Raw genomic sequence first — 57,671 nt, 5'->3', positions numbered from 1 at the left:
CAGATTATCATTTCCTGCGGTTACTTTGACGCAGTCCGCCGCACAAACCATAGAAGCAATCGGGTTAGCAAATACAGCAGCTTCAGGGTTTAGGATCAGCGTAAGAAGATCACTTTCCCACATAGGATCAACTTCACTGATATATGTTAGGCTGGCATCAACATAAGGTTCGGCAGTGCATTCCCCAATGATGAGTAACTTAAGCATGGTCATAATCGGGAATTCCCAAAGATGCACATCATAGAAGCCTGCTTCGTTGGCTGTCATTGGCTGATTAGTATTGTTTTTGCCAAGGTCAAACTGAGACTTTTGCAACATGGTTCCTTCAAGAAATGGGCTACACCAAGGGGCCTTAACGACTTCGACAATTTTGACAGGCTGGAAAAAGCTCAGCTGCCAGCCCACTTCAGGTACACCATTCTGGTCAGTACACGTACAGACAGGGCGAGATGGAGCGGCCCCTTCCGGAGCCGCGCCAATGCCCATGATCCTCATCGGGAAAATACAGCTCCAGCAGATATTTTTAATGAGTCCCTTCCATACTCCGGCGCTCTGACACATTGCACCATTTGCGACGCCGTTATCAGCGGCCATTGTCATTGCAGGCAATGAGAAAAGCAACATCAGGGTCATTAGCGTTTCTAAAAGTAACTTTTTAAACTTTTCCACTTAGCGACTCACTTATTGTTAATAGCTGAATAACCATCCGAAAGCACTGTAGTTACTTTATTAAAAGCATCACGCACTTCGGTTGGATAATTTAACGTCAGCCAGGTTGCAAATAGTGCGCCCATAATGAATCCCGCTTTCATTCTTATTTCTCCTGTGCTGATGCAGGCGTACCAGTCCCTTTTATTTCCGCTTCACTAAACTGCACCACACGGAATTTATCGTGATCAACGCTGATTACGACGGGGGTTGCCTTAACATGAAAACGCCTAATTATTTGTTCGTTAACCTTAAAAACTTTCCCATTGAATTTTTCACGAAGATCGTTCAGGTCATCCCACCCGTTAGTGATGTCAATTCGGGTGAACATAGGCAGTACTTTCCCGGAACCGAGAACTGATTTGTATTTTTTCTCAGCCCATTCAACTTGCTCGGGCCTCATCGGATCAAAAATCAACATGGTAAGATTTTGCGGGAACCGAGTGAGAGGGTTAATCATTTCACCGGCATATGCCAACGTCCTGCCTTGTCTGTCTTTCACATCTTGTGTAACCCGGATTGTTGGGTCGATAAGCCATTCTTTATACTCATATGCTGGAGGCAGATTAATCATCCATTGATTTTTCCAAGTGTCGCCCAGAGCGCGTTTCTTAGCGCTTTCCCAGTCGTATTTCTCTCCCCTCTCCTCAAGCTCTTTGATAATGCTTTTTTCTTCTACCAAATATGTTGTGCCTGCAACTGGGAAAATATCCCGATTCGGGTAGCTTTTCATCTCACGTTCGAAGTAGTCCACATTGAAGGTACCAGCGATTCGGGCAAACCGGTTTTCCGTTCTCGAAATCATCGTCGGGACTTGAGTTACCTGATATTGCGAAAAACTCTCTGGGTCGAGGGTAATTAAGGGTTCATTTTTAAGTTTGGCTTTGACAATGTACTGCTTTATTGCTGCCTGCGTCTCTACGAGCGTGGTGGTACCCTTTTTAAGCCCGTTGAGAACCACACGAGCATTGTGCTCTGATGCGGTACGAAGAACATCGGTGAACACGTAATCCGGCATACTGAAAGAGGCGAATATAGTCAGACCGATGCCTGTAGAGAGCTCCTTGCTCCTATTGTCGTCCATTTTTCTTTCCCAGCCGGATGCAGTAATTCCGTAGCTACCGAACATTTTTTCAATGTTTGTTGCCTGGGAACGCATAACCTTCGCCTTGCTCTCTACTGTCTGTTCTGCCAGCTCATTTGCTTTTGCATCAACTTGAATTTCGTCTCGCCGGCGGCTTATTTCCTCTACGATCTGCCCCATCTGCTGTGACTCATGTATTAACCGAGTCTGGTCTATGACTGCCTGAACGCTGTCAACATGCATACCCGGAACATAGCCACTGTTCACCTTGTTATCTAAGACACCACTAGTTTTAAGTTTCTCAGCCTGCTGAATGTACTTGTTGATGTTGGGAGCGGGTACATTACCGGGGAGCGTTGATTCTGGATTATTGTTAGCAAAAGAGACATCACCATCCAACGCCTTAGCTTGCCTTGCAATAATCTCAGCATCATGCTGATATTGCTGGACGGAAGGAGCCGATATTGCATTGGAACAAATTGCAGAAAATGTCAAAAGCAACAATGACGTTGAATTAATTTTAGTAGAGCGCATATGTTTTCCCGATAACTGTATCGATTCTTACAGGCCCCCAAAAACGGGAATCCCATGAATGGTCTGTTTGCCCGACAAGAAAAACCTTACCTTCAGGAATGGTTAGTTCTTTTTCGATAGTGGATCGGCTTATTTTGTACTTGCTGGATATCCTTTGGGCATTGACCTTAAAAAATTTATCCCCGTTATAAACACCGTCCATGGTGACCTTTATTTTTTCACCACCGATACCAGCTACAATTTTGATAACTTTCTCCCCTTCATTGATAAACCTAACGGTCTTGGGCATGTTAAAAGCAATCATTTCTCCCGTATGAAAGCTTTTGTCTTTATGATCAATCATGTACATATCAACCGGGAGGCAACCGTAAAGCAGTCCATAACCAAAGGTAAAACGAGAAAAAAACATGAAAAGGACGATTACCACGAGAAGAAGATTGGCTGGAACATACCAGTCCAAAGCCAGAAACCCTCGCGTCTCAGGAATAATTATTTTCAGCATTTTCATAATCTTTTAGCCAATTATTGGATTGCCTAAGAGCAGGCTTTTATTGAACAGTTGTGACGTCGCTTAGCCATTTCACCGTATATGGGTTTATCCTTTACTGTCCCAATTATCCAACGTTCAAAGCCTATTTCAGGTCCATTTAGAGATGTATTTTCAAGACATTGCAGGCTGGTTTTGGGATGGGAAATAATGACCAATCGAACTGAGGTAATTGTTAAAGTAACTTTGTAAGTCGGTTCTAGCTGCGAAACGGCATTAATGCCAGATTGGTGATGACATGGTCGGTTCGCTAAACAAGGAAAATTATTTTATCCGTGGGGGCGATTGAAATAATCCCTCGCACTAAAGTTACTTTTTTAAAGGGGTATACGGCGCATTACAAGGCGACTAGGGCGGAGAGGGTAAAATATAAAACGAAAAAACCCGGCCACACAGCCGGGTTTTTATTTATTGTGCTTTAGTTTGCAACTGTAGGCGGCGCCATTTGGCTATCATTAGGATCATAGACCGTCACGGTTTGCGTATCAGAATCGTTACTGTCATCATAAGCAATCACTTTTACGACCTGTTTACCCTTATTGAGGTTCTTCGACAGTGTTGCTGAATTGCCGAATACATTTCTCTGCTCGTCGTTAATGTACCATTCATATTTGCGCATTTTACCATCGGAATCCGTACATTTATTAGTAAAATTCCAGCTCAGATTGGTTTCCGTATAATCTAATATGCACTTGGGAGGAGCATTTTTGACTACGTCAAAATCAACGTTCGCAGTGCCGCGCTGACCAAACTTACTTACCACCTCAATAACCAGCTGGTATTTGCCTTCTGCCAAACCAGGTAAGAATTGAGCCCAGTAATTTCTACCTCCATCAATTGCTTGTCCGTTCAGCTTGTACGTCACCGTATCGACCACATCAGCTGAGTGAGACAATTTGATATTTGAGCGTAAAGTTACGTCAAGTGGGGCTCGCATATACTTGTTAGAGAACTTAGGCGTCATTTCTACCTTCATCGGTGTTTGATCATCCACGATAAATGTATTTTCAAGACGACTTTCGTTGCCACGATTATCTTTAAAGACAACAAATAAAGTATATTTTCCTGAGTTCAATATGGAGAATTCCTTCTTATCGCCGTCATCTTTAATGAGCTTCAGTTCCTCTTTGTTGTAAATCCATTCACGGGTATACGTCACTCCCGGGTATTCATCATCAACTCCCGACAGTGAAACAGTCAGGGTTGACGGGGCCATTGCATAACGAAGACGCGTGTTCATTTTCACCTCTGGGAATTTGTATACCCAAGATTTAACAGATACACGTCTTGTCGAAATGGTTTTTTCTTTATGTTTTGTCAGCCAAGCACTGTACTCAAACGCGGCGTAACCCTGCTTGTCGAGCATATCTTCAGTCAATGTTAGATTCAGCGCCGACCCTTTGATGATCTGGCCGTCTGGCGTTTTCCACTCTTCACTAACTTCTTCATTATCATCAACCTTTTCGTTCGGGTTGATATAGGAGCCCGTCAGGTTTACCTGCTGCCCCACTTCAACCATCGAACTACCCGTTGCCTTAACTGACAGACGTTTTGGTTTAGTTATAGTGACTCTTGCAGAGGTTTCCTTCCAAGCTTGTTCACCGGTCAATCCATCAGAATCCGAATAGCGCATTCGGGCATAGATGTACTGGGGCAGTTCATCCGATGCAGTGATGTTGTACGATGTGCTGCCTTCGGACCAGTTTTCCTTATCCTCAGACCAGACCACTTCTGCCGTCCCTTCAGGCACGGGCTCGCCGTTATCCATCAGTTGTACCGGAATATCATTGCCTTCCAGTGTCGGTACAACCTTAATTGATACTTTGGGCTCCTTGTATGTGACCACTGTCAAGACATCGGTCAACGATTCAAGGTTGGTAAACTTATTCTTCATTTTTGCACGGTACAGCCATTTTCCAACCGTAGTCTTCTTGATGGTTACACTGCGCCTTCCATCCATCTCGGTCAGCTTAGTCCAAGTGGTACCGTTGTTTTCGGACGTTTGCCACTCCGTTGGGGATAAGGCATCAGCATCAACTGTTGACTTAGTTTTAAATGAAACCACTGTACTTAGCGGGATTCTTCCTATGATTTGACCCTTGGAGAGACCGCCTTCCAGCTCTTTGCCGTTGTAAACGCGAATACTGACAGCACTACTTTCACGTTTCATTACGAAGTCTTCAAATGGTGAGCGAACCTGAGCCACGGCTATCAGACGATGATTACCAAGGTCCAGTCCTTTAATATCAATTTTGGTAGCTACAATACCCTCGTCATTTACAGGCAATGGCTTAGTCAGGGCGGTACGCTCATACGTCGTCTTGTAACGGCCTGTCTCATGATCTATCGCGTAGATGCTCTTTTGTGCATATACCGTGACATCCCACTCACCCATATCGGAACGAACGAACTTGGTACAGCGACAGTCATTCTTATAGCGGCCAATATTGATCGTCAGCGGTAGCTTAAGTCCGGTGGCGGTTTTCTTATCATCAACTTTAAGATATGTCATGATGTTAAAGTCCGGAACGGTATAGACATTCAGTATGTCTTGGGTATGAAGCGCCGGGTCTTTTGCATAGGCAACATCAATATCCATAACATTCTTGGTCCACAACGAAGATGGACCAAATTTCAGACGCTGGACAAAACTTGTCGCATCAATACTTGATGATCTATTTTTGTACGCTGTTTTTACCGGTTCCTCACCGTTTTGTTTGGTCGTTATGTTAATGTCTGACGGAACAACCTTCGCAACGATACGAGCAGCTTCCCCCCCAGATGTGTACACGAGCGCCGTATTAGGATTAATGCCTGCAATAGTCTTACTCTTTTTGTATGTAATAACCGGGTCATATGGGAGTTCTGCATTCAGCTTGAAACGGTTACGCACCGCCACAGCCCTGGAACCTCTGGCATTCGTCATATAAACGTAGTAATCCAGAAGGTTTTCACCGGTTACATTGAAGAATCCACTCAAGCCAGGGGTACGCCCTTTAAAGTAAAACTCAAGTCCATCTGGGACATTGTTCCACTGTGGGTAACAAGCAATGATATTTGGGTTATTACCCACCCATTTCAGATATTCATCAGCATTTTCCTTGGTTGTAAACAAAGTGCAGTTTGTCCCAGAGGTCTGAGACATCAAATCCGTGTATTGGCGAACTCGTGAATACAATTTTGTTCCCTTTTCCAGATTCTTAAGGGTAAAGCCCATGGGCATATATTCAAAGGTAGTTTCCAGAGTTGTTTGTTTACCGTAAATATTTTCTGCTACCAGAGTCAGTTGATGATCTACATTAAGTGCGAGGTCGTCACCGGCAGGCAGGTAATAAATCCCTTTATGGCTGGTCGGCATTAATTTCACAACTTTGTTGTCAATCGTTGCAGACTTGATATCCGCAATACCTTCTTGCCCCTGGAACGCCGCTACGATGACCTCATTCAGAAAATAAACAGGAGCTCGCTTGCCCAATCCCTGCCCATCTTTAATAACAAGAAGAGACGGTGAGTCACTGAGCATAAGCTTGGAATTAGTCTCATCATAAACAGACTTGTTTGCGCTTTTGTTTTCAACCGCAAAGCTTGCGCTGTAAGATCCACTAATCAGATCCTGGACATCGAATATATAAAGATATTCATCCCTCACCAACTGCGGACCGGTTACGGGCAGCAAAGTACGTTTGGTCGGCGTCGTCCACGTCTGATTAAAATCAAGAACGGTACCATCATCAAGAGTGACTTTTGTTACTGGTTTGAAAACACCATCAGGGATTAGTGTTAGTGTCATAGAGGTTGGGAGCCACCATTCCCCTGTTGTGCCCTGTTGGGGAACCTTGACAGCAACAGCAACAGTTTTCGGCCCAGTGTAAATGCTCTGACCACCAACATCGATGGTTCTGGCATCATCAGTGAAATTCCATAATGTATGGTCAACAACCGGGGGGCGGTAATCCCAACGCAAAGTAAGATTATGCGTCTCCGGTGGAACGAAATAGTTATTTTTTGAATTGACTGTAACAGTAATGTTCCGTGAACCCTGCAATTCATCAGAGTCACTCACCCGTACACTTCCGACCGTTATCGTGCAGTTATCCCCACCAACCGGGACCTCACATGATGAACCATTACCAACTGAAATATACTGAATGAAATCACGTGGTTGAATCTGTACAGTGATGTTTCTGAGGGCTTCATCTTTAATGTATGAGTCGACGATAAATCCTTCAAGAACCTGCCCGTTGATTGAAGATTTCATACCTGTAATTACCGGTTTAACAGGCGCAACCGTAGAGACAGTATATTCAGAGCGTATAATCTCGACTTTCTGTCGTTCACGCCCTGAATAATAGGAAACCAAGTACGGCAGTTTCATTTCGCCGACCTGGTTGGGGATACCTGATAGTATGAAACCGTTAGCAGTCATGCCGTATGCGTTAGGCAACCACTCAAAAAAACAGACTAGGTTATCGAGTGTAGATGTGGCGCGATTATCCACTGTGACGTTACAAGCCGTTCCGTCCCCTGAAGCAGTTATGGTGGTTGAGTTCACGTAAGCAACGAGATCACCTGAATCTTTAGCAAAATTTATTTTGGGTAACTCAGCTTCGAGCTTACCTGAAATCATGATTGCTTCAGCATGCAGGTTCTTGGGCGGTGCAAATAGCGAAAACAACAGAGCAAGGCTTACTCCGGATTTTCTCATGACAGTTTCCTGTAGTATTCAGTACTGAATTTCTACAGTTACTTTAAACGACAAAGATCAATCACTGACGACGTATAGAGGTACAAAAAAACACGACACCCAAGCTAACTTTTGTGCCGTGGTGATCTTTATAATTGTGTGCCTCGTCGTTTGGATTCAGCAAGCCGACGTGTTGTAATAATTGATTCTGAAGATACCTAGGGTATCTTCAAGGTTAGGACCCCCAACAAGAATGTACCGACCCTTACACTATCTATCTCATTGACGGGTAATCGGTACTGAAACTGCTGGAAGGTTGCCCCAGTTTCAGTCGGAACAATACCCGTTGTCATAAGGAGTCCATCACTTGCAGAGTGCCATTTGTAGCCTTTTTTACCGTCCGTTCCATCGCACAACCAGACACGAACACCTTAATTTTGTGCCTTAGCAGGGAACTGAAGCTGTGATGTCTGCATGCCCTTATCCCGCATTAAAGACCCAGCTACCAGAAATCATTTCGTCATTAAATTTATTTTTAAAATCTGCCATGTAAATAGATTTATTATCCTTACCCATCAAAAATGAATAAGATGCTGTTTCAATAACCTTAATATTGGAGAGTTTTTTTCCATTACAATTAATATGTTTAGAATTATGACTCCTATAATTATTGCTTATAGATATCACTTTTGAATCAATACCATTTATAGAGATTAAATCTTTTCCTTTCACTGCAATATTAAGTGAAGGGATATTAACTGAACATGATATGAAGTTTGAGACTTTCTGTAGTCTGTTGTCTGTCAGGTTTATTAGATCGTCTTTATGAAATATCTTTCCCAAGCCCCAGCAAACAAGAAGACAGGCTACCAGTACACCTCCAGCCACTACCACTACTTTATTGATATTTCTCACTCTCTTCACTTTCTTCTCCAAGCAGATGCAAAGCGCTTACACATAGCAGCTGGAGCTGGTAAAGCAGGTTATCTACCGTAATTCCGCCTACGAAAGTCACAGTTCTACGAATAGTTATCCCAGCTGGTACACGCTGTATAAACCCAATCCCGCTGTCCCGGAGAAGTTGATCTTCATTTACCAGCTTAATCTCATCAACGGGTGGGATAATGACTTCAATGATGATTGTATCAGCTGGGGCGAGGTCCCAATCGTGTTTAGATATGACAATTGGTGTGATTGTTATGTGGAGCCCATCAAGATCAAAAATGACAGGTTGTGACAGCCCCTTTGTAGTTCGAGCAAAGGGATTGGTGAGATGCTGAACCGGAAATTTTGAATTATCAAGGACTTCAAGCAGTTCACTTCTTCTCAGACCATGAATCATGTTACCAATAGTTTGCATATTTTTTCTCGCTCGCTTTTTATAATAATCAATAGATTAATGGCATACCGATTAACTGAAATTTTCCAGAAAAAGTAGCTAGTTGACTCCCGGTATACGCCAATAAAAATACTGCTTTTATCTCAATCAGCTGCCCAGCAATAGTGGTAGTTGCCTTTTGTAATAGAAGATAATCTGCTGTTAACGAACCCTAAACCGATGTTTTTGATGCCATATGATATGACTTTAAAACATCAATAAGGCAAATTCACAGACGACTATATCCGAATAGTATATCAATTATCCATGATTTGATCAGATTATAGCAAGCGAACCCGAGTGACTGCTCCCCGCTCTACCTATCGGGCGAGGCTTCTCACTTCTCAGGCTGTTGCTCGAACTTGACGAGTCTGACACAAGCCTCTGTGGGCAGAAACGATAAATTCTTCCGCCTTTAATTTGTCTATGCCCTACTGTTTGATATTCAATGCCGCGTTGATATCTTATGTAATAGATAACGGTCATGTTTAATACCACACTCAGGACATGGCCAAAAGCGCACATTTAACGGCATTTCTGGCATTTTATAACCGCAGCAATAGCACATTTTTGAACTCGCGCACCACTGATCAAGTTTGATCAGATGGATGCCTTTCTGTTTTGCTTTGTATTCCAATTTTGACACAAAGCTATACCATGAAGCCTCTGCGATATGTTTTGCCAACCTACGGTTTTTTTTAACCTATTTAATGATTTCAACGTCTCGACTATCACGGACTGGTTTTCGTCAACGATTTGTCTGGAAAGTTTATAGTGAAAATCATGACGAACATTAGCGGGATGCTCGTGACATCTCGCCACCAGCCTTAGCCCCCATTTCCAGAACTTTCTCTGCCACTTTTTCACGCAGGAAGACGCACCTGTGATGCTTGTGATATAAATGGTAAACAAAACGATGGGATGAGCTTGCAGTTGTTAAAACGTAATAACCACACACAGACAAGTCCAATCCCACCGGTTGTGATTACTCGGGGTAATGGATCAATTGCCCCGAGCCTTATTGATCGCGTCTTTAAGCGTATTGATATCTGTAGCCCCGGGAATAAAGGATGTGGTGGCCGCCGTCGGATTTTTCTTGTTCATGACAATAAATCCAGGCGTGCCGTTAATGCCCAGCTGTTCCCCCAACTGCATATTGGCTGTAATTACCTGTTCATATTTCTCTTTCTCATCGTCGCTGAATGCCTGGTTAAAGCCGGATTTTTCAACGACCACTTTCAGATCACTTTCCGTGAACACTCGTTTATCACGGCCAAACGTACCCGTAGTCACCATCAAATTATTATGGTAACGAAGGTATGCTTTAGAACCGAAGTTTTTGTAGACATGTAAACCGGTAGCCGCAGACTGACCCGAAACTGGTTTAGCGGAGGCAAAAATAGGGAACTCTTTGAAGAAATACTTAACGTTGGGGACCTGCTGGATCACCTGCCCGACGGTAGAGCTTACCTGCTGGCAATAATGGCAGAGATAGTCAAAGAATTCGATAACCGCGACATCAGCATTATCAGGGCCGTAGTTAGGCGTAACGGAGGTGTCAAAAAGCGCAGGTGCATAGGGAAGTAACCGATCAATGAACGCATTTGCATTATTCTCTTCAAGGGCCTTACCTGCTTTTAGAAGATTGTCCGGATTTTTAATCAGGTAATTAGCAGCAATTTTCCCGATTTCATCTTCAGAATAATTCTTCGTCTGGAAATAGTGGTTTGTCACAAAAACTGTTGTACCAGCGGCAATGATGGCAGTAATGACCACGCCAGTCAGTGGCTTCAGAAATGACAATGCCTTCATGTTAACCCTTTCAATGAGTAATAGAACCTTAGGTGAGTTTTCCGATTCATTATAATGAAAGCACCTAGGCTTCCCGAGTCACTTAATCCACCAATTCTACTTATTCCTATAAGCCGGGTCTGTAGTTCCATGGTAACAACATCGGCACTATTTCGGTATTTGTCGGTTAAAGTCTCGGAGTCGGTACAAATCCCCCATTCTCAGGGGTTCTGATTTACTGATGAAAATCTTTCTAATCTGAGCTTTCTCATCCTCACTCACCTCATTACTTTTGAGTATTTTGCTGAGCAGATTTTTGCTCATCTTTTTTTCCGGATGCAGTGCATTCAGCTGAAACTGGATGATGCCTATTGCAAGAAATTGGCAGGGTAATGAGAAAATCAAGTATCGGACTGGCAACAACTCGCCAAAGCCACATATCAGGCTCGCAACGATCCAGATAAACCAGAGAGCCATACATAACCTAAATCTTTTGAACGTCAGATGGTAGGCCAGAAGAATAGCCGGACTGTCCAGATAGCATGTCCCAGGCAGTCCACTTATATGCTCACAGCAGCGATGCAACTTTGACATGATCCATCCTTACGTTCAGCCATAGAGCTTTTAAGTTTCTTCGCTGTATCATCACTTACCTTCTGCCTGGCAAGTGATGCCTGCGCCGGATATGCACCATTAATATAATTTGCAGAGCGGAAACCGATAATAACAATACCGTGATTAAGATTGTATGTTTCATTAAGGTAATCCATTTGTCAGTCATCAAACTACAAAGTAACTTTCTCAATCACTCATCTTCTTAACAAGATTTTCAGGACTTACCCATCCAGTAAATAACTGAGGTTTACCACTCAACGTCACCATCGTGGGAGTACCCTGTAAAGGGATGGTTGATGCTATCTGGTAGTGCGATCTTATAAGCTCCTGACATTCAGCTATAGGCCGCCCGTCAGGCAGTCTGGCGTCGTTCATTGCCTGAGTTAACGATTTTGAAGGATCTGTGGCACACCAGATTTTCGCCATATTATCTGCAACGACGGAATTCACACCGGCCCGGGGGAATGCAAGATACTTAATGGTAATGCCTGCATTAAGGTAATCATTAATGTCATGGTGAAGTCTCTGACAAAATCCGCAAGTTATATCAGTGAATATACCCAACACATATTTTTCTTTCGGTGACTTATAGGTAATTGTCCGTGTGTTTACAGCGAAATTTCTCACTCCATTGAGAACAGTCTGCTCGGTCGTATTTTCGACTTTTTTACCGTTTACACGGAACAGACTGCCTGTAAAGATATAATTGCCGGTACTGTCGACGTAACTCACCCCCTCTTTTGATACAACCGTGAAAATGCCTTTCAATGGTGAAGGTTCAATATGTTGTATTGACAACCCTACACTCGTTAATTTTTCCCTGACTTCAACAGACAACTCTGTGCCAGGATTTTTAACTTCAGCTAAGACTGAACCTGTTCCGGTTAATACCGTCACGGCACTCAGGGTTACAGTCAGAGCTAATAGTTTCCGTTTCATCAACACCCCCATTTGTTTTGTCCGCTTATAGTACCAAACACATTCAGACCACCTTGTTCACTTAAAACAGAAAGTAACGGGGTTAAGTAGACAGACTCAGAACAGGAATGAAGGACAATAAAAGCAAGTTGATAACACCGGAATCACGATTATGTTTACCCCACCAGCAGAACATGAAAGGCCAATACCCATTGCAGTCCCTGTCGAAATCAGAAACCAGTGTGTCAGTGATGCCGCAAACTTTTTTGGCATCGATCCAGAGCTGGTGTTCACATTATTTGATAACGAAGGGGGAAAGGTTGGTTCTTTCGTTCACAACACTAATGGCAGCTATGATATCGGACCAATGCAGATCAACTCTTCAAACTTACCGGAGATCCGGGAACACTTCCCCAAGGTAACATGGAAAGTCCTTGCCTATGATGCTTGTGCAAATTTTTGGGTAGGAACATGGTGGCTCTATCGCAAGATAGTTGATCGCAAGGGAAATGTTTTTGAGGGTATCGGTGACTACAATAGTAAAACGCCGAAAGTCAGAGCTGTATACATTTTTAAATTCATGGAACGATACAATCGCAGAATTCAACAACGAAATGGCATGCATGAGCTTTATCAGTGGACCCAGCCCTGGACCAGTTACAATGGGCATACTCAGCACGGAGCATACCAGACCACAGATATTCAGGCCGATTACCAGCTTTAATATGAGGATGTCTTTCTGCTTTAATATTAAATAAATAGTGTCAAGAATCGCCAGTTTTTTGTAACTGGCGCCGGACACGACCGATAAGCTCCCATCTTTTCCTTCGAAAGGGGACTCCCGCCGACACAAGGTGGGGGAAAGTTTCTCCGGGGTGTTAGCTCCGTGTACTGTTTCACAACGTCAAGTATCACCATACAAGTCTGTAAAATAAAAACGAGACCAAAGAACAGGTTGATTCATGAAGTGACGCCTTCCCCAGAAAACGATCGACGCATTTAATTTTTTTAATCTGAGCCCACTCGGGCAGAAAGTACCCGATACGGGTCAGCATCAACAATGCGCCGTTGAGTAGCACTGCGTTGACAACGCCGGTATTTATGAAACGGCGCTAAGGCATCCCGGGCAAAATTATGAACAGATATATACCCTTCATCTTTCAAGCTGCTGCTTTGTTGGCTGCGTTCACTTACCCCAGTCACATCGTTATCTATGCTCCTGGGGATGCGTTCACTTGCCGCCGCACTGCAACTTGAAATCTATTGGGTATAGTAGTGATCTCACTGAAATTGTTGGCACAATTAGTAGATCACATAACGTTATGCCTGTTTCTCATTTTTTCTGGAGACCTCAGCACCTAAGTGTGGATTTTTATTAATTTTGCCTATTTTTTCTTGTTCTCATTAAGGAACTGTTCCATACGGTCTTTGGCATCTTCCTGTCCAATGTTATTGGGAAGGGATGAATAGAATGTTGAGAACTTATCGGCCACTTCTGGCCCGTAATGGGGATCTTCACTTAATGTTGTTTTGATGTTGCTGAGATTGGTTTGTTTCGCATTTTCATAAGGCTGCATACTATCAGCTGAAAAACCCATATTATCTTTCGTAGCATTAATCGTAGCATTAATTTTAGCAAGTTGGCCTATATTACCGGTCAACGACGTGGACATCGCATTGAGGTTTAAAGTATCCGCAGCTGAATTTGATGAGCCCGTGAACCGACCAATATGCCTCGCGCCATCTCCTATCATCCCGAGCCCCAGCTTCCCAAGTACGTTTTGAACACCATCGTCGACATAATATGTAACCCCTTTAGCGACACCGAGTGCGCTATTACCCGATATGTCATTTTGTCTGATTTGTTTTCCACCCTGATCATCAATTTCCGTCGGTACAGGTGTTCCAATAACATAGCTCTGCCTCAGGTAACTCCTGTCGCTATTATCACTGTGATTACTGCCATCCGGGTATGTAGCCTTGACTACATCGTCTACGCTGGCGTGACCATTATTATAACGTGAAGATTGCATGTGTATCCGTCTTAAATCATCATAACTTGCGTCAACGCCATATTTTCTGGCTTCCTGTCTTAACATCTCTACCTGCTCCTTGGAATCATGACCTGAATCAGCACTACCTGGGCCAGAACGTTCCATAACTCCAAGTGTGAATGCAGCCTGAGCAACCAAATTCTGCCCCTTCTCTTTATTACTCTTATTTGACTGATTCACCCGTTCAATATATGAATCAGCTGACTCGAAATTTCGGTCGGTGTTCATCTCATACTGAGCATTTTTTACTGCTCCGCTGAGAACTGCGGCAGGCTTAGCCCCGGTAACAGCATCCAGAAACACGTCTGTTTTACGCAGATTGTCGGTTACAGCCTGTTCTATCGCTGTAAGAGTTTCGGCGCCTCTCTTCGTAAATGGTTTACTTGTATCATCAATTTTTTGTATTGCGTTCTGTTCATCCTGAGACACCACTGCAGCTCTGTTTTGATTGGCCCTGCCGTTATATACTCCCCTTGCAATTTCATCATTAAGATCAGCCACTTTAATTCCTGCAACAGTGCCATCCGGATTTTTGTTTGCCGTCTTATCTTGTTGCCTCTGGTGCGCGTTAACATTCCCGGCCACCTGATTACCAGCAGCATTAATCTGATTTGCCGACATGACTCCAGATGTATCAGGTCTACCCAATTTACCTTGTTGTTCAACTACATAATTGCCCGCAGATTTGCCGCCTGTAATCGAATCCAGCTGATTGATAACAGGGTTAAGCTGTTGATTGTTAGCCCCAAACGTAGATGTGAGGCTTTTCAACAAGGCTGAAGTATCACGCATATCCTGCATGTTATGTTCCTGAGTTTCTTCAGCATCAAGCCTGATTTTTGCGTTACTTTCATCGCGCACGGCTGAAACGAGTGCGTCACGACGGTTGATACTCTCCCCCAAAGTATTGCTGTTTCGAAACATATCGAGATATGAATTATATTTACCTGTGAATGCATCTTCATTTAAACCATTTGCACGGGCAAAGGTACGTACAGAATCTTCATTCACGGTACCTTTAATGGAGTCACTAACTGCATCCAGGTTGACAGTTTGAGAAAATTGCATTCCATTTGAACTGCCTTGTTTACCATCAGTTGTAACCGTCGTTGATGCGCTACTCAATACTGACCGAGCGTCTTGTTGAACCTGGCTAAATGCGTCTTTTACCGAAGAATTTGTACCAAATGTGTCTGAACTCAAACTGGTTAAGCCTTTACGCAGCTCCTGTGCAGTTGCTAGGTCGGTCGATATCGCATCCTGATATGCGCCGTTCAAAATCTTATTCATCGATTCGGACACGTTATTGCTCTGAACCGCCGAAGCTGTAAAACTACCGTCTACACCTCCTGACACATTAACAGGGGAGCCACTAGGCGTACCTATTCTAAAAAGACCACTGGCTCCACCAGTCAGCAGGAACGATTGAGCTCTGGTTTTCCCTGTACTGAAACTCATACCAGTGGACTTAGCCAAACTGTTAGCCATCGTAGAGGACAATTTGTCGGAAAGAGCAATTGTCTGCGCTAATTGCTGGGAATATTGGTCATTATGAGCACCGGTTTTTGCAAGCTCTGTTGCGTTGTTCAACGATCGACTAAAAGACTGCTGACTGGATCGCATATTACTTAGCTGTGAAGCCGCACCATGCCCCATACTGTCAGAGATCTGGCTACCTACATTCCACTCACCAATACGTGGCAGATTCGAGTTGTTAAACCCTCCCTGATATAACCCCTGACCGGTTGAAACAGCTGATGTGTGGCTTACATCACCGAAACTTGTTTTTCCTGCATCAGGTGCAGTCCATACCTGTGGTGTCAGATGTGAGTTATTGATAGGCGCATCAGGGGTAATACCCTTCGTCGCAGACATCATCGGATGAATGCTCTGTGTCATCACGAACAACGTCAGAACAGGGATCAGTGCGTAAAGGGCCGACGCGACTGAAAGATACGAACTGTAAGTTTCAGCGACACCAGCGAGTCCACTCCATGTAACAGCGTTATTGCTGGCATTTAGTGTTGTCCAGGTATCCAAATCAGCTGTGACAACCTTTTTAACATATGCATTTACCATCACTGCGGTAATCGGCCACATATTCACAAAAACGACGAGTTGCAGATACTTGGCCGCAGCGGCTACACCATTACCACCCAGAGCAATTAGCATCAACAATGAGAATGGTGCCACCATATAAGCAAACATTTCCAGGAACGAGATAGCAGCACCTGAAAGATGTTGCCAGAGCTGCCCTTGCGATGCCATGTTATTCGCTCGCTTAATCGAAGCCTCAAAGAGCTGCATTTCAGTCGCCAGACCAAGAGCCGTCTGGTATTGCTGTGTACCTTTTTGAAGATTATTCAGGACAAAAAGGTTCGTCATTGCGTCATGGGCCTGAATCGCTTTGCCGTAAAGCCCGTTCGCCGCTTTCAACGTGCTGGTGAAGTCAGCATCACCACCATAGCCTGTAGCATCATCTGGACTCAGGATTCCGTTTACTTGTCCGATTGTGCGCATCAAGTTCTGGGACTCAGGCCGATCCTTGATAGCCAGCACATCTGCCCACACTTCCGAACATGGCTTCGAAATACTGCCATTAGTACCCACCAGCTGAGCTGAAGCATTCCGCATTCCGCTGCTGACAGCAGCGGTAATTTTAGACATTGAATCGCTGATATCAGTCGAAAAAATATCGTTGAAAATGTTTTCCTTACCAGCTATCGATGCTGTTGAGTTTTGTGTCGCTTTAAGGCAGTTAAGAGATACTGACTGTACGGTAAGGCATAAATTCAGATTACCAATTTTGGATGATGGTGATGGAAAAAGACTACAGTAACCCTGTGAGTCCCCCCCCCACTGGATAAACTTGACGAACTTAATCATTGGACCAAGCGTCAGATCGTCATTAAGTGTTGTCGACGCAAGATCAGGTGGTGCAAGCGGGTCAAATGCGGTCTTGTAATCCCGTAAAAGTCCCTGAGAAAGGTTCGTTGTAAGTGTAGCTGTAGCTGCTATCAGGATCGGCACATCATTTACAGCTCGTACTTCACCTGATTTTACAGACTCGATAGTGACATCTACCCGCATCACCGCAATTGAAAAAACGATAAGCCCTAGGATAAAGTTAAATACCGGAATCTCATTTTTAAGCGGATTCAGCAGCCATAAGTAACTTTTATAAAACAAATGAAGCCCAGCAAGCACTGCTGCCGTGGTCATGAACTCTCGGACACCGCGGTATTTGGAAAAAATCAGGGCAATACCGTTGAACGCAGACCAGACAAAATCAATGTCACCTAGGGTATAGATATTAAAGTCCATAGCCCTACGCCCCCCTATCCACGGTAACCGGCGTCGCGTTGTAACATAGATTTGATCCTCGCTTCATCCCAGTAACCGATTAAAGATTTAGAGGTCGAAGTTTGTCCCTGCGTTAATTCATAGGCAGCTTTTGTCTGCTCATTTAACTTATCCACCAGGCGCTTGATATCCTCATTTCTGGCTGATAATGCCTCATTTGAAACAGACATATTGGTAAGCTTGGAGGTCACTTGACGGAACATGTTTATAACGAGAGAAGTCGCGGCATATGTACTGATATCCTGAATATATCTATACCCCTCCGTAGCAGAAAGCGTGTTCAGGGTCGGGATGATGTTCGAAAGCCCGATCAGGTTAATCATCCTTGCCTCATCGTCACTTATTGGCTGGTTATTTAGCACCTTGGACTGGACATTGAGTAAGAGCTCTTCCATTGTTTGCTGAAGTCCTTTAAAGCTTCCATCCGTTGTTTCTGTCATAGTAAGGCACTGAGCTTTACGCTCAGTTTTCGGATCAGGTGCAGGGGCACACTTCAACATCTTGATTGCAGTGCCATTTGTTGGTCCGTAGATATAATCCGTTACGTTCATTGTTGGTGGACGGACCTCAGTACCTGATTTCTCACCTTTCATGTCCCAATTAACAATCACTGTACCAACAAGCGACATCAACTGTTCTGCCAGTCGATAACCAGATAATTCAGTGACACCCCCAATGTCTAGCGTACCGTTATCGATGCTCATGAACCCCATATACAGAATGTTTCCGCTGAACTTCTCAATAAATTCTTCTGGGTTTTTGGCTTTCGCCTGACTGGTCATTTTCGAAGGATTACTGGTCTGGGATGCACCGAAATCAGGAATAAGGCCATTAATGGAGTTGAGTACAGATGCCGGGCCACTTCCCACAGAATTTGAAAAAGATTCGGGAGTACCAACATTCTCGGTTAGAAATGAATAAGTTGCGTTACAGCTGTCCTTGGCGAACTTATTCAGTGCCTGAAGTTTGTTCTGGATATCATTAATGGTTGCTGCACAGTCGGCACAAATAGCTGAAATAGCAACATTAAAGGCATAAATAGCCGCACCTTGCGCAATACCTCGGGCAACCTGAACCAGCTGGTCGCCATTGATCATACTGAAGGACCCGAGGAAAACATCGATACCGTTACAACCAACCGAAGCCTTTGGAAAAGACATTGAAACAAGGTTCGTATTCACGTTGACTTGACGATAGGAAAACGATCCTCCAACCGCGCCAACCCGCGTTGCAGTTGTAAAGCTTTGTGGATCAGTTTTTGCTAGCATCCCGTTAAAGATATTGCGCATCGCATTATCTGCGTTAGCATTAAGGCTTATTCCAAAAGTAAGAATAATAGCCTGGAAAAGTAACTTTAGCCGAGGTGCCGAACTTTGTTTACTGACCATAACCACCTCCAGAAATATTGCTACCCGTAATCAAGTGAATAGGATCAGCTGTCGGCATATCGTAGTCTTGGAGTTTCTCATCCATAACTTTCTGAAGCAGATATGGATCTTCATCAAAAGTCTTTTTATCGACGGTAAGCACACCACTGTCACCGATGGTATACTGACGTTTAATATCAAGGGTTAACTGGAACGTAGCATCATCAATGATGTTCATTCCACGAGCAGCGAGAAGAATCGTATTTTTCAGCTCCTCGGCGGAAATCATACCTTCACTGATTCGTTGTGCAGATTTTCCGTCTTTAGAAACCAAATATATTGTTGGGACTTCTCGAATCTTAAATTGCTCAATAAGGGCAGCGTTGGGTACGCTGAAGTTCTGGAAAAGGCCGTTATGGAGAGGCATGCCATCCAAGCTAATTGGAAGAATATCTACTGAGTAATATTTTTCCATAAATGAAAGGATCTGGCTTTCTTCATGGCAGAACTGACAGGTACTCTGGAAAAAGAAAAATAGACCTGATCGTTCAAAGACCGTTTTCATAACCTCTTGCTGGTTTTGTTCTACGACCACACGATGGGAATCCAAAGCTACTTTTTCTACCGGCTGACGGCGCTTTTCAGACATCATAGGATTCTTTAAAAAGTACTCTTTTGATTTATCAGAAAAGCGGGTACTAATATCAAGCATCAGTCGTTGCGCCGTGTAATAGCGAGACAAGTTTTCCATGGTCGGATTATCCATCGCGCTTTTCAGTAAAGACGGCATATTTTCTTTAAGCCACTGAGAATTTAATTCTAGTTTTTGTGTCTCCGCAGGTGTCTCAGAAGGAGGCGGGGTTTGTTGCTGAGCTAATTCCGCCTCTGCCTTCTTTTTGGGATCGTCGTACCAGAAGAACCCTTTCTTAAAAGCCTGTCCTGAAATAAAAGGAGTGCCGTCAATTTTTTGCTGGTCGGTCTGAGCTGATACACCGTATGGCAACACAGTGCTTATCAGTAAAGTGATCGCAGGAAGACTGTTACGCATGTTCATACACTACTCCTGTATTGAGTATGAATATGATGACATAGAGCTCCCGACCTCCCCTGCATTTAAACTGGCTATTTCACAGGAAACCTGAAGCTCAAACTAGAACCGCAGCCAGCAGAAAGGCTCAAAAGAAGGTAAAAGGTTAACAGAACGCCTAAAAAGAGTGTAAATGTACCGATAGATAACCCAAAGCTAATAAATTAATGATGAAGTAAACGTGCAAATGCATTGCCGTTTATTAATCCCATACAACAACCAAGGAAAATATTAATTATGTTAAAGGATGAATAACATGAGACTTTTCAAGGTACAATAAATTTACCTTAAGTGAACTTTTTTCTTATACTTCGGTGTAATCCAGTTCGGAGGAAGAGTATCTCAACAGAGCTGAATTATAAGATGCAGCTCGGCAGCGAGGGCAATGGGTATCATTGGATAAAGGTACAACATAAGGTCTATTACATTTAATGCAACTGTCCAGATCATCAATATCCTTCAGATCAATCAGGACTTCAACAATCTTATTTAGATGAATCATGTACGTATCGTAACCGATAGCAGAAAGAAGTTGCATGAAGCTATTGAAATCCATCTTACGTATGGATACTTCGGAATTCAGAGGATCAAAACCATAATAATTTATAGCTACGTCAACAATTATTGTGGTTACACGTTTGTGCTCTGGTTTTTTTAACCAGCTACGAATCCCTCTTTTCGTCGTTCTAACGTTTTCATATTCAAGCTCTTCTGCAATATTCCTGCCATGAAGTATTCTTATAGTATGCTTACTGGCTCCTTGCTCCCTTGTTTCACTAGCCCGTAATAAAGCCGTAGCTTTATCAGTCGTGTACTTCATCGTAATCCCTCGCGAATAAATTGGAATTCAGGTGTGAAACAATATCCTGTCTGACATTAGTAAACTGAGTGTCATACCTGAGTAGTTCGATCAGTTCATTTTTAACATGGCCTCGCTTAACGTCTGCAAGAACTTCAAATGCCCATGCACTGGCCTTACGAGGTGATGCGGAACTCTCTCCAAAACTATCTGATTTAAAGTTTATTACCCGAGGGAATAATACAGCATTCTTTATGTGCTTCAGTGATGATGCACTCAATTCCTGAATATCCTGTACGATTTCCGGTTTTAAACCAAGATAAAGGCTTATAAATTCTGGAAACAGTCTGGCAACCGAGATCAATTCAATTATATAGTCAAACTGCGCATCAATTATACGCTCGCGAAAATTCAGTAGATGATGCGGACGATAAAGACCTTTCGTACCATTCACTAGGTCAACCTCCTCGCCGTCTTTATACAACGATGAGTGAAACTCCTCCGGATCGCCTTCAGGAAAATTATTTAGATCATATTGTAGAATTGCAGTGAAAAACTTTTCCCAACTCACTTCATTATTACGAAAACGAGGGATAAGTAAACTCCCAAGGCGTCCCCCTGCTTTATGAGCTGTATCAATAGCTATTTTATAGCCGGGTGTAAACAATCTGTGAGTTAAGAGCTGATTACCTGCAATATAACTTACTGAACCTACCATAGGTAGTCCGCTCAAAAGGCGATGATAAGCCCTGATTATTGTAATCTCGCCTTGAAATACGCGGTTGAGTGTCTGCTGTAACACCTGCTGCGAGTTGTTAAGCACAGCCTATCCTCCTCTGGATATAAATTGTCTCGCCTTTAATCATTCAGAGAGTTGCTTCTTATTTAACTTTGCAATGCCCTAAAAACGAATACTAAGTTCATCCAAGTAGTAAGAAAAAAGTTACTTTCGCGTGGGCTTAATCATGTAATACTTTTTTTATCCAGATGTTAGACATTCTTAAGAGCTATGAGCCATTTGAAACAATCCCTTTGTTTCACTTTTAACAAAAAGTGCCATACGAACAAAGTTACCTTGTCGCACTTATATGTAGAAAATGTTACAAGGCAAAGCATTCCTTGTCGCACTTTTATCCCAATAGTGTGATAAGGAACAAATTTTCTTACCACACTTTTCCAACATAAGTGCGATAAAAGAGATTTGTAGAAACCATATATGGACGTCCCATGTGATGCAAGAATTGAATTGATACAGTTTGCAACCATATATTCGGCATTATATTGGACTAATTTGCCCGCGCCATGATGTCATTCGCTCCCTGTTTCCTTATCACTACATAGGTATATCACTACCTTGGTCAAGACTAGGCTATTCAGGGACAGTAGCCGTTTTCTCATCAGTGTTTGCAAACCCGGTAAAGTGTCTGTTGTTTTAGGTCAGTGAATCCGGTTTATACAGGAAAAGATAACCGAACTTTACCGCCTGAGCTGTGTTGCCGTGGAACCAGACCGCACCAGGCGGACAGCCGTCGGCCATTCGAGAATTGTTCCGCATTGACTTCAGCAGCTGCACACCGGGAATGGTAAGCAGGTGTGGATTAAAAAATCAGGCGCACATGTAGTGAAAAATGCCCCCCTTAAATGAACCACTCTTCAGAAGGCGTCATGTACAGTAATCGGAAAAGGGAGAATTATGAAAGAAATACTCATTGAGACACTTAAGACGAGCCGAAAAGAGACGCAGCGTGGAATTGACCGCCTCGTTGAGGAGGCTAACGCCATCTGTAATGAATACTGGAAAATCTTTCAGGCCAAAAATAAAAAGTTCTTACAAGAATCTCAAGGAAGTGGAGGTAAGAATAAAAATCTTGGTCGTTATGCACCAAAGGTTACGGTCGTCGGTGATGGAAAGAAACAAACCATCACTTGGAATGATTATGCTCCACGATTAAAAGGCGTACCGTGCCTACGAATGTCTCTGCGTGTAAGTACAACAAAAAGAGGGGCCTACTCTATTAGCTGCTTTCCAAAACATAAAGACTGGGAGTGGCTTTTAATAAAAGAATTCGAAGGCCGATTAAGCCCTCTACGTGAAACGCTGGAGTGCTTACACGCACACAACGTAACGCTGGCACGTAAAATCCGTAAATACAGTTAAACGCAGGAGTCTATATGTCCGAAGTTGAACAGATCGTTGAAGTTAAAACCCGTACACCGCGATTTCGCGATAGCAGCAAAGATCCAGGTATGATAAGCGTACAGCTTTTACCTGCCACTCTTGTATTTAATAATTATATTCACGCAGGTGACGACCAAATCCTTAAATCACTGACATCGAATAGCACCGCTATTTATAATCTGTTTCGCACGGTCACTACGAATAACGATGTTAATTCCCTGACCAAAATTCAAAACTGGTTCGATACCTTACTTGCCGAACGTAAGAATGTCGCGGACTCAGCCGAACGCGTCATTGAAAGCATTGATAAAAAACCAAAAGATGAATTTTTTCAAATTGCAAATTACACGCCACAATCCTATGCCCCAGTGACAATACTGTATAACCATTACAATACCGGACAACTAATTCAACACATATTCCGTATTAATAAAATCATTGAGCGGCTATATGTTCAGCATCTGTACGGCTTAATTGGAACGCTGGACTATCACAACGCGCATAGCCATTTATTAGCTGATCTCCGTGTCGGTATTGATGCAATCAGTCGCACCCTTAATGTGCGAAACAGAATTAAAGGCAAATATCAAGCTGAAGAATTTCTCACAAAAATTAAACAGTATAAAAGTATACAGCAATATATTGATGCTGAATTAAAGGCTTCTTAGTAGCAGGGGATCTATGAACTTAACATTCATCTCAAAGCTGCTAGCAGGTATCTTCGGGCGAAGGATCAATATCGATAACTTCTCTGAAGAAAACGAAGTCGCACATCCCACGCATATAAAAAGATTGACGACATTCGATATTCCTCACAAGCCAAACAAGGAAGTGCTGAAGTTCATAGAGTGCCCCTCCCGCCCTCGAGGGATATCTGTATTCAATGAACTGGCAATACTGTCTATTTATAGGGATAAGCTGCAACAGATTCAGATGAGATTGTCATTGCCAGATAATCTTAATGACCCGGATTCGTTTACATTTACTAATCTTGTGATCCGTCCAATGGTTGAACTCATTCGCTGGACCCACTTATTGCCAGCTTCTGAGAATCATCATCACAATGGCATTGGAGGACTTTTCTCTCATAGTCTGGATGTCGGTTTAATGGCTCTTATTAATGCCTATGAAACTGAACTTTCCCCAATAGGATATCAAGATGAAGAGGTCGACCGGAAAAAAAGATATTTATATGCAGCCTTCATTTGTGGCTTAGTCCATGATGTCGGAAAAGTTTTTGACGTTGACGTTATTAATATAAGTGATCAAAACAGAACAACATGGAATCCCTTATTACAAAGCCTTATGGACTGGGCGAAATATGAGAGTGTTGAGAACTATGAGGTATTATGGCGTAGCAGGGAAGCCAACCAACATGTTGTCCGCTCAGGTATTTTTCTTGAAAGGATACTCAACAGCACCTGTTTGAATTATCTTAGCTCTGTCAGCCGAGAGCAAATATATGATCGCATGTTGTTCACATTAATTAATTATAATCGAGCCAATGACTTTCTATCTAATTGTGTTCGCAAAGCTGATTACTTCTCAACAGGGACTGATCTCAACCTGATTCGCAACCCAATTCTCGGTATACGATCAACTGATGCAGCTACCCGTGCTTTAAGCGCGATTAGAGAAAACTTCCGCGAACTTGGCATTAATAATTACAACAACAATAAAGCGATGCATATCATACTTATTAGCGGTGAGGTTTATCTAAACGAAACAGCATTCATTGACTTTGCACTCAAAGAGTTTCAGAAGATTGATTTCAACTTTCCCTCAGGGAATATCGGTAGCACTGCATTGGTTGACGCACTGATTCGGCGTGGCTATGTGGAACCGTACAGCGAATCCAGAGTTGTTCATTTCTTCATGCCTGGTAATTTTCATGAAGGTGATATCAAGGACCTGTTTAAACAAGGTATTGCCAATACCCAATGGTACAATCTATTAAAGCTTAAATGGGTGGGTTTACTTTTCGACTCCTACATTATTCCAGATTCTGTACCAGGCATTTTCTCTGTTAATGAGAACAGAGATTTCTTACTGGTCGACGATTCCGGTAATCGGACTGAATTCCTGCGATCTATACCCAAACGTGAAGCAGTTATCAAAGTTAGCGAGACCGTCGATAAGCAAATTGCTGGTTCAAATAAAGACCCCGAAGATACACAAAGCCCTATTACAGTGCAAACCACTAGCAATATTGCCCCAGAGAACGATGACCCGACTCTTATTTCTGGCAATAGGGAACTGCTTAAAAAATTGGAGAAGTTGTTAACGTCCGGGAAATTACCAGATGGCGGGTTATATGTTGCTGACGGTATCCCTTATGTCTCAGTATCCTGTCTCAAGTCCCTGTTGCCAGACCTTGAAGAAAACATGCCTGCAAGCACTGAGCTATTTGATACAACGGACAGAGATGGCTCACTTGAGACAGAGTGGGTTGTACCAGACGAGAGTGGGAACCGACTGAGCGCCCTTGGTACCAAGTCCGCTGGCTATCAGCTAACTGCAACAGTGAATATCCAGGAAACAACTATTCAGTCACTATTGGACAGTCCGCTATATAACACGATCCCTGTCGAGTCCTCAGATGGAGATTACGCAAAAGATACTGTTATCAGGGAAAGTCTGCCTCTTCCTTATGAGCATTACTCAACTGAAATGCCTTCTCTCAAGATCTCAATCCCGGAGGGTATTCTTAATAATACCCCTCCAGTTGATGATGAATATTATCAGCATGCCCAAAATAACTTTGATACCGAACAGTACCATGCTGACTTCATGACCTTGTTTGGCCCGATAAATACATCACCCGTAACTTCTCCTGACAGAGCATCCCGGACTGAAGGCAGAAATAAGGACTCGTCTGGACCACATCCTGCTTTGCCTATTAAGTCAAAAACAAATAAGCCAGTTAAGAGTGAAAGTTACACAATTGAGTTGTTGACCGAAGTTAACACCGCAACTCCAGAGCATTATTCCACTATTGCTAATGCAATTAATACCATAAACGAGTTAATCGGCGCTCAAAATAAAGGAGCCAAGTTCCCTGATAATTACCTTTTCATCGTGGATGACCGTCTATTCATTGCCAAATCTCTTTTTCAAAAGTTGCAGTTCCCTAACTCCTTCAATAAGAATGAGTTTAACCAAACCTTGCAGCAACTATCGATATATACCTTATCCAAAGGCAATTACAAAGCCAAATGCTACGCTATCAACATCCATGATCTTTTGCAGGCTGGCGAAGCAAATAACATCAATCTATCACCTATTCTTGCTCAATTACGTTAGGGAACAAATATGGCACTGCCAAAACGTACAAATCTACATGCCCAGGAAAACCTGTACAGGCCGGTACTGGAATTTCGAAGTGCAGCTATTTTGTTGTTTGCCGGTACATACACCCTTTTCTACGGGTATAGCGCTGATGGTATGAACATAGCCCCCATTGTTCTATTCATCACTGGTCTGATATTTCTTCTAGCTATCTACCGGATAATTAGTGCTATCCCCTATTTTCGTGCCCACTGGCGGATTTTCCAGCGAGAATTTCAGTTCGTTGCACTGGAAGAGCTAAGAGATATTAATCACTGCGAATTGTTTTCTGATGAAAGAAAATACAGAGCACTTGAGGCAAAAGCTCAGGCAAAGAATAAAAGCCTCCCGGGGCGTAAAACATACCTATGCGACGGATATGAATGGGGTCCGGAACACGCCGAACGCGCCTATCAGGTTAATAACCTGTCCAGTAACAAACAGGAAATAGCCCTTCCGTTTCCACTGAGGCCAATTACCCGTCATTTTGATGCACTGGCCCGTAAAATGGGTGGAAATAATGCCATTTTTGGTGTCGATACACGCCTACCACTCTTCGTAACTGAAGATAACTGGTTTGGGCATACATTGATCACCGGCAACGTTGGTACCGGAAAGACGGTTCTGCTTCGCTTGCTCAGCTCCAGCATGCTTCATCTTGGACACGTTGTGGTAGTCATTGACCCTAAAAACGATGCTGACTGGCAAAAAGGCTTGAAAAAAGAATGTGAGGATCTCGGGATTCCCTTCTATCACTTTCACCCAGGTCAGCCATCTCTATCAGTAGCAATCGATGTTTGCCATAACTATGTCAACGATACGGACCTGACAAGTCGTCTGATGAGTCTCATCTCAACTCCAGGTGAGTCTGATCCTTTTGTTCGATATGGAGAAGCTTTAGTATCCTCAATTATTATGGGTACGCGCCTGTCCGGGGAGAAGCCATCTATTCGGTCAATATACCGGAACATGAGTAGTCAAGCTGCTCTCGTAAATATTGCTATTAAGGCAATGGAAAGTGTCTATGCCAAAGTCTACGGGGCCGCGGAATGGATCAACAAAGTTAAATACGAGCCAACCGACAGCGTAGTTGACCGCTTTAAGTATCTGAAAGAATGGTATGACATCCATTTCCTGAATTATCCAAATGAAGAAAGAATCTACGGCTTAACGACGCTAGAAGAATTGAATAAATACGCCACATGGGACCCTTCACACTTTGCGAAGATGACAGCGTCGATTATGCCTCTTTTTAAACGTCTGACTGAAAGTCCGCTTGATGACTTACTCTCTCCCTCGGAGACTGCTAAAAACAACATTAAGGTCATTAACAGTGAGGGGATGTTCAATTCCGGTGGAGTGTTATATATCTCGCTCGACGGCCTTTCAGACCCAGAATCAGCCCGTGCTATTTCTCAGCTGGTCACATCTGATCTGACAGCATGTGCTGGCCGCCGCTATAACGCAGTTGATGGCAATATGTCCAAACACTCGCGGATAAGTTTTTTTATCGACGAATCTCATTCTGCAATCAATACGTCCATGATTAACCTGCTTGCTCAAGGTCGTGCGGCAAAAATTGCTTTGTTTGTCTGTACCCAGACCATTTCTGACTTCATTGCCGCCGCTAATGTTGAAACAGCAAACAGGATCACCGGCCTTTGCAACAACTTTATCAGCCTTCGTGTCAATGACCTTCCTACGCAGACTCTTGTCATCGACAACTTTGGGAAAAGTGCAATTAACACAAATCAAGTGACCTATACGACCGGAACCGGGACGAACGTACCGCATAATAACTTCTCTGGTTCGATATCAGAAAGAAAGTCCACCAGCCTGGAAGAATCCATTCCTAAAGAGCTACTCGGACAGGTACCGAACTTACATATCGTTGCCCGACTTCAGGATGGAAGGAAGATAGTCGGCCAGATACCAATTTCTGTACCAGAAAGTGAAATGCTGCCAGATACAACATTAATGGAAATGCTGTTTAAGCCTGTCAGCAAAGTAACTTTGCGCCGAAACATTGACGTAAAAAAAGTAGAGACGCACAAACGGAGAGCCACCTGATGGATGACGTAATTACACTACAGAGCAAACAATTAAATAGTCATGTCCTGAACATCATAAAGAAATGCCTTTCAAAAATGAAGCAGCAGTTTCTTACTCTCGGGAGCAAATATGCCAGCGATCCTGAAACCTCTGCTCGTCTTACAAATCTCCAACAGAATGTTCATAAGGCGGTAATCAAGTTTGGTAATAAAGGTGATCTTGATTCACTCAACGACATAGCGGTACTGCTCTCCGAACTATTCATGCTTAAAGGGATGACAAGTATTTCGGATTTGTATGGTGATAAGCAACACTACTACTGGTCTGTTGCGTGCGGACCAGTAACTGATTGGCTGAACAGTGTCTCTGACATCAACCCTGCTCAATTCAGGCTTAGCTTTGATGATCATGCTGACCGTGAGCAGTATGTAAAGTCCAACAGCGTTCTTTTGGGCTGGTATCTGCTGCCAAGTTTTATCGACCTTTCGAAATTTCTGCCAACATTCCTTACCATTCCTGAAGAAGTGGTGTACCGAAATATTCGCCGGATAAAGCATCCAAAACAGCAGGATACTGACTATGACCGAATTATCACTATTGAAGACTCGCCTTTCCTAACGGGTTTGAAGAACCGACTGCTCAAGACAATTGACAGCCTCCCGGACCCAGCAGGTCAGTACATTAGTATGTTCAACCGCATCGTTGCCAATGCCGTTTACCCATCTATTCGCATCACAGCTGCAAGACGGTGTGCACAAATATGCCAGCAGGTTATCCGGGAGTTCAGCGATTCGCTTCTAACTCTGCCAGTTTATAAAAACAGCTTTAACGACGCATACCGCTTATGGACACCATGGGATTTTAACTTTGTCGACTTTAGCCGTATTGCTTATAAGCAAACCACCAGCGTTTATCTCCCCGAGCCAGGACAGATTAAGTGGCTTAGTGATGACCACCAGCGAATGGTGTCTTACGCGTTGATCTCCCGCGTCATTCCGCAAAACTATCAGTGGAACCTGGGCGTACTGACAATGTGGAAAAATCATTACCGGACTCCAGAAGAACGTTTGGAGCTGGTGAACGAATGGAGACAATGAACTATGGACAAAAACAGCCAATGTTACATGGTGTTACGTGCGCTCGTTTTTATTGGACTCATTGGTTACCTTCTGTACAGCCTTTTTTTACAGGACTCCCAAGAGCTGCACCAGCAAATCCAGCAAGAAATAGCAGCTAGCAAAGCAATCATTCCATCTGACAGGTGGCAAACTGTTATTGAAAACACCGAAAATACATTCAAGGTTCTCGTCACCAAATACGGCATGATTGAACGGCTGAATTCGGTCTTAATCCCTACAAAAGATGCGAAGCCCAGCCGTGGCATTAATAACATAGCTGAAAAGGCTATGTCATTTAACTACAACGCTGCCAGAAATACCCCCCTGCTGGTTTTCCAATCTATCTATCGCTGGTTCCTCATGCTGGGGTGGTTCTGGGTGTTCTTACCCTTCCTGGCCGCACTGCTTCTTGACGGCATGTATCAATGGAAATTGAAGCGATATGTTTTCGGGAAAGTAACTGTGCAGTTTTACAGAATATGGTTTCGTGCATTTTGGCTCATTACGTTCCTGTCAATCACCTATCTGCTGCTACCCAATTTGTCATTGTTCAACAATATCGCGCAACTATTCCCTCCACTGGCTTTGCTGGTACTGGGAATTTCCCTTAACAGGCTCTGTGCCAATTACCAAAAACTTATGTAGGGTACATTAGATGTCAGAAAAACCAGAAAATCACTCAATCGACAAGCTCACACTATCATTCAATACTCAGGCAAATCGTTTTTATAAAATGTTACGTATCACCGCGACGTCCAAAGCAGTGATGACCACTCTGGCCATCGTCGCTGTCGGATTCTCACTCTATAACATCTACAATAAATATCAGGATGATGAAGGTAAAAGCCCACATATCGCTATTATTAAAATCACTGGTACGATGGGCACTGGAAGCGAAACAGGGGACGGTACAATCATCGCTAGCGCAATACGAAAAGCATACGACAATCCCAATGTTCGGGCAGTACTGATTGAAGCGGAGTCGGGTGGAGGTAACCCTTCTGATGCTATCTCCATCTATCGCCAGTTACATTCCATCCATACACCACAGGATGCTATACAGATTACTGAAAGTGGGAAATCCACCAGCTCAAACTCGCTGGATAAGCAGTATCAGTCCAACAGCACGATCCTCACTGAAGAGTCTGAATACCAGCAAGTCCGAGACAACGTTCTGGCAATTCTGAAAGATGGTAAAGGTACTTTTGCCAAAGAAGATCGGGAGAAATATAAACCGGTTGTCGTGAGCGTGAAGTCCCTATGTGCTTCGGCCTGCTATTACGCAGCAGCTGGGGCAGACGCTATCTATGCAGATGGTAACGCGCTTATCGGCAGTATTGGCGTTAGGATGGATCACTGGGATGTCTCGGAAGTAATGAAGACGGTTGGTGTAAAGAATGAACCTCTTATCGCAGGAGAGTTCAAAGACTCTCTCGATCCCTGGTACCCAATGACCCCGGAAACCAAGGAGTTTATGAAATCGCAACTGCTCGACAAAATGCATGAAACGTTTATCAGTGACGTAGAACTTGGCCGAAAGGGCAAAATCCTGAACCATTCAGACGCCCAACGTCTTGGTCTCTATTCCGGACGGATCTGGTTGACACCAGCTGCTATAGATTACGGGCTGATTGATGGAGAGGTGACAACAACTGAGCTGCGAGAGCGGCTTCAAAAGCTCTACGGTACCGATAAATTTAAAGAATACAACGAGCCCCGTAAGAATCTGCGTTCAGCATTAGGACTGTTTGTTAGCCTGGCTAAAGGAATGGAACAATTTACCAGTCTTGCAGAGCACTATCAGAGCGCATTACCGGTCACCACGACCCCAAAACTGAGGTAACCATGGTTCTACTATAGCCATGGGATTTATGTCATTTAAGAGAAGAACTACGTGGGGTTTACAGCAGACTGTCATAGATAATAAGCTGAGTTAATAACAGATCTGGAGCACTGAGTAAACGACATGGCAAAAGGATACCCTTGAGCTACGTGGTTGCGCTTGCTGTCATAAAGCGATATGACGTTGCGAAAGTTTCACTTGATGCTGCATTTGGAGTTCAGAAAACCATAATGACATTTCCAAATACACCTGAAGATCATGACAAACTGATGGTTATACTGGCTAGCTATCATATTGATTGAGTTGTATAGAATTAACAGGTAGTGATGAGATGCCCGCTGACTATGTTTTGCAGACAATAGGGCTATCATCAATGAATCTGCATTTTTTATAACAGACACATCACCACGGCCTGTTGAAATCATTAGTCCCGGATGAAAAATTACTACTGAAATCATCGTTATACTGATTTTCGTTTCGGAATTGCTCTAACGCTATATCTGCTTGAGTTTTTCCTGGATCTATGGCGTCGCCACCACAACGAACACGCTCGAAAACGTTCATACTGTGTGGCCCTGAATCATGCAGATTTGCCATATGATTCTGGTACACTGCCCTCTCTTTCTGATTCTGACGGACACCTTTTTTTTCTACTTTACGTTTAGAAGCAGGACGACGGAACTTCCATACATAAACAATCACGGCGATAATGAACAAATATTCCATAATAACCTCCTGTTTCTCTATGCTTTCATTTTTAACCGATTATAACTAAACCGTGAGGAAATTGCGCACTAAACCAATGAAAATCTCTTATCCTCAGAAGCCAAGTCCCTAACGGCAACTGAATCAAAGAGATGCGTTCAACGAGTACCACCGCAACGGCTGGGTAGAAATAGACATAATATCGCGGAAAACGTGCTCTTCAGTCTGGCTGACACGGCAGACTGAATGGCGTGGAACTTCAGCCTCACTAATTACATAACAGACAATACCGACACGAGCCGCTTACTATTATGACACTGTAGCCGGATGATCTACTGTGATTACTCTAAAAACGTTGTATACCCGTTATCTTTCAAATTGCCTCTTGGTTGGCTGCACTCACTCACCCCGGTCACATAGTTCTCTATGCTCCCGGGGATTCGCTCCCTTGCCGTCGCGATCCATCTTGAAATCCATTGGGTATATAACATTACACACTATCTACACTGATATGAATCATCTGAGTCCACGGATAGTTGCTGATTAAGCATAAACTCCACCGCAGCTGTATAACCGGCTGAAGAATCCTCTTCCTACAGAAGTACGTTGAAGACTGAACTGACCCATTCCGTTCCTTCGTACCGCAGGAAAAGTCTGGCAATCTTACTTAAGCTCTGGAATATCGATCATGAATTCTGAAATACCTGTTTTTCCGGACTTTGCCGGGTAAATAGGGAAATTACGGCTGTCCCCCAAGCCAAGGTCTAAAGTAATATTTTTACTTTCACCTGGTAAAGCAGAGACACCATTAATCGTCACGCCGAAGGCCGCATCCTTACGAACAGTGAGCACACCATCCTGTAGTCCTGTTGCAATGGAACCGTCTTTTTTACGCAACTGACTTGCATAAAGTACAGCAAGGAGGGTATTGTCAGTCGTTCTAAGCGAACTACTTACTGCCAGAGTTTTCAGATTTTCCATGCGAACCAGATTATTGGGCAAATAGTTAAACTCGACACTTTCATCCTTGCTGTTATTCATTTCGTCGGTGGCAGTGACTGTCAACGTATAGGTTTCCCCATCTGAAATTGAAGGAAAAACTCTTGGATAATTAGGTGTATACATATTATCTCCAACTTTAACCCAGGATAATTCAACCGAATCAGACACTGGCCCACCTCGCAAAGTCATCCTTGTCATTGAGGGTTTTGTCAGCGCATCAGAAAGCTTAATGCGGATATTTTCAAGTCCATAAACCGTCATATCCTTATTAATAGACTTATCTTCATAACTGATATTTACCATGGGGGGAGTGTTATCGACAGTAATATTCTCATATGCAAGGCTTGCAGTATTATCAAAAGAGTCTTTAGCATTGATTTGAATATCATAAACACCTTCAGGGATCTCTTTCATATTGAACACATAGGTATAGTTCCCCGAAGCCTGGTTTCTTCCGGTTTGTTTTCCTATCACTGAAATTTCAGCATTAGCCTTGGATTTATCTGTTAACCAGACGCGCACTATACGTACAGTATCAAAATAAAAACCATCTCCGGGTTGGTTTACGTAAACCTCGAGAATATTGGTTGCATCATTATATTTGTATCCTGTTACTGTTGGACCCAGAGTATGCCACGCGACGTTTTCCCATACAGGGGTCATGAACGTGGCCTCACTGCTTGATCGAATTTGATAACCATCATGCAGATAACCGGTAGTACCTACAGTGATATCTCTCGCGAGTGATATAGTGCAAAACGTTGAGCCTGCGGGAATATTGCAGCCAACAGGACCGGTAATGTTCTGAGCATAAGGACGAGCCTGTACGTTAAATCGGATGTTTGTCAGCTTTACAGGCATATCTTTAGCCTTTAAATTGGACCAACTGACACTGTTAAACCATGTACCATCAGATTTTTGCCGTTCAATAGCTGGTGATCCCCAGGCCGGAGATTTTAGCGAAGCCGCATCCCAAATGAGATCACTCTCCACGCCTGTCAGGTATCCGCCCCCCCACTCATAGGTGTTCTCCACCCTAACGTAGTTGCCATCCAGTAAGCCCTGAGGAAGTTTTAACTCAGCATAAACATAGCTGGCATCCTCTGAAATGACATTCACGCCGCCATACGCATTGATCAGTGTGATGCCTCCCGTTCTGTAGGGTCGCCAGTTGGATTTAGGTACCCGGACGACGAGGCGATAGGGGTTTTCCAGAACGACAAGTCCGGGCTTATAGGCAACATATCCAGATGCTATCCCTGGAACAACACTGGTATTGACGCGAGAATCATAGACTGCGAAGCGAGTATACTCACCAATCTGGTCATCATATTTAAACCTTTGCGGTGGAATGGTGAGGATATTCCCGGCCTTATCCTTAACGATAAAATTGAAAGTGAACTCTTCATTAAGATCACTGCTGGGCATCCCGGCCCCGGTGCGCTCATCTATTGCCCAAGTGAAGAAGGCTCGTTTATTAGCAACGTCATAGCTGAGAGCATTATCAGAAACTACAGTCCCATCAGCTCGTTTAATGATTAGCTTGATTGAGTCGATCCCGCTGGTATCCTCAATACCGTCCGCAAAAATATTATGCTGACCGAAGCCGGCACGCCCCAGCTCCCATAACGGACCACTAAGCACCATACTGTAACCGGTGTTCGGGTCCGGATAAATTCTGGTATATACAGGCTTAGTCTTATCAACAGTAAATTGATAGGTATTACTGCTGACGACAGCCTGCTTGAGATCGAGGGTTTCATTGACCAGCGTATATGAACCTTCACCAAGGGCCGGGAGCGTCATATCCTTACCATAATACTCAGTACCGTTCTGCGCTATTACCCGATCTGCCACCCCGACAAGCGTAGTGTACCCGGAGTACATTTGCGCCTGGTCGCTGTCGCGAGTCACGGTTATTTTTTCGTAGCGGTCAAGTCCGGAGATCAGGTTAAGTGTAATGTTACCTGATGGATTCAAAAGGGTTTGAGTAACCGGGCGTACACTAACCACCGTGTTGTTCGTATCCTGAAACGAGAAGTTATAAACCAAAGCACTGGCGGGAAGACTGGTTAACTCGATTACAATCCCCACCATTCCAGCAATGTATTTTAAACGCATAGTCAGCCCCTTATCTGATATTAGCCACATTGTACCGGATGAATATCGGTCAAACGGTCTAATTAGGGGTACTGAATTTCTTACAATTCAGCTAAAACTGGGAAAGTTACTTTGCCTGACAGTTATCTGTAATAGAGTCAGGATGCAAGAAACCAACCTCGTTATTTTCAACGAGGTTTATCAGCGGCCTGAGTCGGGCAGAAGCCCGACAAAAGGGTGTGATACCACATAGAAATTTCTATTAGTGAATCAACACAATTTCACATTCCGCAATTAACCCACCTTATTCAGAACCGCGTTTACCCCTGAATACTCTGGACTACCCGTTTCAAGCATTTTCTGATCAGATGACGTAGCACCTGCTCTGCTATTTTCATCACTGTTATTCGGTGAATTTTTGTCATCATTCCCAGCACGTTTATTGGCCCGACGCAGCTGCTTCTGCTCTGTTTTAGAAATGTCTTCTTTTAATGTTAAAAGCATTTCAATGGTTGCTCGGTCGAGCTTAACAGTGACTTCGTCCTGATCTTCAGGAATTTCTATAAGTTGTTCACACAGGTTAGTGCAAAAGTGCTTTAAACCTTCGACAGCTCGCGTTGCCAGTTTGGGTGGAACGCGAGGTTCTTTAAACGACGAAGGTTTCACGCGAAGAACCGGCGGCGTACTACTGGCTTTTGCGCGCTTATGGGATGCCATAATACTTGCCAACTCATTTTTAATAAAAGCGATAGCCTCTGTTGTGCCGAGTTGATCAACCATTTCTAGCACCGTTGTGTAGGAGACGTTATCAGCATGAATATATTTTTTTAACTCCAGCGGTAACGTCGTCAGTCGAATATAGTTCGTAACAGTTACAGCAGAAACACCCTGATGTTGGGCAACACGTTCCGTGGACCAACCGCCAAGCCCTGTAGTGAGGCGCTTGTAGGACTCACCGATTGCAACAGGCGATAATGGCAGACCTTTGTTACCACTCAGGGTTTGCAGTTCGGCATGTAGCTCATCACCCGTGAATTCCAAGCAAATGAAATTTTCAACAGAATGGCCTTCAGCGATAGCCTGTTTTGCAGCGCGTAAACGGCAATGCCCCTGACGAATAAACGGCTCACCATCAATAAGTTGAACTTTGACTGGATCGATTTCTTCCCCACGAATGTACGCATCCTTAATGTGTTCAATATGGGCAGCAACTTCAGGCAAAAGATAATAGTCATCTCCCATACCCATTTCACGGGTATTGAAGCCTGGCGTAACCTTAATGATCAATGGATCAATGTAGAACGCCATATTGGCCGTAGAGCATCGGTCGTGATTGTTCGTGCCAAACTCCCTCAAGTTACGGATGTACCTGCCAGAAGACGTTTTTGTATTGAAAATGCTTGCCTCACCAATCATTCGATTCTCCATTTCTGCATCACTATCTACTAATTCAACTATTGCAAAAGCATACCGTAGGCTGTTTGGGGTAAATTTCATTAAAAGTAACTTTTTTCAGAAGTTGATGTCCACATGTGAAATTTTATGAGTTCAACCCTTGCTCCATCATCTCAGTTGCTCTGTAGCCGCTGTTACTGCCGTACATAAGTCACAGGCCATAACAAACAAGCAAGGTTCTCAAATACCTAGAAATGCAGTGTGTATTTGTATGATTTAAACAGGTGTTTATATTACAAACTCATACAAACACCCAGAAATCTCTTAGTTCAAGTAATGAGTAAAATGGTTATACCCTATGGATTTCAAGATGCATCGCGACGGCAAGGGAGTGAATCCCCGGGAGCATAGATAACTATGTGACCGGGGTGAACGAGTGCAGCCAACAAAGAGGCAACTTGAAAGATGACGGGTATATATTATATGTACATATAGAGATTGTTTACATTGCTCTGGCACTACAGATGATCAACCCCTCTATTCCAAAAGCAGCACACATACAAGCCAAAATCCCCCACTCAAGTGGTCATGACGAACCCACTATGCAGGTAAGATCATCAGATAGATTCCTTATGAGGTCGTACTGCATGTCTTTAAGCCATTCCCAGGAACTGGACTTAATTAACTTTACCGGGAGAATTTTTTGCCTGAGCGATTCGCATGGTCACTACTCCCTGTTCAGTCAGTTAATAAATGCAATAACCGAATTACATCAGAGTCAGAAATAATGCGTACCGCTAACAGCCGTCTTAAACAAGCATTATTGGCAACCCTACTTACGTTTGTCTCCTACCCTATTCTGGCGACTTCAGAACCTCAAAAGATGCTGGTCGCCACAGAGCAAAGAGAACCAACTTCGGATACCGTTCCGAATATTATTGATCTTAGTTTTTCCTGGGGAGATGGAAAATGGCTGGTTAATCAGGCAAGACGCCCCGTCATCAGGACACATCTGGATAAGATTAACTACGTAAATCTTATCAACATATCACGCCATGCTGTCCTAACTATCGTTATCCCTAAAATCGACTTTAAAGTAATAGCAAAAAATAAAACCCTTCTGGATAATCCAGTCGAAATCAGCTCCGACGAAGCAGGTAAAAGTTTACTTTGGCTGGAACCTCTCTCCAGTCTTACCATCTCGTTTAGTAACAATCTCGCAGAGACGCCTTTACAGGCTGTTGTAGCGCTCACGAAAAATGAGCCAGACGCTCTGGCAATATTTGGGCCAAAATCATTAGACTCCTTCTCATTTTCAATCCCCGAAACTGATAAGGCATTACGTTCAACTGAACAACTGGGGCTAAATGAGAAAAAGCCTCCGGTTATAACCAAAAACATCAAAACGCTAAAAACAGACATTCAAACAGCCAGATTATCCCCGAGCTACACGTATCATGTGATCAGTGCAGGAAAAGTAACTCATATGGAGTTTTCTTCAGAAGTCTATGTAACCGGAAGAAATACTATGGTTGGAGGATCGGGATACTGGACTCGGGAAATGGTCTTTTATCCAGGCGAAAAAATGGAAATTAACGTCCCTCACAGGATGACACTAAGGATGAATGATGACTAATAAATTTCTGGTATCAATCTCTCTGCTACTAACCGGATGTACCTCTATTGACCGTATAAACGATACTGTTCCGTCGATTGATTATTACTTATCCCTAGAAGCTCAAACTACTGCCAATACGAATGGCAAAGTTGCTTTTTTTGTGGAAAGTGCCGGGACTGACATGTTTCTTTTGGCTGGAAATGGCACAAAAAGTTTCATAGAGCTTAGCAATGTCACATTTGCTGGCAGCAGATGCAGCTATTCGACACGTAAAACTCAACTTATACCGCCAGGTACTATCATGACCTTCAAAGCGCCAACAATCGGCCTAATTGGTCTGTGCTACACAAATGAAGACCAGATGATACTAATTTCAAACCCATTCCGCTCAATAACTAACAAGCCAAAAACATCAGTCACCCTCCCCTTATATTTCAGTTTAGATTATATATTCCCTGGTCAACCAGAAGAAAAAAAGAAATATAAATCAATCAATTACTTGCTTAATTTTGATCGGCGAGGTGTTTGATGAAAAAACTTATGTTCTTAACTTCGTTGATGTTGTCTCAACCTGTTTGCGCATTTCCCTACAAGATTGTGACAGACCCGCCGGGCGCCTCAGTAAAAAATGTTTTAACCAATGAGGTCATTGGTTTATCACCAGTAGTAGTGGATGTTGCTAATACAGAAGCTGGTTCAACATTTGGCATTTCGTATTACCGGTATGAAAATGTTGCTGTCCGGATTGTGACAGTTCCACCGTCTGCGGAAAATGGATTTGCAATCTCAGGCCCGGCAGTTGTGACTATGTCATTGCCTGGGAAAACTCCACTAAAAGTGGATAACAACGAGAATAGTGCCACTGTTACGATTCAACTTAAACCCTACATGTCTGAACCAGTTCGCGTTGCCGCTACCAATGATAATTTTTAAGATTAACCTGCCGGGAAAGACCGTGGAGAAAACGAGCGCGGCAGGCCGCACTCGTGTAACAATCAGGCTACTCTGATTCCGAATTTTTCGCGCATCTCTTCCTCATAAAGCCGATCTATGGCTTCTCCATAGGTACAATTAAACTTTGCCTGTATGTCCCATAAGCGGTTACGGTCTCGAGAGTCAGTTGTAAAACATAACTCCATCTTCCTATCAACATACAACCGACAAATTTCCTGAACGTTCTCAAAACGAACCAGTAGCTCTGAGAATACACCTTTTTCGGTCCGGATATTCTTCATACGTTCGTATTCAGCATTAGACGTAGAAAAATATTTGTTCTTTTTCATCGCCTCTATTGCCTCTTTTTCCTGCTTCAGAATAATTTTCCACGGGCTGTTGTTAGTAAGAGCACGTCCCACGGCGGATGTGTAGTAATCCTCAAAACTCTGGGTTATACAAATACCTGCGCAGTTTGTTTTCCTGAAGCGTCTCCAGGCGGCTTCAAGGAAAGAAGAGAAAAAATGATTATTGGCATGATTACCATTGCTGTTAGCGTTGTCCGGCCTGATGTATTCCCATGCTTCATCTAACAGGAAGAGACGTCGACGACCATCACGTTTGACGAACATAGCGTGTTGAGCTGCCTGGATGATAGACATCAGAACAACAGTTTGCAGGTGAGGGGTACCTTTAAGCTCTTCTAACTCCAACACGATGAAACGACTGTCAAAATTTATCGGGGGCAGCTTATCTGTAAAGCGATGACCATAAATGCCGCCATCTGACCACGCACCTAATTGAGCGCCTATATCTTTAATGCGTTGGTCATGAAAGTTACTGCATCGTTTAGCAAAATTTGTTACAGAGCCAGTTCGACCTTCCTTTTTGGCTTCATTGTATTCTTCAGAGATCAGGCTAAGCATTATGGATTGTTGATAGTCATCAATCTGTCCAGACTCGGATGCCATCATTTTCAATTGATTGAGCACCATAATGGTTTGTGCAACACGATCCTTAGCCGTGTCTCCACTGGCTTCCTCTTGCGTGTCGTGGTAACCATTGGATGTAAATGCTTCTGCAATTTCACTTGCATCCTCTGTGATATCAGTCAAAAAGGCAAATGGATTAAGAGTGAATGTAGGTGTTTTACCAAAATCGATAAACTGGCTGTTGGAATACTGTTCAGCAATACCTTGGTACGAGCGGCCAACATCCACAACAAAGACCTGGGCTCCATCCGGATCGAATTCGCTATAAGCATTGCTTTTAAAATGCTCGATTGCGTCTCTGTAGTGGATTAACTCATTAAGCCGTGGTCCAGCACCGAGATAATTGTTGATAAGATACCCTGAAAAAAATGATTTCCCCGCACCGGATGTAGCTCCAACAACAACATTATAACTGGCTGAGGTTTTGAAAATGTCGAGGCCGATGAGCTGGCCCTCTCGTGAGACAAGGTTAATAACAGGATTAGGCGTGTTGCCTTTCCATGGTCCAAAGATTGGGGTGAGGTGGGCAGCTCCACTGTTCGTCATGACTTCAAACCGGTCAAGTTCGAGTACCGTTTTCGCATCATTACACATTGGTAACATTGACATTAATGAAGGGAAAATGATGTAGGAATCATCAGTAAGATTTACGCGGCTTTCCAGATAAAATGACTTCATCTGTTCAGCGCCGGTACACACCTCTTCATAACTTTCACCCATTACAGTAAAAGTCAGGTACCCCAGTAGCAGTTTTGCGCCGTCCTCCAGCTCTTTAGTTATGGACATATAATCGTTGTCCATATCACGTAGGCGAGGACAGAAAGTTAGAACAATCGGTATGCTGGCTTGTTTATTGGTAATTGCTTTGTATCTGACGTTTTCACTTTTGAGTTTATTATGATCAGCAAACACCACAGTGAAATTTATCATGAATGGGTTGTAAACAGTTTTTCGTCCATGCATCCAGTTAACAACTAATTCATACATGCAGCCGAAGTTGACATACTCCGGAAATTTACGAACTGATAGTTGCTTGAAGTACCGGTTTTCAGACTTATCGCTATTGTTCGTCGTCGAAGAGAAATAATCATGTTCGATAGTGTATTTCCTACCTGGAACATCCACTTGTTCATTTAGATGACGAAGTGTATTGAACTCTATGTTGCCTTCAGCCCATCTGGTGTTTTTACCTGGGTTGAGAAGTTTATCCATGCAATAAAGCCAATTTTCAGCACTTGCAGGATGAGGGAACATCCCCATGGTTTTCAGTTTACTGACTATCTCAGAATACAACATGTCGATACGACGGTGTTCAAGCTCAGTGGGTAGTGCATTCTGTAATGGGATTGTGAATGAAAACCAAACCTGAAAATCACGGAGTGTCAGCTGATCATAATGAGGTTTCAAGGGTTCATACTGACTACGGATAAAATAATCAAGCTGGTAAGCATTCAGAAGATCCGCTTTTTCTTTGTCTTTGCCAGTCATACGCCCACCACGGCTTGATGCCCATGAGCTCAATGGCATGATCAAATCAGGCAACCCAGAAAAGGTAACCTGACAGACTGAATTCACAGGAAAATCCATTTTATACAGTTCAGAGAGTATATCTTTTTGATTTTCATAAACTCCAGGAGAAGGGTTGCAAATGTACATAAAGCCGAGTTTATTGCCGTCTATCAAAAAGTAAGGTGTACCTTCCAGCTGGTCGAAAATAGGTATATAAGAACCCAACTTATGACGTTTGAGTTCCTCATTAAGCTTCTGAAAAGATGTCACATTATCTCCTTACAGCTGACGGATCACGCCATTCGAGCTAACAGCCTGAGTAGCACGCTGCTGTTGCTGCATATTGTCACGAGCAGCATCCTGAACTTCGAGAGGAACAATACGAGCCGGATTGTCAGTTGCATTTTTTCCGGCGATCCATGTCTGAGGTTTCACGTTGACATACACGTATCCAGGCAAATTCAGTGCATTGTTATCGTCTGTATACGGAGCAAACGTAATACGCATTACTTTACCCTGCTGAAGCACGGCCAGAGGCTCTGGTGCGACTACGGATTGTTTATAGCCCTGAGAGCGATATTGCTGAATGTTATTCGCCGACAAGGTAGGGTTCACCGGTTGACCGTTATGTATCGAATAGAGGTCTTTAGCACGAGGGATATCTGCATTAGGCTCATAATAACGTGGTGCCGGGGCGCTCTGAACCGCCGTGGATTGTACTGGTTGATTGTGCAGTACCTTCGATTTAGGATAAACAACACCACCTGGCGGCGTTATCTCCGCAGGGTACCGACTGTCATTGACAGTCGATTGCCCCTTTCCCTCATTTTTCTCTCTATTAAACAAATTGCTAAGATCGTCACTGTTATTCGTAAGCTCCATGACTTCCCGTGGTCCTTTACAAATCACACCTTTTTCCATGCCGGGGCATTCCGATTCAGAGCTACCGATTGTGCATCCAGTCAAATAAGAAGCCGAACCAACAACAATTACGCTTAACGCAAGTTTTTTTAAATTCATGATTTAACCTTTATCGGATGCAAACGGGTTTTTCAGAAGGGGCTCAACGCTTTGTTTTAACCAAGCGTCAAAATCCTGGGGAATACCATTACCTGCAAGACCATCTTCGCGAACGACAGACGGTATACCCTGAAGGTTATACACGCTGGCTAACATCAGGGATGCCACTAACGGCTCGACTGAGCATTCTTGTGATTGCTCCAAAGATAGCAATCGTTTTTCAACGTCGTCTTTATTACCGGTTAACCACTGCAATACATCAAAATCAGTAATTTTAAATTTCTCTTTACTACACCATAGTTGACGTAATTTATTTTTTGCTGCTCCAGGCGTCGGGATTAAAACAACATCAACATGATATTTCTCCCGGTTGTCATAGAATTTTTTAATGAGATCTTGGCAACCATCACAATCCAGCGAAATAAAAATCGCAGCTTGACGATTGAGTTTTGGGTTACCCAGCGATATTGAAGATACAGTAGAAAGAGGAAAAGGGGCTTCTTTGAGTTTAATAAAGTAACTTTCCCTTAATTCATTTACTGAATACAGTTGGGTGCGCTTCATGACATCTACCAGGCTTCCACCATTAATTGTGTAACGCCCTGTAGTTGTTACTGCCATAAGTTGCTTTTTCTCATCTTCAAAAACGAATAATCCACCTGAAGGAATAAAAATCGCATCTTTCGGTTTATATCTCCGCATTTGAGATAGCAATGCGTCGAGTTTGGGCGTTACCACTCCACCATCTTTTGCTGTACTCATTAACACATTTGCATCCGTATCATTAAATACCTTTGCATCTGCCTTAACGGTCGAACATAGCGACATTGAAAGCGTTGCGAATAGCAACGGAAGTAGCTTCTTCACCTGCTCTGAACCTCGTAGATCGTTTCAGGAATTCCTTCCGATTTTAACTCTTCTGCAAGGTCAGCCAGTGACAGATATGGAACCATTTTCGTGTTTGGTGGAATTGTATATGTTAATTTTATATCGATTACGAGATATCCCCGAACCCGATAAAGTGCCATCAGTTTTCTGAGGTATGTATCAAAATTACTGTTTGCGGAAACCGTTGGATCAGCCTTGTATTTTTCCTGGACTGCTAAAAAATCAAATACAGCAATTTCTGGCCCCGAACGACCAAAACTACTGAAATTTACCTGACTGAAAAAACGATATCCGAAAAATACTGCGGCCATAACTAGGCCGCTTATTACAACCACCCAAAGTAACTTTTCAAGTTCAAATTCAAGTGTTACCTTTCTCTTTAGCGAACGTGGTGCTACATGCTCATTTTCTGATGTTGCCCGTTCGTCTGATTTAGGTTCGTTATTCATAGTTTCCACTCTTACCTGGATACAAGGTTTGTCGGAATCGTTGCGCCGGATTGAACAACGAACGTGATCGGACGACCTGGGCTAATCTCAACTACCGGCCATTGTTGTTCTGCGATGCTCGTGTAGTAATCAACAAGACGATTCAAGCCACCGCTTGCTGCTCCAGAGCCAGCCAGAGCGCCTAAAGCATCAAAATTAGGAGTTTGATACTTAGCTTGTGAATTAGGGTCGATATTGAGAGACGAGACCCGGCTAGGGCTGAGACTACCGGCAAGGGCGGAAAGTCCACCAGCTACTGCGGAACCAGCAATTGCATTACCGTTACGGCTTATCAAAGTGCCTTTGATACCGTTTTTACCATCAAATTCGCTCACAGCGTATGCTTCAAGCTTCACATCAAACGCTTTACCTTTTGAGTTAACGCATGAAATAGAAGTCGCCCGGATATAAGCTCGTTGCGAGGCAAGGTCACCAACCGCAGAACCGAGTAAGTTGCAGTCGCGAAGATCCATCGTAAAATTGTTAGGCAGAATAACATCTTTTTTAATGCGCATAGTCACAGGCATAGGTTCAGACTTGGAAGAAATGCTCGTTGGGGCTTCAAGGCCGGTAACCAGCACACCAGTGATAATTGACGTTGCAGGCAAGAACATCTCATCTTTACGCGCTGCATGCCGAGCTTTGCTATCAATCGGTGTAGTGCCATCACCTTTTACAGTTCTGTTAGAAGCAGGGGTTGCGCTCGGGGCGAAAACCTCTTTACCTTCTTTAATCATTTGTTCAGATACCGACGTTACCTCGATGATGCCGTTGTTGCCACTAGTTTTGATTGATGACTGAGTGATAGTACGCATTGGATTCATTCGTTGAGGCTGAATAACACCGTTTGCTGCGAATTCACCGTTTACCGGGGCATTTCTATTGAGCTGATAGGGGGCATTACCCGGAGCAGTTGTGTCAGGCTGACTATTTCTGGGATTACGTGAATCAAGGCTTCGGTTGCCATTGTTGGCCTTACCCAACTGCACATCAGCAAGTTGCTGAGTGACTGCCTGGAGCTGCTGGCGCAAACTTGCCATCTCAGCCTTTGTTTCAGCCTGAAGCTTTTCTGCCTTCTCACGATCCTGTTTAGCTTCCTGCTGGTCCAGACGGTTCTGTTTTACAATGTCGGCATATACCGCCTTTGCTTCCTGACCACTGAGCTTATTCATTTGCGAATCATCAAGCAGGAAATTGGTCTGCATATCCTTTTTATCTGTTTTAGTCTGCTTTTTGACAGGCTTGGTGAATAAAGCCTGACTTATAGCAAATATCAGCGTCAGAATTAACATAATCAGAACTGAGTAACGAAATGACTTATTCGTGGCCCACGTTTTTTTAATATCCATAACTCAACTCCATTACTTAGGTGCAAGATAACGTTTTATCTTGAGTTGACGATCTTGATCAGATATTTGAGGCACAATGTAAGGTTCCCCAGCTTTTGCCCAATTATCATTGGAGCTGAAAGTTACAGGTTCCGGCACATTATGGCTTTTTAGTACCGAGTGATAACTCTCTCTTCCACCATCAGCTTTATCGTATTTTTTCTGCACTTTGGTTGTCGGTTCAACTTCGTCTGAACCAACAAATTTATTCTTAAGAGTGGTATCAGATAACCTGATAACGCTTTGCTCTGAATTAAGTACATCACGATATTCGACCACCGGATTACTCGGGATAATTTCTATTGTGCTGCGTCTTATCTTTGTAGACTGGTAATAACATCTACTCGCAATGAACACGGCAAATGCCACCAATCCGTATCGGGCTATAACTAGCAAAGTTACTTTTCGATCCATCTTTATTATTTTTTAATTAAGCTCGGTCGGGTTGTTACTCTAGCCTGACGCTCCTGGTAAAGTTTATCCCGGACAATATATAGCTCGGTTTCTTCCCCAGGCTGCAAAAATGCCTTATCAAAAATCGCACTGGCAATAACACCTTCGCTAATACACTGCTGGTCAGGGACAATCTGACCATAAGGTTTGTCATTCTTCACTAGAACAACATCGATCAACTCACGCGCACCTACTAGGCGTTGACCTAGTTTGGCATACATGCTGAAACGGCATGGTGTTTGTTCTGACACAGGGATACGGCTTAGACGATCAGTCTGGAGGCTAAACCCATTTGGGACTTCACCGAGAGCAACCGGCGTTAGCAAATCGATAACGCGTTGCTTATGATCGTCTTGTTTGGCGTCCTCATGTTGCATTTCTGCCTGCTGAGAACGTTCAAGCATTTGTTGATACTGCTGATCATCGATACTCTTTTCACGTTTCGCCGTCATTGCAGATGTGAGTTGCGTTGAAACCGAGATCATTGCGCCGGGTACATCCAGAGGCAAAAGCGTTAGGTTGTAGGTACTTTCCGGCACATTGTCTTCCGATAACATAATGCCAATAGGGCGGTCGCTGTTTGTGGTGATATAGACTGCACCACCATCAACATAAATGCTTGCATCTTCTACTGAAGCTGATGTGGAAACGCTGGCATTTTTGAAAGTAGTAAATATACGGTTTTGCAGACCACGGGAAATGGGTAACACAACATTTCCTCCAGGCGGAACATTAATACGTTGACTCTGCTGATATCTGTTTCGTGCTTCGTTGTAAAGAGCTTCTGATTTGCTCGTTGATGCACTTTGAGCATGTTGTGCTGCACCTTCTGCACCATTATTTACAGTTCGACCGTATTCATCAACCTTCGACTTTTTGGCATCCAGAAATGTCGTTTTTTTTGCTAAAGCATCGGTAATAGAGTTGACTGCTGGGGAGAGCTGTACTGACGGTAAATCGGTAGTCGGTTTTTTAGCAACTGACAAAGCATCCGTGACAACTTGCTGAACCTTACCTGAATTGTCCGGTACAGCGATAGCTGCGTTGTTATTCACCTCAGCCGGGAGCTGATATTCTCCGGCGTAAGCTGTATGAACTGCCATTAACAGCGCAAAACAAATACTCCTGTATTTTTTTTTCATACTTAGTTCCCACCTGCTTGCACTGGCGCATCATCTAACTTAGCCAGCTGCTCTTTGCCGTTTATTGTTACTTTTTTGATGTTTGGTGTACCGGCGTACTGTTTGACGTACGCGATTCTAGGACGTCCATTCTTCATCCCGAGTACCCATTCATATGTCCATCGTGACGATTCTACTTTGTCTGGCACGTTAATCAGTCGAGTAGTCTTATTACCCCAAACGTAAACCACGTCATTTTTTGGATCGTAGTAAATATCGTTTGGGGAGAATGATTGGTCTACACCGCGAGTTGCCATCAGCGTCGCTTGATTTTGTAACTCCTCGGAGGTTTTGGCCTGGAGTTCAGGGGACAAAGCTTCAGTAATGTAGTCAGTTACAAAATTGATATTTTTGGGATTAATATTGCCAACCATGGTGCTGAAAAACAGGGCCCACTGAGTTTTATAAGATTCGGACGTTTTATTGCCGATTAGCTTTATCTCTTCGGTCATGTTTGGCGGAGTGATAATCGTTATCGGATCGCTAAAAAACATGACCTTGACGACTACTGCGGCAACAACAGCTGCAAGCAGAATATTAGATTTAACAATTTTAGCATTGCGTAAAATTAGTTCACTGTACGTAATACCTGCACCCGACTCTTGCGACTGTTGGCTAAGTAACTTTCGGATGGGTTTTAAACGACCTTTGTCCTGAGACAGATCATCAGTTACATTCTCCTGAACAGGGGATTCAGATTTTCCCAGAGTCACTAATTTTTTAATCTGGCTGAGTAATTTCATGTACTGCCTCTTACGAATACAGTTCGCGAATGAACGGGTCAGTAAAATAGCGGCTTGAGTAAACAAACGTTCCCGGTAGAAATCCTGTCCACCATAATCTGTGGCGCATTAACCCTCTTTTTCCGAGTTCCAGAGCTTTGTTGTATGCATACCAATAAACCACTGCCACTACGGTCGCGAGTGTAAAGCACTCAAAAATATTACCGAAAGCCATAACTAAAAAAGCGACTCCCAGCTGTTTAGCGTCCCAAAACAAAATCAGTAACGGGAGATTTATCCGGTACGGGAAGCGATATGTATGATTCAGTGCTGTTTGTTCGTTCACGATAACCTCTGTTTAAGAGGGGGTGGCCCCCTCAAAAAGGTAATTAGAGAGGAACCCCTGCGTCCATAAATCCGCTGATGATCTTTTCACCGTTAGCCAAAATCAACATCATTAAAAAAGAGACAACGGCCAGACCTGGATTTGGCTTAAGAACTGAAAAGTAACCAGCAGAGAACAACATTGCTGCTGCAAGGATTTTGCCGGGTGCGCCTGTCAAGCTCTCAGTCATATACGCCCAAATGTCACCGAGCGCACCGTCGTCAGAACCAGCAAAAGCCATTGAGCAAACAGCCAAACTCAACAATAAGCACAACATCAATTTTGCAGTTGTGCTTTGGTACCACCCCTTCTTTTCAGTCGATGAGGTTGCTGTAGAAAAGTTAGTAGAAAGTGATAATTCCATCTTGGACTCCGTTAATGTGGAAACATATTGACTAGCCGAATCATCATAAACGTCGCCATTTTGAGTCACGGCCAGATAGAGGCCCTTTTTTCAGGATTTTGTGAATGGATAAAATCTATGGTCACTATATGAACGCATCCCGTTTGCAAGACAGATTTTGATTAATGAGGGCTTGCTTAAATCTATCCAGCGTCTCTATGGGTGAGGACGCCCGCGCCTTGATGAGTTCCCCGAACTTCTGCGGCAGGTGAAACACTATCCACTTCTTGCGAGACTTCCAGCGTCAGCACATTCTTGATAATTTCGCATAACCCAGAGCGTAAGTGCTGGGTAGGTAAAGTCAGCAGAAAGGCGGTATCGGCAAAAACCGCTTCCGGTGTGTGAAAACAGCCGATGAGATTTTTGCCTTGCGGCATATTAACCGCTTGTTTGAGTGAGATAACCGAATCGCTCATTGCAAGCAGCGTGGTAGGTATATGCACTAAGCGAATACCACGAAATAATAGAAGCAATAGCATGTGGAGAACCCTCTGTGATAACAAGCGTTTCATTGGCAGGGTTAGTAATGAAGTAATACGCACTTCCTCTTGTCAGCAGTTTGCTGTGTTGCATGCTGAAAGTGCCTGCACTACCAAAGGTACCAACATGTTGACCAGCAAAATGGGCACCATGTGCCTGAGCACAGTCCTCTATCAACAGTAAGTTGCTTTGTTCTGCTATACGCCGCAGGGCATGTAGGTCAGCAACAGCCGATCCGAGATGTACAACTAATAAGTCAACTCTTCTGTTATAGGTTATATACCCAATAGATTTCAAGATGGATCGCGACGGCAAGGGAGCGAATCCCCGGGAGCAGAGATAACTCTGTGACCGGGGTGAATGAGTGCAGCCAACAAAGAGGCAACGCTATGCCGCCAGGCCGATTGAAAAAGGGCCGCATTAAGGTCCTCATAGGGACTCAATTAACAAGCCACCCAAACGAACTATCGTTAACTATCCACGGTGATAAGCAGTACATCCAATGATACCGCTCCGCAATTCCCATCAATTTTTCAGCCTTTTTAATCGTGCTTAGTACCAAATCCTTGGGAACGGATCAACTGATTCATTACTTTCAGATCTACCCGTAGATCGTCAATATCGTTATCCAACAAACGCTGATGCATTTCACTAAATGCGACACTCATTTCCCGCATCCCTTGATAAGTCAGTAATCTCACCTCTTCGAATTGTCCGCTATTAGCATTGTGTTCCTTTAACGAAACACAACGCTCCAATGACTTGACGAGCATTGGCAAATAACGGTTGAGAAATAATTTACCGGGCGTGACATCCCTAGCATCAGCTCGCATACAGCCAATGATCGCCTGCGTTTTCTCCTCAATCTGGCTAACCAACTCCTGTATCTCATATGTCATGCCAGACTTATAACTCTTGATCTGAGCCAATTGTTGATAATATTCCGCAAACTCTGCCAGCGCTTCATCTTGCCGACGCTGCTCCTCTGCTTGTTGACGAGCAACAATCTGTTGTTGGCGTCGCAACGCTTTTTGTCGCCGGAGATGGCGCCAAGATTCAATAAATGCCGCTATCAGCACGATGGCAAAAAATGCAACACCGAACCAAGCAGGAATAGCATGGGTATCCATTCTAAACAGCAATACAATAATAAGCGCTGCTATCAGCAATAACGGGAATCTGCTTACCTCTAGTTTACGTTGTCTGATAATAGTGATGAGCAAAGTCGCTAACCCACCAAACGACAACGCAACAGCCCACAGTCCCGCCAATGGACTCAACACCACTACCAACCAACCGGCCAAAGTTGCCAACCTATGTGGACGTGGCGGATAAAGAGCTAATAATCCGATATAGCCTGATAATAGCACCATGCTGGAAATATGATGATCATCCGCAGGCAAGGTCAAAAAAGACCAAGGAACAAACAGAGCAACACAAGCCAACGTAAACGCGAGGACAAAAACTTTGATATGAAACAGTACTCGCGATAAAGACCGCTTAATGCTATCGAGCAAGGATAACTCTTCCTGTTCCTGCTGCTGTGCCGCATTATGGTCAGCCGATGATTGAGGTGTGGGCATATATATATTTTACTCTTATCTATTATCCATTACTGTCAGGAAGCATCTTGAGATGATTAATATTGTGCATTAGCCGCCGCAGTTAAACGCTGGCGTAAATTATCTTCCATTGAAGATAGCTCTTTCTCGATTTCAGTCCGCTTAATACGCGCTTCTGACGCAATGCGCATTGTATCTTCAATCGTATTGACCAAACGACTCTGCACATCACGCAGGGTTTCAATGTCAACGATAGAGCGTTCCACTTCAGTCGCCGTTGCAATGCTGCTCTGTTGCAGAATTTCAGCATTTTTACGCAATAAATCGTTGGTCGTATCAGCCACCTCTTTTTGCAATTTAGCCGCTTTACCCTGCGCTTTCAGTGACAAATTGAGTACCATCTGACTTTTCCAGATTGGTAATGTCGAAAGGATACTACTCTGGATCTTTTCCGCCAGTTGCTGGTTGTTATTTTGTACAATACGAATCTGTGGTGCAGTCTGTATAGCAATGGTTTTTGACAGCTCCAAATCATGAATACGGCGTTCAAAACGATTAATATCTTCCAGCAAATCTTTAACACTCTGCGCATCCATCATGTCTTGAGACGTTGCTGCCTTTCTCTGTAGTGAAGGCAATTCCACTGTTTTAATCTGTTGTAATTTCTGTTTGCCCGCTTCAACATAGAGCGATATTTCTTTATAAAAACCCAGATTACGATCGTAGAGTTGATCTAATACAGTAATATCACGCAGCAAGTTAAGCATTGCATTATCCAGATGAGTGGCAATGGTATCGACTTGCTGTGTTAGTGTCTTCTGATCAATCATGGTGCGTTCGACTTTCTTAAAAATTCCACCGATCAACGGTAAATTTCTTAGAAATCCACTGCTTTTCTCTTCTACGGATAACGCATCATGTTCGCGAATAAACATGACTAAAGCTGAAAGTTTCTGACCTACTTCATTGGCTTCTTTCGTCCGTACATTATCTAATAAAGTATCGGCAAAACGAGCAATTTCCCCCATCGGCTTGGCACCATAACTGATCACCGCCGCAGGTTGAGAAATATCGATCTTATCTATTAATGCGTTGAGATGTTCTTGATCAACCAGAGTAGTTGACTCATTGATAACCATCTCATGACCGAATGTTGGGGTAGGTATAACTTTAGTGCTCATGAAATAATCCTGTTAGCTGAATAGGTAAAATAATCATATAAAAAATAGGAATATTATATGGTATCTATGACATGTTTAAAACAAGTTCTATTTCCTGCTTCGCTTGTAAATATTGACATATAAAATAAAAAATGCCTGCATAAACCAGCGTTATAAGCTAAATCTTAAGCGACCTTAATTATATTGAATACGTAATGTTCCCTAACTAAAAAAGAACTTTTCAACAATAACATTGTTGTCAAACTCATCCTGTGAACAAGTTTCAGAAAATTTCCTTGGTTAACTATAGAAGAAAAACTTTAATTCTTTAATTCTTTAATTCTTTAATTCTTTAATTCTTTAATTCTTTAATTCTTTAATTCTTTAATTCTTTAATTCTTTAATTTTAAACATTAATAATAAATTTCAATATATTTACATGTATTCTTATATACATCATCTATCCCACTAACATTCAATAAAATTCAACATTTATTATATACAAAATAAAAACTTTATTTTTTAGATTCAAGATAAATATACATATTAATTTTCAACATTACAAATAAATATTAAATAATTATTTAAAACAACCTTTGCCAGAACCAATCCATTAAACACAAAACCTATTTAATTAAACAGCAACATTAAAAAAATAAAATTTATGCAATAAAAACAAAAAGTTAACAAAAAATAACTTTAAAAAATTAATAAAAAATGAGAGTAAACCTGCAATAATAAAATAATATTTTCACATTAATTAATCCTTTATAAAACATTATTATCATCTTCATACATTAAAAAATCATAAATTCAATTTATATATTATTGTCAAATACAAAAACAGCCCTATAAATCGGGCTGTTTCTGCAAGCTATTTCTAATAGCCCATTGTCATCCAACAGCATTAATGCTGTCTGCATGATCAAGTTATTAATCCCAACTTTCTCGAGTATTTAAGTAATTCAGTCACCTTATGAACTTTGAGTTTTCGCATCATATTAAGGCGGTGAGTCTCTACTGTTTTAACACTAATACTTAGCATCTCCGCAATATTACGGTTGCCATTACCTTCGTTGATTAGCTGTAATATTTGGCGCTCGCGTCGAGTAAGTAATGTACTGTCATCATTCGTTCCCTCCCCTAACAGGTGAACAGCCTCCTGATTCAGGTTAGGATCAACGTAACTTTTTTTGGCTGCAACGCTGGTAATTGCAGCCAGTAATATCTGCTGTGAGCTGGTTTTCAAAACATAAGCTAATGCCCCAGCACGTAATACACGGCTGGCCGTTAATTCATCATCATGGGCAGTCAGGGCAAGTATGCGCAAATCTGGCCAGCGTTGGCAAAGCTGTGGAATAATATCTAATCCATTTAACCCCGGAAGGCCAAGATCAAGAATAACAATATCCGGTACCAGATCCCGGCAGGCAGCATAAACAGATAGCCCATCATCAACCTGCGCGACTACTTGATAACGCGGATATGCAGCAAGAAGGTTCTTTATTCCATCTATGATCAGCTCATGATCATCCACTAGCAAAACTTTATAGCAAATCATATTAGGACCTCGCGGAAAAAGGTGCATTCTGCTCGTGTTCCTCAGCAGAGCACAGTGTTGCATTAATTAATTTACGTAGTTTCATCAGCTCATTCTCTTGCGGCAGAGCGCCGTTATGTACCTGGTTTTCCATTTCAACAATGATACATAACAACGAATTAAGCCCTGCCTGCCCACTCACTCCTTTCATAGAATGTAAGAGCTTTTCTAATACCTCCTGTTGAGTAATATGTTGTTCAATTTCGTCGAGTAAAGTTAATAATTCCCTGCGAACCTTTTCTTGCATACGTAATAAGTTTATGGACAGTAATGGCTTGTCTGTTTCTTGCTGTATCATCAAATCAATATCACGCCGTAACTGATATTCTGCTGTCATCTCTAATATTTGGGCCAATTGGTTAATCGTAACCGGTTTGGATATGTAATCATTCATTCCTGCCTGAGCAGCGCGCTCTTTTTCCTCGGCAACTGTATTTGCCGTCAGAGCAACAATCATGCACTCTGAGTCTTGATTGTCAGAATCAATACGCCAAAGTCGAGTGGTTTCCAGACCATCACATTGTCCCGGCATCAATATATCCATTAAAACCAGATCAAAGCGGTAACGCCTGCCTAACAATAATGCTTCTGTACCATCCTTAGCGTACTGCACTTCCTGACCTAACCGGGTCAGCATCATGCCAATGATGTCCCGGTTCGTCTCTGCGTCATCCACTAATAACACACGCATACGCCAAGGCTGTAACGGTACGTTATCCTGCACAGGTGGCGGTGCTCCAGATAGCTGACGCTCTACAATATCCCGCAAACGACCCGGCAAAAAACGTAAGTCATTGGCGGATAACTCGCCGTAATGCTGTTCTGACAAACAGGTGAGGCCCCATGCCATGAGTTGACGATGTAAAACCAATGGGGCATCGACTTCCCCCTGCAATAACTCTGGCTCAATAAAATCTGTCAGCGGCAGTTGAAATACCACGCTGGTTCCTAAGCCAAGAGCACTGTTGAACCTCAAACTTCCTCCCATCATTTTGGCTAGCGTAGCCGCAATAGCCAGCCCAAGCCCAGTGCCTTGAGCATGTTCTTGCACCTGATAAAAGGGATTAAATACCGATGAGATATTTTCTGGTGCCACACCACACCCGCTATCAGTCACATCAAAAATCAGCGTGTTATCTGAACGGGTAACAATCAGACAAATACCGCCATCATCGGTAAACTTGCAGGCATTTCCTAACAAATTCACCAGAATCTGCCTTACACGGATTGCATCAAGAACTAATGATTGCGGCACATCAGCGGAGACAAAAGTTTCTAACGTCAACCTTTTATTGTGTGCCATTCCCTGTATCGTCGCCATTGACTGATCCAACAATGTTAACAACGGGCAAGTTGCATACTGTAATTCAACCTGCCCGGCTTCAATACGCGAAAAATCAAGTAATTTATTGATAATAAACAGTAAAGATAATGTACATTGGTGTGCCGTTTCTGCAAGTTGCAATTGTTCGTTGTTCATTTCGCCAGTTTTCAGCAATTCCAATGCACCCAGCGTTCCGCTAAGTGGTGTTCTCAATTCATGGCTGATCGTCGTCAGATGGCGACTTTTACGCTTATTGGCTAACTCTGCCTGTTGCTTTGCTTCCGTTAATGCTTTGGTGCGCTCTGCCACCTTATTTTCTAATGTGAAATATTGCTGATTCAGGGTATCAAGTAACGCATTGTAAGCTCTGGCTATTTGGCCCAACTCGTCACGCCGATTCTCCGGCAGACGGACATCCAGAGCGCTCGGCCCAGTTTTATCAATAATATCCACAAACTGCCATAACGGTTTGGCTAAGTAATGATGCAACATCCAGAATAAAGTCAGCGTTATCATTAATAAAATAACCAACGCAAAGGGAAGTTGAATAATCGCCTGATCAATGACTTCCTCAAATAGACCTCTGGTAGGATACAATACCAATTGCTGCCAACCGGGGCCTTTAAGCTGGATACGTAATACCTGATAACCGGGAATATATTGCCAGCCATCATGTAATTTGACTTTTTTCAGCAATGCTAAAATATGTTGCTCTTGATCCTGCGGTAATTTCCCTTTGAAAAACGGCAATAATTGTTGATTGCTGTTCAGCCAGAGATCAATGTCATAATTAGTGACTGCTTGCCCGTATGATAATAGATCATTGAACTTAATCGCGTATCCAGTCAATCGCCCCATTTTATCACTCGCAGCAACCGAGATACTCCAGCCACTGCCGGGAATATGCTCCGGCTGTCCCCAATAAATATTATCGTGATTGGGACTCATAGGAAAATTCGCCAATTCAAGACACCGTTTGACAAAATAATCATCTGAGATTTTTTCCGGAGGATAAATCGATATCCCTTGAGATCGCTTAAAAATAAAGCTGTCCAGATAATAAGCTTGTCCGGCAGCGCCATATGCCTGAATAAACCAGTTATCCTGACTTATTTCGTGATCGGGCCGACAAATATTGCCATCGATGGGAAGATATTTGCTATCAGTATTCGACGTAATATTTTTATCATTTTCATACTTTTCATAATAAGCGTCATAACGCCTCGCCAGCTCCTGCGCATCTTTCTCTGCGCCTTCAAAACGATGATTACTTAAATCTGCTCGTAAAGTCGCAAGATGTGATAGCTCATTCATCATATGCTGGTGTGCATGTTTGAAAGAAAAAAAGGCCGTCGCTATGACAGAAATCAACCATATAAGAAATAGCGTAAGTGATAGAAACAGAGTGAGTTTAATCACTAATGATGAACGTGTTCTCATTTTATAATCTCCTTATTATTCAGAGATATTTCCTGGTGAAAAACCCAAATTACTCTGTGCCTATCACGTTAAATTAACCACAGGTTTAGCCGTTACCTTATTGGGTTATATCTTTCCGGTACTCTATACTCAAGAAAAACACACTAGAAGATAATAAATACTTTATGGCAAATAACAATCAGATAAAACTTATCAAAATTATTTAACTAAATTATGATCAAGATCAATTTTACATTTATTTCATCTCAACAAAGCCCAAACGAGAATGAATATCTGCCAGCGAAACATTTTTATGATCACTGGCAGTCGATTATTCATAAACAGAAGTTTTCCTTTCCCACAAGCAATACTTAATGTGGGAAAGGATGAGTGCTTTTTAAGCAGATTGCCGAGTTAAGCTACTTGGTAGGTGTTGGTATAGGTGTTGTTTGTTATTCATTCCTCACCATTCCATTCAGATGAACTTACTCCACTCCCGCTACTAAAATTAGCCGTATACCGAGCATCCATTTTTTTCCAAAGATATCGTTGATCTCTCTTTTTCGCATCTACATATTCCTTCCATTCCTTCCATTCCTGTTCGTCCCTCGTTTTTTCACTTTTCCATTCCTCCGTCTTTTGTTCCCATTCCTCATACAGATCGCGTTCCCGTTTCTGTTCCCGTTCCTCTTTCTGTCGCTTCTTTTCCTCTCTCTGCCGATTCCTTTCTTCTTTCTGTCGCTTCCTTTCTTCTTCCTGTCGCTTCTTTTCTTCTTCCTGTCTTTTCGCTTCCTCTTCCTGTCTTCTCTTTTCCTCTGCCTCACGCTCTCGTCTTCTTCTATCTACTTCTTTCTTCTTTTTCTTTAATTCCGCCTCCATAGAATTCCTAGGCTTAGATGACTCAGAAGATTCCGGTTCATTTTCCCGCTGGCGCTGCAATTCTTCTTCCTGTTGACGTCGTAACTCTTCTTCCTGCTGACGTCGTAACTCTTCTTCCTGTTGACGTCGTAACTCTTCTTCCTGCTGGCGCCGCAACTCTTCTTCCTGCTGGCGCCACAACTCTTCTTCCTGCTGGCGCCGTAACTCTTCTTCCTGCTGGCGCCGCAACTCTTCTTCCTGCTGGCGTCGTAACTCTTCTTCCTGCTGGCGCCGCAACTCTTCTTCCTGCTGGCGCTGTAATTCATTTTCCTGCTGGCGCCGCAACTCTTCCTCCTGTTGACGTCGTAACTCTTCTTCTTGCTGACGCCGTAATTCTTCCTCCTGTCTCAACCAAGCATCCTGTGCTTCTCGCTCCAATCGCTCTTCTTCCTGCTGACGTCGCAATTCTTCTTCCTGCTGGCGCTGTAATTCATTTTCCTGCTGGCGCCGCAACTCTTCCTCCTGTTGACGTCGTAACTCTTCTTCCTGCTGACGCCGTAATTCTTCCTCCTGTCTCAACCAAGCATCCTGTGCTTCTCGCTCCAATCGCTCTTCTTCCTGCTGACGTCGCAATTCTT

47 protein-coding genes and 2 pseudogenes (1 of these 49 running past the window's edge) are annotated in these 57,671 nt (G+C 43.1%); 11 read left to right on the top strand and 38 right to left on the bottom strand.

What is annotated here, in order from left to right; all coding sequences use genetic code 11:
- The 11 genes and pseudogenes from trhU to EAE89_RS05535 form a co-directional block, all read right to left on the bottom strand.
- Window positions 1–669 carry the 5' portion of an IncHI-type conjugal transfer protein TrhU gene (gene trhU / locus EAE89_RS05580; protein ID WP_188093288.1) on the bottom strand. The gene continues 381 nt to the left of window position 1, outside the view, so only the first 669 of its 1,050 coding nucleotides appear in the window; its start codon is at window positions 667–669; the stop codon falls past the left edge of the window.
- Between the two features lie 8 nt (window positions 670–677).
- Window positions 678–812 carry a hypothetical protein gene (locus EAE89_RS23970; protein WP_262499873.1) on the bottom strand — a complete coding sequence of 45 codons (135 nt, stop codon included), beginning with the start codon at window positions 810–812 and terminating at the stop codon, window positions 678–680.
- Between the two features lie 2 nt (window positions 813–814).
- Complete coding sequence (locus EAE89_RS05575; protein WP_149615957.1) at window positions 815–2,326, bottom strand: TrbC family F-type conjugative pilus assembly protein; 1,512 nt, start codon at window positions 2,324–2,326, stop codon at window positions 815–817.
- Window positions 2,313–2,834 (bottom strand): signal peptidase I, encoded by a 522-nt coding sequence (lepB, locus tag EAE89_RS05570; protein ID WP_276525715.1) that lies wholly within the window; start codon window positions 2,832–2,834, stop codon window positions 2,313–2,315. Before lepB ends, EAE89_RS05575 begins: the two co-directional genes overlap by 14 nt.
- A gap of 457 nt (window positions 2,835–3,291) precedes the next feature.
- Window positions 3,292–7,578 carry a hypothetical protein gene (locus tag EAE89_RS05565; RefSeq protein WP_214085490.1) on the bottom strand — a complete coding sequence of 1,429 codons (4,287 nt, stop codon included), beginning with the start codon at window positions 7,576–7,578 and terminating at the stop codon, window positions 3,292–3,294.
- A gap of 459 nt (window positions 7,579–8,037) precedes the next feature.
- Window positions 8,038–8,472 carry a hypothetical protein gene (locus tag EAE89_RS05560; protein WP_214085489.1) on the bottom strand — a complete coding sequence of 145 codons (435 nt, stop codon included), beginning with the start codon at window positions 8,470–8,472 and terminating at the stop codon, window positions 8,038–8,040.
- Window positions 8,456–8,917 (bottom strand): hypothetical protein, encoded by a 462-nt coding sequence (locus EAE89_RS05555; RefSeq protein ID WP_054477239.1) that lies wholly within the window; start codon window positions 8,915–8,917, stop codon window positions 8,456–8,458. Before EAE89_RS05555 ends, EAE89_RS05560 begins: the two co-directional genes overlap by 17 nt.
- Window positions 8,918–9,366: 449 nt before the next feature.
- A pseudogene (locus tag EAE89_RS23495) lies at window positions 9,367–9,757 on the bottom strand (RNA-guided endonuclease TnpB family protein); the annotation flags it as partial.
- Between the two features lie 180 nt (window positions 9,758–9,937).
- The gene (locus tag EAE89_RS05545) at window positions 9,938–10,747 is read right to left on the bottom strand and encodes a DsbA family protein (protein ID WP_054477236.1); all 810 of its coding nucleotides are present in this window, start codon (window positions 10,745–10,747) and stop codon (window positions 9,938–9,940) included.
- 147 nt (window positions 10,748–10,894) lie between these two features.
- A complete protein-coding gene (locus tag EAE89_RS05540) occupies window positions 10,895–11,320 on the bottom strand; it encodes a hypothetical protein (protein WP_214085487.1) in 426 nt (141 codons plus the stop codon).
- A 207-nt stretch (window positions 11,321–11,527) separates the two neighbouring features.
- Window positions 11,528–12,280, bottom strand: a complete 753-nt coding sequence (locus EAE89_RS05535; RefSeq protein WP_072161825.1) for a thioredoxin fold domain-containing protein — start codon at window positions 12,278–12,280, stop codon at window positions 11,528–11,530.
- Window positions 12,281–12,431: 151 nt separating this feature from the next.
- Between EAE89_RS05535 and EAE89_RS05530 the strand changes: the two genes are divergently transcribed.
- The gene (locus tag EAE89_RS05530; protein ID WP_054477230.1) at window positions 12,432–12,983 is read left to right on the top strand and encodes a lytic transglycosylase domain-containing protein; all 552 of its coding nucleotides are present in this window, start codon (window positions 12,432–12,434) and stop codon (window positions 12,981–12,983) included.
- Between the two features lie 284 nt (window positions 12,984–13,267).
- Here EAE89_RS05530 and EAE89_RS05525 read toward each other — a convergent pair whose 3' ends face one another.
- The 7 genes and pseudogenes from EAE89_RS05525 to EAE89_RS05495 form a co-directional block, all read right to left on the bottom strand.
- Window positions 13,268–13,462 carry a hypothetical protein gene (locus tag EAE89_RS05525; protein ID WP_054477228.1) on the bottom strand — a complete coding sequence of 65 codons (195 nt, stop codon included), beginning with the start codon at window positions 13,460–13,462 and terminating at the stop codon, window positions 13,268–13,270.
- Between the two features lie 182 nt (window positions 13,463–13,644).
- On the bottom strand, window positions 13,645–17,637 hold the full coding sequence (locus EAE89_RS05520; protein ID WP_214085486.1) for a conjugal transfer protein TraG N-terminal domain-containing protein: 3,993 nt from the start codon (window positions 17,635–17,637) through the stop codon (window positions 13,645–13,647).
- A gap of 14 nt (window positions 17,638–17,651) precedes the next feature.
- Window positions 17,652–18,965, bottom strand: coding sequence for a conjugal transfer protein TraH (locus EAE89_RS05515; protein ID WP_276525716.1), 1,314 nt, complete (start codon window positions 18,963–18,965; stop codon window positions 17,652–17,654).
- Window positions 18,966–19,053: 88 nt separating this feature from the next.
- Complete coding sequence (traF, locus tag EAE89_RS05510; protein WP_244866195.1) at window positions 19,054–20,097, bottom strand: conjugal transfer protein TraF; 1,044 nt, start codon at window positions 20,095–20,097, stop codon at window positions 19,054–19,056.
- A gap of 337 nt (window positions 20,098–20,434) precedes the next feature.
- Window positions 20,435–20,950: a hypothetical protein gene (locus EAE89_RS05505; RefSeq protein WP_054477221.1), complete on the bottom strand. Its 516-nt coding sequence runs from the start codon at window positions 20,948–20,950 to the stop codon at window positions 20,435–20,437.
- Window positions 20,934–21,752: a hypothetical protein gene (locus EAE89_RS05500; protein ID WP_054477219.1), complete on the bottom strand. Its 819-nt coding sequence runs from the start codon at window positions 21,750–21,752 to the stop codon at window positions 20,934–20,936. Before EAE89_RS05500 ends, EAE89_RS05505 begins: the two co-directional genes overlap by 17 nt.
- 643 nt (window positions 21,753–22,395) lie before the next feature.
- Window positions 22,396–22,482 (bottom strand): annotated as a pseudogene (locus EAE89_RS05495) (transposase); the annotation flags it as partial.
- 140 nt (window positions 22,483–22,622) lie between these two features.
- Here EAE89_RS05495 and mobI point away from each other — a divergent pair.
- Genes mobI through EAE89_RS05460 form a run of 7 tightly spaced genes read left to right on the top strand, consistent with a single transcriptional unit; the run spans window position 22,623 to window position 31,448 of the window.
- On the top strand, window positions 22,623–23,087 hold the full coding sequence (mobI, locus tag EAE89_RS05490) for a conjugative transfer protein MobI(A/C) (protein ID WP_054477217.1): 465 nt from the start codon (window positions 22,623–22,625) through the stop codon (window positions 23,085–23,087).
- Window positions 23,088–23,101: 14 nt separating this feature from the next.
- Window positions 23,102–23,776, top strand: coding sequence for a hypothetical protein (locus EAE89_RS05485; protein WP_149616966.1), 675 nt, complete (start codon window positions 23,102–23,104; stop codon window positions 23,774–23,776).
- Window positions 23,777–23,789: 13 nt separating this feature from the next.
- The gene (gene mobH / locus EAE89_RS05480) at window positions 23,790–26,411 is read left to right on the top strand and encodes a MobH family relaxase (RefSeq protein ID WP_054477214.1); all 2,622 of its coding nucleotides are present in this window, start codon (window positions 23,790–23,792) and stop codon (window positions 26,409–26,411) included.
- A 9-nt stretch (window positions 26,412–26,420) separates the two neighbouring features.
- Window positions 26,421–28,505 carry a conjugative transfer system coupling protein TraD gene (gene traD / locus EAE89_RS05475; RefSeq protein WP_149616965.1) on the top strand — a complete coding sequence of 695 codons (2,085 nt, stop codon included), beginning with the start codon at window positions 26,421–26,423 and terminating at the stop codon, window positions 28,503–28,505.
- Entirely contained in the window at window positions 28,505–29,584 is a 1,080-nt protein-coding gene (locus EAE89_RS05470) for a hypothetical protein (RefSeq protein WP_149616964.1), read from the top strand. The genes traD and EAE89_RS05470 overlap by 1 nt, the downstream gene beginning before the upstream one ends.
- 3 nt (window positions 29,585–29,587) lie before the next feature.
- Window positions 29,588–30,250, top strand: a complete 663-nt coding sequence (locus tag EAE89_RS05465) for an IncC plasmid conjugative DNA transfer DtrJ family protein (RefSeq protein ID WP_054477204.1) — start codon at window positions 29,588–29,590, stop codon at window positions 30,248–30,250.
- 10 nt (window positions 30,251–30,260) lie between these two features.
- Window positions 30,261–31,448 (top strand): S49 family peptidase, encoded by a 1,188-nt coding sequence (locus EAE89_RS05460; RefSeq protein WP_054477202.1) that lies wholly within the window; start codon window positions 30,261–30,263, stop codon window positions 31,446–31,448.
- 402 nt (window positions 31,449–31,850) lie between these two features.
- Here the strand turns inward: EAE89_RS05460 and EAE89_RS05455 are convergent, their stop codons facing one another.
- From EAE89_RS05455 to EAE89_RS05445, 3 genes are all read right to left on the bottom strand, one after another.
- Window positions 31,851–32,174: a hypothetical protein gene (locus EAE89_RS05455; protein ID WP_214085485.1), complete on the bottom strand. Its 324-nt coding sequence runs from the start codon at window positions 32,172–32,174 to the stop codon at window positions 31,851–31,853.
- A gap of 642 nt (window positions 32,175–32,816) precedes the next feature.
- On the bottom strand, window positions 32,817–35,276 hold the full coding sequence (locus EAE89_RS05450) for an Ig-like domain-containing protein (RefSeq protein ID WP_244866193.1): 2,460 nt from the start codon (window positions 35,274–35,276) through the stop codon (window positions 32,817–32,819).
- A 273-nt stretch (window positions 35,277–35,549) separates the two neighbouring features.
- On the bottom strand, window positions 35,550–36,752 hold the full coding sequence (locus tag EAE89_RS05445) for a DNA-binding protein (RefSeq protein ID WP_214085484.1): 1,203 nt from the start codon (window positions 36,750–36,752) through the stop codon (window positions 35,550–35,552).
- Window positions 36,753–37,353: 601 nt separating this feature from the next.
- Between EAE89_RS05445 and EAE89_RS05440 the strand changes: the two genes are divergently transcribed.
- From EAE89_RS05440 to EAE89_RS05430, 3 genes are read left to right on the top strand one after another with little or no spacing between them, the layout of a single operon-like run.
- Complete coding sequence (locus EAE89_RS05440; protein ID WP_149616959.1) at window positions 37,354–38,286, top strand: hypothetical protein; 933 nt, start codon at window positions 37,354–37,356, stop codon at window positions 38,284–38,286.
- The gene (locus tag EAE89_RS05435; protein WP_214085483.1) at window positions 38,279–38,797 is read left to right on the top strand and encodes a hypothetical protein; all 519 of its coding nucleotides are present in this window, start codon (window positions 38,279–38,281) and stop codon (window positions 38,795–38,797) included. Before EAE89_RS05440 ends, EAE89_RS05435 begins: the two co-directional genes overlap by 8 nt.
- Entirely contained in the window at window positions 38,797–39,201 is a 405-nt protein-coding gene (locus EAE89_RS05430) for a hypothetical protein (protein WP_054477192.1), read from the top strand. The genes EAE89_RS05435 and EAE89_RS05430 overlap by 1 nt, the downstream gene beginning before the upstream one ends.
- A gap of 62 nt (window positions 39,202–39,263) precedes the next feature.
- Here the strand turns inward: EAE89_RS05430 and EAE89_RS05425 are convergent, their stop codons facing one another.
- The 17 genes from EAE89_RS05425 to EAE89_RS05345 form a co-directional block, all read right to left on the bottom strand.
- Window positions 39,264–41,972: a TraC family protein gene (locus EAE89_RS05425; RefSeq protein WP_214085482.1), complete on the bottom strand. Its 2,709-nt coding sequence runs from the start codon at window positions 41,970–41,972 to the stop codon at window positions 39,264–39,266.
- 9 nt (window positions 41,973–41,981) lie between these two features.
- Complete coding sequence (locus tag EAE89_RS05420) at window positions 41,982–42,722, bottom strand: TraV family lipoprotein (protein ID WP_054477189.1); 741 nt, start codon at window positions 42,720–42,722, stop codon at window positions 41,982–41,984.
- 3 nt (window positions 42,723–42,725) lie between these two features.
- Window positions 42,726–43,589: a thioredoxin domain-containing protein gene (locus tag EAE89_RS05415; RefSeq protein ID WP_054477187.1), complete on the bottom strand. Its 864-nt coding sequence runs from the start codon at window positions 43,587–43,589 to the stop codon at window positions 42,726–42,728.
- Window positions 43,586–44,059, bottom strand: coding sequence for a hypothetical protein (locus tag EAE89_RS05410; RefSeq protein WP_149616956.1), 474 nt, complete (start codon window positions 44,057–44,059; stop codon window positions 43,586–43,588). The genes EAE89_RS05415 and EAE89_RS05410 overlap by 4 nt, the downstream gene beginning before the upstream one ends.
- An 11-nt stretch (window positions 44,060–44,070) precedes the next feature.
- Window positions 44,071–45,447 carry a TrbI/VirB10 family protein gene (locus EAE89_RS05405; RefSeq protein ID WP_054477183.1) on the bottom strand — a complete coding sequence of 459 codons (1,377 nt, stop codon included), beginning with the start codon at window positions 45,445–45,447 and terminating at the stop codon, window positions 44,071–44,073.
- Between the two features lie 12 nt (window positions 45,448–45,459).
- Window positions 45,460–45,900, bottom strand: coding sequence for a plasmid transfer protein HtdO (gene htdO, locus EAE89_RS05400; RefSeq protein WP_149616955.1), 441 nt, complete (start codon window positions 45,898–45,900; stop codon window positions 45,460–45,462).
- 5 nt (window positions 45,901–45,905) lie between these two features.
- A complete protein-coding gene (locus EAE89_RS05395; RefSeq protein ID WP_054477179.1) occupies window positions 45,906–47,081 on the bottom strand; it encodes a TraK domain-containing protein in 1,176 nt (391 codons plus the stop codon).
- A gap of 2 nt (window positions 47,082–47,083) precedes the next feature.
- Window positions 47,084–47,863 (bottom strand): TraE/TraK family type IV conjugative transfer system protein, encoded by a 780-nt coding sequence (locus EAE89_RS05390; protein WP_054477177.1) that lies wholly within the window; start codon window positions 47,861–47,863, stop codon window positions 47,084–47,086.
- 10 nt (window positions 47,864–47,873) lie between these two features.
- A complete protein-coding gene (locus EAE89_RS05385) occupies window positions 47,874–48,188 on the bottom strand; it encodes a type IV conjugative transfer system protein TraL (protein ID WP_262499970.1) in 315 nt (104 codons plus the stop codon).
- 43 nt (window positions 48,189–48,231) lie between these two features.
- Window positions 48,232–48,591 carry a hypothetical protein gene (locus tag EAE89_RS05380; protein ID WP_054477173.1) on the bottom strand — a complete coding sequence of 120 codons (360 nt, stop codon included), beginning with the start codon at window positions 48,589–48,591 and terminating at the stop codon, window positions 48,232–48,234.
- 182 nt (window positions 48,592–48,773) lie between these two features.
- Complete coding sequence (locus EAE89_RS05375; RefSeq protein ID WP_167338257.1) at window positions 48,774–49,046, bottom strand: hypothetical protein; 273 nt, start codon at window positions 49,044–49,046, stop codon at window positions 48,774–48,776.
- Window positions 49,009–49,407, bottom strand: coding sequence for a DegT/DnrJ/EryC1/StrS family aminotransferase (locus EAE89_RS05370; RefSeq protein WP_214085481.1), 399 nt, complete (start codon window positions 49,405–49,407; stop codon window positions 49,009–49,011). Before EAE89_RS05370 ends, EAE89_RS05375 begins: the two co-directional genes overlap by 38 nt.
- A 245-nt stretch (window positions 49,408–49,652) precedes the next feature.
- Window positions 49,653–50,693, bottom strand: coding sequence for a 5-bromo-4-chloroindolyl phosphate hydrolysis family protein (locus EAE89_RS05365; protein WP_054477167.1), 1,041 nt, complete (start codon window positions 50,691–50,693; stop codon window positions 49,653–49,655).
- A gap of 56 nt (window positions 50,694–50,749) precedes the next feature.
- Window positions 50,750–51,853, bottom strand: a complete 1,104-nt coding sequence (locus EAE89_RS05360; protein ID WP_054477165.1) for a toxic anion resistance protein — start codon at window positions 51,851–51,853, stop codon at window positions 50,750–50,752.
- Between the two features lie 904 nt (window positions 51,854–52,757).
- Complete coding sequence (locus EAE89_RS05355; RefSeq protein ID WP_054480642.1) at window positions 52,758–53,393, bottom strand: two component system response regulator; 636 nt, start codon at window positions 53,391–53,393, stop codon at window positions 52,758–52,760.
- Between the two features lies 1 nt (window position 53,394).
- Entirely contained in the window at window positions 53,395–56,196 is a 2,802-nt protein-coding gene (locus EAE89_RS05350) for a two component system sensor kinase (RefSeq protein WP_214085480.1), read from the bottom strand.
- A 435-nt stretch (window positions 56,197–56,631) separates the two neighbouring features.
- On the bottom strand, window positions 56,632–57,671 hold a 1,040-nt coding region (locus tag EAE89_RS05345), incomplete at its 5' end, for a hypothetical protein (protein WP_214085479.1).

It is taken from the genome of Photorhabdus heterorhabditis (genome assembly GCF_018448905.1).
Lineage (GTDB): Bacteria > Pseudomonadota > Gammaproteobacteria > Enterobacterales > Enterobacteriaceae > Photorhabdus > Photorhabdus heterorhabditis.
Note: the sequence above shows the minus strand (reverse complement) of the source record. Positions and strands in the feature narration are given on the sequence as shown.

What these genes read in the sequence shown, in the direction of transcription:
- EAE89_RS05485 (WP_149616966.1), top strand. Translation starts at nt 23,102, where the DNA reads ATGTCCGAAGTTGAACAGATCGTTGAAGTTAAAACCCGTACACCGCGA.
- EAE89_RS05365 (WP_054477167.1), bottom strand. Translation starts at nt 50,693, where the DNA reads ATGCCCACACCTCAATCATCGGCTGACCATAATGCGGCACAGCAGCAG.
- EAE89_RS05395 (WP_054477179.1), bottom strand. Translation starts at nt 47,081, where the DNA reads ATGAAAAAAAAATACAGGAGTATTTGTTTTGCGCTGTTAATGGCAGTT.
- htdO (WP_149616955.1), bottom strand. Translation starts at nt 45,900, where the DNA reads ATGGATCGAAAAGTAACTTTGCTAGTTATAGCCCGATACGGATTGGTG.
- EAE89_RS05375 (WP_167338257.1), bottom strand. Translation starts at nt 49,046, where the DNA reads ATGAGCGATTCGGTTATCTCACTCAAACAAGCGGTTAATATGCCGCAA.
- EAE89_RS05350 (WP_214085480.1), bottom strand. Translation starts at nt 56,196, where the DNA reads ATGAGAACACGTTCATCATTAGTGATTAAACTCACTCTGTTTCTATCA.
- EAE89_RS05575 (WP_149615957.1), bottom strand. Translation starts at nt 2,326, where the DNA reads ATGCGCTCTACTAAAATTAATTCAACGTCATTGTTGCTTTTGACATTT.
- EAE89_RS05565 (WP_214085490.1), bottom strand. Translation starts at nt 7,578, where the DNA reads ATGAGAAAATCCGGAGTAAGCCTTGCTCTGTTGTTTTCGCTATTTGCA.
- EAE89_RS05445 (WP_214085484.1), bottom strand. Translation starts at nt 36,752, where the DNA reads ATGAAATTTACCCCAAACAGCCTACGGTATGCTTTTGCAATAGTTGAA.
- EAE89_RS05520 (WP_214085486.1), bottom strand. Translation starts at nt 17,637, where the DNA reads ATGGACTTTAATATCTATACCCTAGGTGACATTGATTTTGTCTGGTCT.
- EAE89_RS05555 (WP_054477239.1), bottom strand. Translation starts at nt 8,917, where the DNA reads ATGCAAACTATTGGTAACATGATTCATGGTCTGAGAAGAAGTGAACTG.
- mobH (WP_054477214.1), top strand. Translation starts at nt 23,790, where the DNA reads ATGAACTTAACATTCATCTCAAAGCTGCTAGCAGGTATCTTCGGGCGA.
- mobI (WP_054477217.1), top strand. Translation starts at nt 22,623, where the DNA reads ATGAAAGAAATACTCATTGAGACACTTAAGACGAGCCGAAAAGAGACG.
- EAE89_RS05430 (WP_054477192.1), top strand. Translation starts at nt 38,797, where the DNA reads ATGAAAAAACTTATGTTCTTAACTTCGTTGATGTTGTCTCAACCTGTT.
- EAE89_RS05450 (WP_244866193.1), bottom strand. Translation starts at nt 35,276, where the DNA reads ATGCGTTTAAAATACATTGCTGGAATGGTGGGGATTGTAATCGAGTTA.
- lepB (WP_276525715.1), bottom strand. Translation starts at nt 2,834, where the DNA reads ATGAAAATGCTGAAAATAATTATTCCTGAGACGCGAGGGTTTCTGGCT.
- EAE89_RS05530 (WP_054477230.1), top strand. Translation starts at nt 12,432, where the DNA reads ATGTTTACCCCACCAGCAGAACATGAAAGGCCAATACCCATTGCAGTC.
- EAE89_RS05380 (WP_054477173.1), bottom strand. Translation starts at nt 48,591, where the DNA reads ATGGAATTATCACTTTCTACTAACTTTTCTACAGCAACCTCATCGACT.
- EAE89_RS05505 (WP_054477221.1), bottom strand. Translation starts at nt 20,950, where the DNA reads ATGAAGTACACGACTGATAAAGCTACGGCTTTATTACGGGCTAGTGAA.
- EAE89_RS05435 (WP_214085483.1), top strand. Translation starts at nt 38,279, where the DNA reads ATGACTAATAAATTTCTGGTATCAATCTCTCTGCTACTAACCGGATGT.
- EAE89_RS05390 (WP_054477177.1), bottom strand. Translation starts at nt 47,863, where the DNA reads ATGAAATTACTCAGCCAGATTAAAAAATTAGTGACTCTGGGAAAATCT.
- EAE89_RS05515 (WP_276525716.1), bottom strand. Translation starts at nt 18,965, where the DNA reads ATGCGCAATATCTTTAACGGGATGCTAGCAAAAACTGATCCACAAAGC.
- EAE89_RS23970 (WP_262499873.1), bottom strand. Translation starts at nt 812, where the DNA reads ATGAAAGCGGGATTCATTATGGGCGCACTATTTGCAACCTGGCTGACG.
- EAE89_RS05420 (WP_054477189.1), bottom strand. Translation starts at nt 42,722, where the DNA reads ATGAATTTAAAAAAACTTGCGTTAAGCGTAATTGTTGTTGGTTCGGCT.
- EAE89_RS05470 (WP_149616964.1), top strand. Translation starts at nt 28,505, where the DNA reads ATGGATGACGTAATTACACTACAGAGCAAACAATTAAATAGTCATGTC.
- EAE89_RS05405 (WP_054477183.1), bottom strand. Translation starts at nt 45,447, where the DNA reads ATGGATATTAAAAAAACGTGGGCCACGAATAAGTCATTTCGTTACTCA.
- EAE89_RS05455 (WP_214085485.1), bottom strand. Translation starts at nt 32,174, where the DNA reads ATGGAATATTTGTTCATTATCGCCGTGATTGTTTATGTATGGAAGTTC.
- traD (WP_149616965.1), top strand. Translation starts at nt 26,421, where the DNA reads ATGGCACTGCCAAAACGTACAAATCTACATGCCCAGGAAAACCTGTAC.
- EAE89_RS05535 (WP_072161825.1), bottom strand. Translation starts at nt 12,280, where the DNA reads ATGAAACGGAAACTATTAGCTCTGACTGTAACCCTGAGTGCCGTGACG.
- traF (WP_244866195.1), bottom strand. Translation starts at nt 20,097, where the DNA reads ATGAACATGCGTAACAGTCTTCCTGCGATCACTTTACTGATAAGCACT.
- EAE89_RS05465 (WP_054477204.1), top strand. Translation starts at nt 29,588, where the DNA reads ATGGACAAAAACAGCCAATGTTACATGGTGTTACGTGCGCTCGTTTTT.
- EAE89_RS05355 (WP_054480642.1), bottom strand. Translation starts at nt 53,393, where the DNA reads ATGATTTGCTATAAAGTTTTGCTAGTGGATGATCATGAGCTGATCATA.
- EAE89_RS05540 (WP_214085487.1), bottom strand. Translation starts at nt 11,320, where the DNA reads ATGTCAAAGTTGCATCGCTGCTGTGAGCATATAAGTGGACTGCCTGGG.
- EAE89_RS05410 (WP_149616956.1), bottom strand. Translation starts at nt 44,059, where the DNA reads ATGAATAACGAACCTAAATCAGACGAACGGGCAACATCAGAAAATGAG.
- EAE89_RS05545 (WP_054477236.1), bottom strand. Translation starts at nt 10,747, where the DNA reads ATGAAGGCATTGTCATTTCTGAAGCCACTGACTGGCGTGGTCATTACT.
- EAE89_RS05460 (WP_054477202.1), top strand. Translation starts at nt 30,261, where the DNA reads ATGTCAGAAAAACCAGAAAATCACTCAATCGACAAGCTCACACTATCA.
- EAE89_RS05360 (WP_054477165.1), bottom strand. Translation starts at nt 51,853, where the DNA reads ATGAGCACTAAAGTTATACCTACCCCAACATTCGGTCATGAGATGGTT.